The 55,348-nt window shown below is 67.6% G+C and carries 55 protein-coding genes and 4 tRNA genes (1 of these 59 cut by a window edge); 33 read left to right on the top strand and 26 right to left on the bottom strand.

The window, feature by feature from the left end; genetic code table 11:
* Together AC07TY_RS08905 and AC07TY_RS08900 are read left to right on the top strand one after the other, a co-directional pair.
* Positions 1-572, top strand: the 3' portion of a protein-coding gene (locus AC07TY_RS08905) for an energy-coupling factor transporter transmembrane component T family protein (protein WP_494785089.1). It extends 223 nt beyond the left edge of the window; the window shows 572 of its 795 coding nt (coding positions 224-795); its start codon lies beyond the left edge, outside the window; the stop codon is at positions 570-572.
* Complete coding sequence (locus tag AC07TY_RS08900) at positions 565-1,107, top strand: nucleoside/nucleotide kinase family protein (RefSeq protein WP_494785088.1); 543 nt, start codon at positions 565-567, stop codon at positions 1,105-1,107. The genes AC07TY_RS08905 and AC07TY_RS08900 overlap by 8 nt, the downstream gene beginning before the upstream one ends.
* On the opposite strand, the gene AC07TY_RS08895 is transcribed toward AC07TY_RS08900, so the two are convergent.
* Positions 1,104-3,290, bottom strand: coding sequence for an acyltransferase family protein (locus AC07TY_RS08895; RefSeq protein ID WP_494785087.1), 2,187 nt, complete (start codon positions 3,288-3,290; stop codon positions 1,104-1,106). The genes AC07TY_RS08900 and AC07TY_RS08895 overlap by 4 nt on opposite strands.
* Before the next feature lie 128 nt (positions 3,291-3,418).
* Here AC07TY_RS08895 and AC07TY_RS08890 point away from each other — a divergent pair, with 128 nt between their 5' ends.
* Complete coding sequence (locus AC07TY_RS08890) at positions 3,419-5,002, top strand: glycosyl hydrolase family 28-related protein (protein WP_494785086.1); 1,584 nt, start codon at positions 3,419-3,421, stop codon at positions 5,000-5,002.
* Between the two features lie 14 nt (positions 5,003-5,016).
* On the opposite strand, the gene AC07TY_RS08885 is transcribed toward AC07TY_RS08890, so the two are convergent.
* The 5 genes from AC07TY_RS08885 to orn form a co-directional block, all read right to left on the bottom strand.
* Complete coding sequence (locus AC07TY_RS08885; protein WP_123506111.1) at positions 5,017-5,367, bottom strand: metallopeptidase family protein; 351 nt, start codon at positions 5,365-5,367, stop codon at positions 5,017-5,019.
* Positions 5,368-5,379: 12 nt separating this feature from the next.
* Positions 5,380-6,708: an acyltransferase family protein gene (locus AC07TY_RS08880; RefSeq protein WP_494785085.1), complete on the bottom strand. Its 1,329-nt coding sequence runs from the start codon at positions 6,706-6,708 to the stop codon at positions 5,380-5,382.
* Between the two features lie 105 nt (positions 6,709-6,813).
* Positions 6,814-7,548 carry an acyltransferase family protein gene (locus tag AC07TY_RS08875; protein WP_494785084.1) on the bottom strand — a complete coding sequence of 245 codons (735 nt, stop codon included), beginning with the start codon at positions 7,546-7,548 and terminating at the stop codon, positions 6,814-6,816.
* A 157-nt stretch (positions 7,549-7,705) separates the two neighbouring features.
* Positions 7,706-7,778 (bottom strand) — tRNA-His (locus AC07TY_RS08870).
* A gap of 61 nt (positions 7,779-7,839) precedes the next feature.
* On the bottom strand, positions 7,840-8,457 hold the full coding sequence (gene orn / locus AC07TY_RS08865) for an oligoribonuclease (RefSeq protein ID WP_494785083.1): 618 nt from the start codon (positions 8,455-8,457) through the stop codon (positions 7,840-7,842).
* Positions 8,458-8,559: 102 nt separating this feature from the next.
* On the opposite strand from orn, the gene AC07TY_RS08860 reads away from it, so the two are divergent.
* From AC07TY_RS08860 to AC07TY_RS08840, 5 genes are all read left to right on the top strand, one after another.
* Positions 8,560-8,841, top strand: coding sequence for an oligoribonuclease (locus AC07TY_RS08860; RefSeq protein WP_123506108.1), 282 nt, complete (start codon positions 8,560-8,562; stop codon positions 8,839-8,841).
* Positions 8,842-8,897: 56 nt separating this feature from the next.
* Positions 8,898-9,167 carry a thioredoxin domain-containing protein gene (locus AC07TY_RS08855; RefSeq protein WP_488625832.1) on the top strand — a complete coding sequence of 90 codons (270 nt, stop codon included), beginning with the start codon at positions 8,898-8,900 and terminating at the stop codon, positions 9,165-9,167.
* A gap of 55 nt (positions 9,168-9,222) precedes the next feature.
* The gene (locus tag AC07TY_RS08850; RefSeq protein ID WP_123506106.1) at positions 9,223-10,500 is read left to right on the top strand and encodes a bifunctional glycosyltransferase family 2/GtrA family protein; all 1,278 of its coding nucleotides are present in this window, start codon (positions 9,223-9,225) and stop codon (positions 10,498-10,500) included.
* Positions 10,497-12,770, top strand: a complete 2,274-nt coding sequence (locus AC07TY_RS08845) for an ArnT family glycosyltransferase (RefSeq protein ID WP_494785082.1) — start codon at positions 10,497-10,499, stop codon at positions 12,768-12,770. The genes AC07TY_RS08850 and AC07TY_RS08845 overlap by 4 nt, the downstream gene beginning before the upstream one ends.
* A gap of 55 nt (positions 12,771-12,825) precedes the next feature.
* Positions 12,826-12,898: transfer RNA gene (locus AC07TY_RS08840), tRNA-Arg, on the top strand.
* A 98-nt stretch (positions 12,899-12,996) separates the two neighbouring features.
* Here AC07TY_RS08840 and AC07TY_RS08835 read toward each other — a convergent pair.
* Both AC07TY_RS08835 and AC07TY_RS08830 read right to left on the bottom strand, forming a co-directional pair.
* Positions 12,997-13,902, bottom strand: a complete 906-nt coding sequence (locus AC07TY_RS08835) for a hypothetical protein (protein WP_494785081.1) — start codon at positions 13,900-13,902, stop codon at positions 12,997-12,999.
* Positions 13,903-14,024: 122 nt separating this feature from the next.
* On the bottom strand, positions 14,025-14,339 hold the full coding sequence (locus AC07TY_RS08830) for a hypothetical protein (RefSeq protein ID WP_494785080.1): 315 nt from the start codon (positions 14,337-14,339) through the stop codon (positions 14,025-14,027).
* A gap of 104 nt (positions 14,340-14,443) precedes the next feature.
* Here AC07TY_RS08830 and msrA point away from each other — a divergent pair, with 104 nt between their 5' ends.
* From msrA to AC07TY_RS08800, 6 genes are all read left to right on the top strand, one after another.
* On the top strand, positions 14,444-14,971 hold the full coding sequence (gene msrA, locus AC07TY_RS08825; RefSeq protein ID WP_123506103.1) for a peptide-methionine (S)-S-oxide reductase MsrA: 528 nt from the start codon (positions 14,444-14,446) through the stop codon (positions 14,969-14,971).
* A 43-nt stretch (positions 14,972-15,014) separates the two neighbouring features.
* On the top strand, positions 15,015-15,236 hold the full coding sequence (locus tag AC07TY_RS08820) for a methyltransferase (RefSeq protein ID WP_494785079.1): 222 nt from the start codon (positions 15,015-15,017) through the stop codon (positions 15,234-15,236).
* 106 nt (positions 15,237-15,342) lie between these two features.
* Entirely contained in the window at positions 15,343-15,891 is a 549-nt protein-coding gene (locus AC07TY_RS08815) for a single-stranded DNA-binding protein (RefSeq protein ID WP_123506101.1), read from the top strand.
* 33 nt (positions 15,892-15,924) lie between these two features.
* Positions 15,925-16,425: a DUF6993 domain-containing protein gene (locus AC07TY_RS08810; protein WP_123506100.1), complete on the top strand. Its 501-nt coding sequence runs from the start codon at positions 15,925-15,927 to the stop codon at positions 16,423-16,425.
* A gap of 79 nt (positions 16,426-16,504) precedes the next feature.
* A complete protein-coding gene (gene ettA / locus AC07TY_RS08805) occupies positions 16,505-18,187 on the top strand; it encodes an energy-dependent translational throttle protein EttA (protein WP_494785078.1) in 1,683 nt (560 codons plus the stop codon).
* 2 nt (positions 18,188-18,189) lie between these two features.
* On the top strand, positions 18,190-18,663 hold the full coding sequence (locus AC07TY_RS08800; RefSeq protein WP_123506099.1) for an acyl-CoA thioesterase: 474 nt from the start codon (positions 18,190-18,192) through the stop codon (positions 18,661-18,663).
* A 176-nt stretch (positions 18,664-18,839) separates the two neighbouring features.
* Here AC07TY_RS08800 and AC07TY_RS08795 read toward each other — a convergent pair whose 3' ends face one another.
* Entirely contained in the window at positions 18,840-19,739 is a 900-nt protein-coding gene (locus AC07TY_RS08795) for an acyl-CoA thioesterase (protein ID WP_494785077.1), read from the bottom strand.
* 21 nt (positions 19,740-19,760) lie between these two features.
* Here AC07TY_RS08795 and AC07TY_RS08790 point away from each other — a divergent pair, with 21 nt between their 5' ends.
* Together AC07TY_RS08790 and AC07TY_RS08785 are read left to right on the top strand one after the other, a co-directional pair.
* A complete protein-coding gene (locus AC07TY_RS08790) occupies positions 19,761-20,429 on the top strand; it encodes a DUF8185 domain-containing protein (protein ID WP_494785076.1) in 669 nt (222 codons plus the stop codon).
* Positions 20,430-20,461: 32 nt separating this feature from the next.
* The gene (locus AC07TY_RS08785; RefSeq protein WP_494785075.1) at positions 20,462-21,310 is read left to right on the top strand and encodes an NAD-dependent epimerase/dehydratase family protein; all 849 of its coding nucleotides are present in this window, start codon (positions 20,462-20,464) and stop codon (positions 21,308-21,310) included.
* Positions 21,311-21,346: 36 nt separating this feature from the next.
* Here AC07TY_RS08785 and AC07TY_RS08780 read toward each other — a convergent pair whose 3' ends face one another.
* The 5 genes from AC07TY_RS08780 to AC07TY_RS08760 all read right to left on the bottom strand — a co-directional run bounded on the left by AC07TY_RS08780 (position 21,347) and on the right by AC07TY_RS08760 (position 27,590).
* Positions 21,347-21,796, bottom strand: a complete 450-nt coding sequence (locus AC07TY_RS08780) for a globin (protein ID WP_494785074.1) — start codon at positions 21,794-21,796, stop codon at positions 21,347-21,349.
* Positions 21,793-22,842: a mechanosensitive ion channel family protein gene (locus AC07TY_RS08775; protein WP_494785073.1), complete on the bottom strand. Its 1,050-nt coding sequence runs from the start codon at positions 22,840-22,842 to the stop codon at positions 21,793-21,795. Before AC07TY_RS08775 ends, AC07TY_RS08780 begins: the two co-directional genes overlap by 4 nt.
* Before the next feature lie 125 nt (positions 22,843-22,967).
* Positions 22,968-25,505 (bottom strand): aminopeptidase N, encoded by a 2,538-nt coding sequence (gene pepN / locus AC07TY_RS08770; RefSeq protein WP_494785072.1) that lies wholly within the window; start codon positions 25,503-25,505, stop codon positions 22,968-22,970.
* A gap of 58 nt (positions 25,506-25,563) precedes the next feature.
* Entirely contained in the window at positions 25,564-26,136 is a 573-nt protein-coding gene (locus AC07TY_RS08765) for a cysteine hydrolase family protein (protein WP_494785071.1), read from the bottom strand.
* Complete coding sequence (locus tag AC07TY_RS08760; RefSeq protein ID WP_370454085.1) at positions 26,133-27,590, bottom strand: purine-cytosine permease family protein; 1,458 nt, start codon at positions 27,588-27,590, stop codon at positions 26,133-26,135. The genes AC07TY_RS08765 and AC07TY_RS08760 overlap by 4 nt, the downstream gene beginning before the upstream one ends.
* Positions 27,591-27,633: 43 nt before the next feature.
* On the opposite strand from AC07TY_RS08760, the gene AC07TY_RS08755 reads away from it, so the two are divergent.
* The 6 genes from AC07TY_RS08755 (at position 27,634) to AC07TY_RS08730 (ending at position 33,491) form a co-directional block, all read left to right on the top strand.
* A complete protein-coding gene (locus AC07TY_RS08755; RefSeq protein WP_488625847.1) occupies positions 27,634-28,257 on the top strand; it encodes a mycothiol-dependent nitroreductase Rv2466c family protein in 624 nt (207 codons plus the stop codon).
* A 43-nt stretch (positions 28,258-28,300) separates the two neighbouring features.
* Positions 28,301-28,819, top strand: coding sequence for a ribose-5-phosphate isomerase (locus AC07TY_RS08750; protein ID WP_123506092.1), 519 nt, complete (start codon positions 28,301-28,303; stop codon positions 28,817-28,819).
* Positions 28,820-28,870: 51 nt separating this feature from the next.
* Positions 28,871-29,890 (top strand): Fpg/Nei family DNA glycosylase, encoded by a 1,020-nt coding sequence (locus AC07TY_RS08745; protein WP_494785070.1) that lies wholly within the window; start codon positions 28,871-28,873, stop codon positions 29,888-29,890.
* Between the two features lie 4 nt (positions 29,891-29,894).
* The gene (locus AC07TY_RS08740) at positions 29,895-30,524 is read left to right on the top strand and encodes an FMN-binding negative transcriptional regulator (RefSeq protein WP_494785069.1); all 630 of its coding nucleotides are present in this window, start codon (positions 29,895-29,897) and stop codon (positions 30,522-30,524) included.
* On the top strand, positions 30,521-31,981 hold the full coding sequence (locus AC07TY_RS08735; protein WP_494785068.1) for an amidohydrolase: 1,461 nt from the start codon (positions 30,521-30,523) through the stop codon (positions 31,979-31,981). Before AC07TY_RS08740 ends, AC07TY_RS08735 begins: the two co-directional genes overlap by 4 nt.
* Positions 31,982-32,072: 91 nt before the next feature.
* A complete protein-coding gene (locus tag AC07TY_RS08730) occupies positions 32,073-33,491 on the top strand; it encodes an acyltransferase family protein (RefSeq protein WP_494785067.1) in 1,419 nt (472 codons plus the stop codon).
* Here the strand turns inward: AC07TY_RS08730 and AC07TY_RS08725 are convergent.
* Positions 33,481-33,966 (bottom strand): Dps family protein, encoded by a 486-nt coding sequence (locus AC07TY_RS08725; RefSeq protein ID WP_123506087.1) that lies wholly within the window; start codon positions 33,964-33,966, stop codon positions 33,481-33,483. The genes AC07TY_RS08730 and AC07TY_RS08725 overlap by 11 nt on opposite strands.
* 211 nt (positions 33,967-34,177) lie before the next feature.
* On the opposite strand from AC07TY_RS08725, the gene AC07TY_RS08720 reads away from it, so the two are divergent.
* Positions 34,178-35,725 carry a sensor histidine kinase gene (locus tag AC07TY_RS08720; RefSeq protein ID WP_494785066.1) on the top strand — a complete coding sequence of 516 codons (1,548 nt, stop codon included), beginning with the start codon at positions 34,178-34,180 and terminating at the stop codon, positions 35,723-35,725.
* A gap of 9 nt (positions 35,726-35,734) precedes the next feature.
* A complete protein-coding gene (locus tag AC07TY_RS08715) occupies positions 35,735-36,427 on the top strand; it encodes a response regulator transcription factor (RefSeq protein ID WP_488625853.1) in 693 nt (230 codons plus the stop codon).
* Positions 36,428-36,462: 35 nt separating this feature from the next.
* Here the strand turns inward: AC07TY_RS08715 and AC07TY_RS08710 are convergent, their stop codons facing one another.
* Positions 36,463-37,161 (bottom strand): SGNH/GDSL hydrolase family protein, encoded by a 699-nt coding sequence (locus AC07TY_RS08710; protein ID WP_494785065.1) that lies wholly within the window; start codon positions 37,159-37,161, stop codon positions 36,463-36,465.
* Between the two features lie 161 nt (positions 37,162-37,322).
* On the opposite strand from AC07TY_RS08710, the gene AC07TY_RS08705 reads away from it, so the two are divergent.
* The 3 genes from AC07TY_RS08705 to AC07TY_RS08695 all read left to right on the top strand — a co-directional run bounded on the left by AC07TY_RS08705 (position 37,323) and on the right by AC07TY_RS08695 (position 39,428).
* The gene (locus tag AC07TY_RS08705; RefSeq protein WP_494785064.1) at positions 37,323-37,859 is read left to right on the top strand and encodes a low temperature requirement protein A; all 537 of its coding nucleotides are present in this window, start codon (positions 37,323-37,325) and stop codon (positions 37,857-37,859) included.
* A gap of 187 nt (positions 37,860-38,046) precedes the next feature.
* Complete coding sequence (locus AC07TY_RS08700; RefSeq protein WP_494785063.1) at positions 38,047-38,328, top strand: hypothetical protein; 282 nt, start codon at positions 38,047-38,049, stop codon at positions 38,326-38,328.
* Between the two features lie 248 nt (positions 38,329-38,576).
* Positions 38,577-39,428, top strand: a complete 852-nt coding sequence (locus tag AC07TY_RS08695) for a TIGR02391 family protein (protein WP_494785062.1) — start codon at positions 38,577-38,579, stop codon at positions 39,426-39,428.
* Positions 39,429-39,615: 187 nt separating this feature from the next.
* Here AC07TY_RS08695 and AC07TY_RS08690 read toward each other — a convergent pair whose 3' ends face one another.
* The 3 genes from AC07TY_RS08690 to AC07TY_RS08680 form a co-directional block, all read right to left on the bottom strand.
* A complete protein-coding gene (locus AC07TY_RS08690; protein WP_494785061.1) occupies positions 39,616-40,608 on the bottom strand; it encodes a YaaC family protein in 993 nt (330 codons plus the stop codon).
* A 237-nt stretch (positions 40,609-40,845) separates the two neighbouring features.
* Entirely contained in the window at positions 40,846-42,300 is a 1,455-nt protein-coding gene (locus tag AC07TY_RS08685; RefSeq protein ID WP_494785060.1) for a DUF8370 family protein, read from the bottom strand.
* Positions 42,301-42,543: 243 nt separating this feature from the next.
* Positions 42,544-43,101, bottom strand: coding sequence for a hypothetical protein (locus AC07TY_RS08680; RefSeq protein ID WP_494785059.1), 558 nt, complete (start codon positions 43,099-43,101; stop codon positions 42,544-42,546).
* Positions 43,102-43,274: 173 nt separating this feature from the next.
* Here AC07TY_RS08680 and AC07TY_RS08675 point away from each other — a divergent pair, with 173 nt between their 5' ends.
* On the top strand, positions 43,275-44,045 hold the full coding sequence (locus tag AC07TY_RS08675) for a hypothetical protein (protein ID WP_494785058.1): 771 nt from the start codon (positions 43,275-43,277) through the stop codon (positions 44,043-44,045).
* On the opposite strand, the gene AC07TY_RS08670 is transcribed toward AC07TY_RS08675, so the two are convergent.
* From AC07TY_RS08670 to AC07TY_RS08640, 7 genes are all read right to left on the bottom strand, one after another.
* Positions 44,042-44,602 (bottom strand): recombinase family protein, encoded by a 561-nt coding sequence (locus AC07TY_RS08670; protein ID WP_494785057.1) that lies wholly within the window; start codon positions 44,600-44,602, stop codon positions 44,042-44,044. The two genes, AC07TY_RS08675 and AC07TY_RS08670, sit on opposite strands and share 4 nt — an antisense overlap.
* A 217-nt stretch (positions 44,603-44,819) precedes the next feature.
* A complete protein-coding gene (locus AC07TY_RS08665; RefSeq protein ID WP_494785056.1) occupies positions 44,820-45,635 on the bottom strand; it encodes a hypothetical protein in 816 nt (271 codons plus the stop codon).
* 473 nt (positions 45,636-46,108) lie between these two features.
* Positions 46,109-46,498 (bottom strand): hypothetical protein, encoded by a 390-nt coding sequence (locus AC07TY_RS08660; RefSeq protein ID WP_494785055.1) that lies wholly within the window; start codon positions 46,496-46,498, stop codon positions 46,109-46,111.
* 488 nt (positions 46,499-46,986) lie between these two features.
* A complete protein-coding gene (locus tag AC07TY_RS08655; RefSeq protein WP_494785054.1) occupies positions 46,987-47,559 on the bottom strand; it encodes a hypothetical protein in 573 nt (190 codons plus the stop codon).
* A gap of 177 nt (positions 47,560-47,736) precedes the next feature.
* Positions 47,737-48,567, bottom strand: a complete 831-nt coding sequence (locus tag AC07TY_RS08650) for a hypothetical protein (protein WP_494785053.1) — start codon at positions 48,565-48,567, stop codon at positions 47,737-47,739.
* A 401-nt stretch (positions 48,568-48,968) separates the two neighbouring features.
* Positions 48,969-50,084 (bottom strand): tyrosine-type recombinase/integrase, encoded by a 1,116-nt coding sequence (locus AC07TY_RS08645; protein ID WP_494785052.1) that lies wholly within the window; start codon positions 50,082-50,084, stop codon positions 48,969-48,971.
* Between the two features lie 142 nt (positions 50,085-50,226).
* Positions 50,227-50,300, bottom strand: a tRNA-Gly gene (locus AC07TY_RS08640).
* Between the two features lie 157 nt (positions 50,301-50,457).
* On the opposite strand from AC07TY_RS08640, the gene AC07TY_RS08635 reads away from it, so the two are divergent.
* The 5 genes from AC07TY_RS08635 to clpX all read left to right on the top strand — a co-directional run bounded on the left by AC07TY_RS08635 (position 50,458) and on the right by clpX (position 55,029).
* Positions 50,458-50,530: transfer RNA gene (locus AC07TY_RS08635), tRNA-Pro, on the top strand.
* A gap of 115 nt (positions 50,531-50,645) precedes the next feature.
* Positions 50,646-51,974: a trigger factor gene (tig, locus tag AC07TY_RS08630; RefSeq protein ID WP_123506078.1), complete on the top strand. Its 1,329-nt coding sequence runs from the start codon at positions 50,646-50,648 to the stop codon at positions 51,972-51,974.
* Positions 51,975-52,165: 191 nt separating this feature from the next.
* Entirely contained in the window at positions 52,166-52,753 is a 588-nt protein-coding gene (locus tag AC07TY_RS08625; protein ID WP_123506077.1) for an ATP-dependent Clp protease proteolytic subunit, read from the top strand.
* Positions 52,754-52,783: 30 nt separating this feature from the next.
* Positions 52,784-53,443 (top strand): ATP-dependent Clp protease proteolytic subunit, encoded by a 660-nt coding sequence (locus AC07TY_RS08620; RefSeq protein WP_304999887.1) that lies wholly within the window; start codon positions 52,784-52,786, stop codon positions 53,441-53,443.
* Positions 53,444-53,751: 308 nt separating this feature from the next.
* Positions 53,752-55,029 carry an ATP-dependent Clp protease ATP-binding subunit ClpX gene (gene clpX / locus AC07TY_RS08615; protein ID WP_123506075.1) on the top strand — a complete coding sequence of 426 codons (1,278 nt, stop codon included), beginning with the start codon at positions 53,752-53,754 and terminating at the stop codon, positions 55,027-55,029.
* Positions 55,030-55,348: the final 319 nt, after the last annotated feature.

Here is a 55,348-nt window from a genome sequence, read left to right as displayed (position 1 = left end):
TCGCCTTCATCACGACCTGCCTCTACGGCCGGGATTCCGGCGCGGCGCTCCTGACGCCGGGATTCATCACCGTCACCCAGGGCTCCGTCGCCCTCGGCCTGGCCATCGGACTGCGCATCCTCGCCATCGGAATCCCCGGCATCGTGCTCTTCGCCACGACCGACCCGACCGATCTCGCCGACGGCCTCGCGCAGGTTCTGCGGCTGCCCAGCCGGTTCGTGCTCGGGGCGCTCGCCGGCATCCGCCTGGTGGGGCTGTTCCAGGACGACTGGCGCCAGCTCGGGCTGGCTCGCCGCGCGCGCGGCGTCGCCGACGTCGGCGGTCTCATCGGCCGCATCCGCCGCGGGGCGGGCATGGCCTTCGCCCTGCTCGTCCTGTCGGTGCGACGCGGCAGCAAGCTCGCCACAGCGATGGAGGCCCGGGGGTTCGGCTCGGACATCGAGCGGACCTGGGCCCGGCCCTCGACCTTCGGCCGGCCGGAGTGGACGCTCGTCGCGATAGCAGCCCTGATCGCGGCTGTGGCCGTCGTCTGCGCTGTCGGCGCGGGCACCTGGGAGATCGTCGTTGGCTGACCTGACGGCGCCGGGTGTCGTCGATGAGCTCGCCCGCCGCGCCCTCGAGTCGGCCTCGAGGCCGGTGGTGCTCATCGACGGCCGCTCGGGCTCGGGCAAGACGACACTCGCCCGGGCTCTCGCTCCGCTCGTCGACGGCTGCCAGCTGGTGGAGCTCGACGACGTGTACCCGGGATGGCGCGGACTGGACGCCGCCTCGCGCGGCGTATCGGAGACGATCCTCGCCCCGGAAGGGCCGGGCCACCGTCGCTGGGACTGGGACGCCGGCACGGCGACCGACTGGCGCGCGCTCGATCCGCTGCTGCCGATCGTCGTCGAGGGTGCCGGGGCGATCACCCCGGCGTCCGCGGCCCTGGCGACCCTTCGGGTCTGGGTCGAGCTGCCTGACGACGAGCGCTTCGCCCGCGTGCTGGCGCGATCGGACGGCGACGCGTACGCCCGGACCGAGTGGTGGACCATCTGGGCGGCGCAGGAGGACGACCACCTGCGCCGCAACCACCCCCGGAGCCTGGCCGACGTCGAGGTCATCGGCTAGCTCCCCTTTTTCGCCGGCAGCGCTCCCGCCTCACGGAGCAACTCGTCGACCGCCGGCACGATCTTCTTCGCGAACGCCGTGGTCAGGTGCACGCGATCCTCCTTCACCGGCGCCGTGCCGATGAACGCGGGGCAGAGGTCGGACGCGCACAGCATCGGCCGGGGGTCGACGACGACACCCGTGCGCTTCTCGATCACGGTGGAGTCGGAGTCGAACCGAGTGAACCACGTCTTCTGGGTGCGAGTCAGGCAGTTGGCGGGGGTGCTCCGCGGCGTGTAGCACGCCACGATGTCGGCTTCGTCGGGCGGCGGAGCCAGAAGGGCGATCTTCGACTCGTCCGGGATCGCGCCGAGGTGCTCGGCCAGCCCGCCCGACCAGCGCTCCGCCGTGACGGGTGCGCCGGTGTCGTCGTCGGTCAGCTCCTGGTACGAGTTGGTCACGATGACGAGATCTGGCTTCGACTGACGCAGGAACTCGACCGTCTCGGAATTGTGCTGCGCGCACCTCGCCAGGATCCCGGCCGTGTCGTTCTGGATGGGTACGGCGACGAAGGGGCACGCGAACATGGCCCGGTTCTGCAGCCGCAGCCCGCTGTTCTCGGAGGTCGCGACGCCGACGAGGGAGTCGAGGTAGTGCATCGCCGTGGAGTCGCCCACGAGCACCGCAGTCGTCTCGGCATCGGCCGCGCCCCACGTGCACTCCTCCTGGGGGATCCCGCGCTCGTCGGCCTCGCCGCAGCGCAGCACATCGCTGCCTTCCCGGCTGCCGTCGAGAACCGAGTCGAGGCTGGGGTCGAGCGCGGGCCAGGCATTCGCGGCGAGAGCCGCGCGGATCTCCGTCTGGAGGGCGGCGACCGCGGGGCCGGCTGTCGCCTCGGCTGCCGCTTCGCCCGTCGCCGACGGGTCCGGCGTCACCGCCCCGGCCGCCGCCGCGGGCGGGAGGACGGGCGTCACCGGGGACTCGCCAGGCAGCAGCGCAGCCGCGAGGCCGAGCGTCGTCGCGCCGACGAGCACGCCCAGCCCGGCACGGCGGACGCCCGGCCCGACCTCGGCCCGCCACGCCGACCATCGCCGGCGCCGCCGCTCGGGAGACAGCCCCGTCGTCGGCCACGGCGATCGGAGCGCGGGCATTTCGATCAGGGCGTGCGAGGCCGCGGAGAGAACCACGCTGAACGCGATCAGCACTGCAGGGGCCCACGGAGCGTCGGGTAGGAGCGTGGCTCCGAGGATCACGACCGGGAAGTGCCACAGGTAGAGCGCGTAGGACAGCGTGCCCAGTCGCTGAGCGAGCGGATTGGACAGGAGCGGGCACCACGGCTGGCTGCTGCCGGTCGAGCCCGTTCCTGACGAGACCGTTCCGGACGCAATCACCGCCGCCGTAGCGAGAACCGGCGCCAGCGCCCACGGTCCCGGCAGGGGGAAGGAGTCGTCGAGGAGGAACAGGCTCGCCCCGATTCCGGCCAGGCCGCTCCAGCACAGTACCGTGCGAGCCGCCCCGGGCAGGCCCGCGAGAGCCGGCGCCATCACGGCGAGGAGCGCGCCCGCCCCGAGCTCCCAGGAGCGAGTCGCCGTCGAGAAGTACGCGCTCGTCGGGTTGGCGGCCGTCACGACCACCGCCACGATGAACGAAGCGGCAACGCTCGCCCCGAGGACCCCGCCCAGCGCGAGGCGACGAGCGCGGTCGGACGCCCTCCTGGTAGCCACGAGCACCACCGCGATGACGGCCGGCCAGACGAAGTAGAACTGCTCCTCGACCGAGAGCGACCAGAAGTGCTGGAGAGGGGAGACTGGTCCCTGCGACTGGAAGTAGTCGGTCCCGGCTCGCTCGAAGCGCACGTTGGCGCCGAAGGCGGCGGCCCAGAGCGCGTCGACACCGATCTGGCCGGCGCGCGCCGCATTCACTGTGAGGCGGGCGGCGACGACAGTCGCCGCGAGGACGACGACGGCCAGCGGCAGGATCCGCTTCACTCGACGGACGTAGAACGCGCGGAAGTCGATCCGCCCCGATCGCTCAGCCTCGCGGATCAGCAGGCCTGTGATCAGGAAGCCCGAGATGACGAAGAACACGTCGACGCCGAGGAACCCGCCGGACGGCCAGGCCACGGTGTGATCGAGGACGACCGCGCCGACGGCGACGGCCCGCAGGCCCTGGATGTCGGCGCGAAGGACGGTCGGGGCTGTCATCGGGCTCCTCCCGTCGGGGTCGTCGTGGACTCTCTCGACGAGAGGATGCCGCAGGTCGGCGGCATGCCGCAGAATTTGTCCACAGGTGATGGAAGCATGAGGCATATAGTACTGATATGGTTCAACTCATGCCCTCAACCACCCCGTCCGACAGCCGACGCGGCTTCCTCGCAGCGGGCGGCCTGGCCGCGGCCGGCGCCGTCGTCGGCAGCCTCTCGTCCGCAGGGCCGGCCGTCGCAGCCGCCGATCCGGAGACCTCGCCCCGGGTCTCCGTCGACGTGACCGAGCACGGAGCCAAGCCCGACGGCAAGACCGACTGCACGAAAGCCTTTGCCGCCGCTATCGCCGCGGCCGCGGTGGTGCGAGGGCGCGTCGTCGTCCCAGCCGGCGACTACCTCATCGAATCCGTGACCGTTCCGAGCCTCGTGAAGATCCAGGGGCTGGGCGCCGATGTCAGCCGCTACGGCGCGAGCACGTCGGGCGGCGTCAACCTGAAGCACCGGGCCGCCTCGACCCAGCCCATGATGATCGTGAACGGCAACGGCATCACTCTCGAGAACCTCGGCCTCCAGGGGAACGGCTCGGCGGCCCCGCTGATCCGCGTCGACAACGGGTTCGAATCGCGCTTCGAGCGGCTCCAGCTCTCGGGAGTCGCGGGCACCGCACTCCAGGTCGAGCGGGTCAACAACAACCTCTGGACTGACGTCTTCGTCAACAACAGCGGCTCCGCCTCGGCGGCCGCGGTCGTCTTCAAGTCGCCCAAGACGGGTACCAACTCGAACACGATCACGTGCGTGAACCTGACGATCGAGGGCAGCCCCGGGCCCGCGCTCGACCTGGGCTACGGCACGTCGTCCGACTACTTCGTCGAATTCGTGCGGCTCATCGCCCTCCACGTCGAGGCGCTCCAGAAAGGAGCGGATCCGGCAGGCCTCGTCCGCATCGGCAACGTCCGCCAGGTCGAGCTGATCGCCCCGATCATCTACGGCGGTCCCGGGCCACTGGTGGTCCACGACCAGCGTGCTGCGCGCAGCATCGAGCTCTGGGGCGGCATCCGAGTGATCGGCGGCGCTCTCCTGGGGGTCGATCCCGCGCAGGCGAGCGGACCGAGCCCCGTCCTCGTCAAGCTCACCCGCGGCGACGACTTCTCACTCGCGGGCACCCGCCTGGGCCGTTTCACGAAGGCTGGCGTCGAGCTCGTCGCGACCTACGGGTCTCGGTTTCTCGTCGACCCGACCTGCCGCATTCAGAACTGGGGCGGCTCCGTGCCGCTTCTTGACCACCGCGCGACCGGATCCGGCTTCGCATGGGCGTGGCCGGCTGGCCTCTCGGTGGGCGGCGATGCCTCGTTCGCGGGACGAACGACGATCAGCGGGCATCTCTCGACGCCAGCCACACCCGAGGTATTGCCGACCGCGGCGGCCCTCGCCGGTCTGGGCAAGCCGACAACCGCGCCCACGGTGGCCGGAACCGACACGGCGGGCCGAATCTCGGTGACTGCAGGGGCGTCACCGGCGAAGGCCGGTCAGGTGCGGGTGACCTTCGCCGAGCCGTTCGAGCGGCGCCCGACAGTGATGGTGACACCGGCGACGTCATCGGGTGGTCCGCGCGGTGTCTACGTTCAAGCGTCGAAGTCGTTCTTCGACGTCTGCCTGAGCTCCGCCCTCCCAGCGCGCGGCTCGGCCGACTTCAACTACGTCGTCATCGGATGATCGACTTGCCGGGGTCAGGCCCAGCCCAGCTCGTGGAGCTTGGCGTCGTCGAATCCGTAGAAGTGGCCGATCTCGTGAACGAGGGTCACGTGGATCTCGTCTTTCAGCCCCTCGATGTCGTCGACCGCGGCCAGGTGCGGCTCGCGGTACAGGATGATGCGGTCGGGCAGCTCTCCGAAGCCGTACTGGCCCCGCTCGGTCAGGCTGACCCCGTCGTAGAGGCCGAGCAGGTCGAGCGAGCCGTCTTCGGGGCGGTCCTCCGTCACGAACGCGACGTTCTCGAGCCCATCGACCATGTCATCGGGCAGCTGGTCGAGCTCGTCGACGACGAGCCGCTCGAACTCGTCCGCGCTGATGTCGTGCATGACGTCACTCTGTCACGGAGAAGCCGTACGCCCGGTCGGAACATCGGCTTCGAGCAGGAGTTCGAGCAGGGCGCCGGCGATGACGTGCGCGTAGGCGGGCGTCATGTGAACGGCGTCGTCTTTCACCGGCGTCGTTCCGATAAAGGCCGGGCACACGTTCTGGAGACAGAACAGCGGTCGAGAGTCGACGACAGCTCCGCTGATTCCATCGAATGCGGAGCGCGTGGCGCCGGCGGCCGTCAGCCAGGCCTCGGAAGTTCGCGTGATGCACGACTGCGGAGCGCTGCGTGGCGTGTAGCACTCCTGGAGGTTGGCACCCGCCGGCGGCGGCGTCAGCGCGACGACCCTCGAGCCCGCTTCAGCGATAGCGCTGGCGAAGGATGCGGTGCCAGCTGCCCATTCGGCGGACGTCACCTCGGCGTCCGTGTCGGAGTGAACCCGCTCGACCCACGTGTTCGCGACGATCACGATGTCAGGCCTCGTCTCGGCGAGGGACGCCGCCACGGTCCGGTTGTGCCGGTCGCACTCGGCAGTCCGGCCGGCTTCGTCGGCGAGGGAGATGTCGACGAACGAGCAGCCAAAGCGTGCCAAGGCGGTGAGCTGCCAGTCGGTCGACGGCTTCTCGGCAATGTCGACGAGCGTGTCGAGGTAGCGCATGGCGACCGAGTCGCCGACGAGCGCGACAGTGGTCCCGGCACCCTCGGAGCCCCAGGTGCATTCCGACATCGGCAGGCGGGTGTCGTCGTCGGCACCGCACCGCGCGAGGCTCGTGCCCGCGCGGGTGCCGTCGAGAATGCTGTCGATCGTGGGGTCGAGCACGGGCCACGAGGTGGCGGCGAGGGCGGTGCGGATCTGCGCCTGGATCGCGTCGACGGCCGGTGTGGTCGACGGTGCCGACGTTCCTGCCGTCGTCGGTTCTGACTGGGCGAGCGGGACGACCGGCGCTTCGTCGGTCGAGCGGGGTGCAACGGCGGCAACACCTATGAGCGCGCACGTCGCCAGGGCAAGAAGGCTCAGGCCGACTGGCTTGGCTGTCTTCCCGGTGCTAGCCCGCCATGCCGCCCACCGTGCCTTCTGCGCCGACCGAGACCGCGAGGGCTGCAGCCACGGCGACGTCATCACCGGCTTCTCGACCAGGTGGTGCGACCCGACACCGAGCACGAGGGCCACAGCGATCGAGGTGATGACGGTCGCTGCCGTGCCTGCGCCGAGCAGCGTCGCCGCGAAGATGAACACGGGGAAGTGCCAGAGGTAGAGCGAGTACGAGATGTCGCCGAGATAGCGGGCGACGGGGTTGGCGAGGACGACCGGCACGGGGGCATCGCTTCGGCTGCCAGCCACGATGACCAGCGCCGTCGCTCCCACCGCCGTCGCGGACCAGGGGCCGGGCACACCGGCGTCTTCCGTGACCAGCAGGAACGAGGCGATGATCCCTGCGAGGCCCAGTCATGAGGCCGCACCGACCAGCTGCCGAGGTATTCGCCGTGCGAATCCCCGGGGTACCACCTCGTGGAGCACCGCGATCAGTGCGCCGACGCCGAGCTCCCACGAGCGGGTGAGAGTCGAGAAGTAGGCCGATGCAGGGGTGGCCTGGGTCGCCTGGACCGCGTACCAGAAGGAGGCGACCACGATCACGGTCATGACGATGGCCAGTCCGGTGACGAGTGCCCGACGACTCACGCGGCCGAGCACGGCGGCGGCGACGATCATGACCACGGGCCAGACGACGTAGAACTGCTCCTCGACGGACAGCGACCAGTAGTGCTGCAGGGGCGAGACGGGCCCCGCCGCCGCGAAGTAGTCGCTGCCGACGGCGGCGAAGTGCCAGTTGGCTGCGAAGAACGCGGCCCAGACGGCATCGACGCCGACGGAGTCGGCCCGCGCCGCATTGAACAGCCCAGGCGCGATGGCGACCGTCGCGATGAGGACGAGAGCGGCCAGGGGCAGGATCCGCTTGACCCGGCGCCGGTAGAAGTCGACGAGCGAGATGCGGCCGGCCTTCTCGTGTTCGCGAAGCAGCAGCGAGGTGATCAGGAAGCCCGAGAGGACGAAGAACACGTCCACACCGAGGAATCCGCCGACGGGCTTCTCGGTGAGGTGGTTGGCGACGACTCCGACCACGGCAAGGGCTCGGAGACCCTGGATGTCAAGTCGGACGCGTCGGGGCGCAGTTGTAGTCACAACTCAAAAGAATATCACTCACAAATCCGATATTCTACTTCGTCGCAGCCAGACTTGTGCCCCCTGTTGCGTTTTTCAGGCGCTCGCGCCTGAAGAACAAAACAAGCACGGAACCCGAAGAAGGTCCCGTCCCTACGGGACAGGACCTTCTCATTCGGGTGAGTAACGGGGCTTGAACCCGCGACCTCCTAGACCACAACCAGGCGCTCTACCAGCTGAGCTATACCCACCATGCGGCTCCGCCCGTCGAGCTGGCGAGAGCTCTTCGAACGAAGCAACTCCGAAAGTCTATTACAGTCTCGGAGCCCATTTCGCCACAACCGCGTTCGAGATGCCCTGGACGTCCTCCGTGGAGGGTCCCGGCTCGGCCACGAAGCCCGCGAGTCGGTAGTACTCGAGCTCGCGGATCGACTCGAGGATGTCGGCGAGGGCGCGGTGTCCGCCGTTCTTGGCGGGGGCGTTGAAGTACACGCGGGGGAACCAGCGGCGGGCCAGCTCCTTGATGGACGAGACGTCGACGCTGCGGTAGTGCAGGTGACCGTCCACTCGCGGCATGTACTTCGCGAGGAAGGTCCGGTCGGTGCCGATGGTGTTCCCCGCGATGGGCGCGGTACCGGCGTCGGGCACGTACTCGAGGATGTAGTTGAGCACCTCGTACTCGGCTTCGGCGAGGCTCTTGCCGTTCGGGATCTCGGTGATGAGGCCCGACGAGGTGTGCATGTTCGTCACGAACTCGCCCATGTTGTCGAGGGCGGCCTGGTCGGGTCTGATGACGATGTCGAATCCGGGGTGCACCGGTACGAGGTCGAAGTCGGTGATGACGACGGCCACCTCGACCAGTTCGTCGATGCCGAGGTCGAGCCCGGTCATCTCGCAGTCGATCCAGACCAGTCTGTCGCTTGGAGCCATGTCGCGAGTCTAGCGACGTGGAGACGACCTTCCCAGGCGGGGCCGGTGGCCTTCCTGCTGCATCCTGAACCTGGGCTGGACTCCGGCTGGTAGACATGACGAATGACTGACAACAAGCTCACCGTGGCCGAAGGCGCAGAATACGTCGTGTTCTTCGAGGGCGGCCCGAGCGACGGGCGCACCGACAAGCGCGTCTCGACCACCGGCACCTACGACGACGAGATCACCGACTTCGTGCTGATCGACGGCACCGAGACGGGGATCGTGTACACCGCGACCTCGGCGAAGATGGTCGGCGAGCAGCTCCAGGTGCACTACGCGCTCGATGCGAAGGACAGCGACCCGGTCGAAGACCCCGAAGACCGCCGCGAGAGCACCAACTGACCACCTGACCACGCACTGAACGGAATGCCTGACGGGCCCACGGAGTTGGGCCCGTCATGCGTTTAGAGCTGTACACGTCGGCGTTCTGCGGGGCGTGCCATGCCGCGCGGGGTGCTGTTGCGGAGGCGGTGGGGCTCGTTCCTGCGCTCGAGGCCTCGGAGAAGGACGTCGCGTTCTTCCCCGACGAGGCTGAGGCTCGGGGCATCGAGGCGACGCCGACGATCCTGCTGACCGATGACGACGGCGCGGAGCTCTTCCGGTCCGCCGGAGTGCCCACCGTTCCGCAGCTGCTCACGGCCGTCGCCAGGCATCTTCCCGGTTCATAGCCGTCTCTTGGGGTTCGTGCGACGACCTCATTGAGTCGTTCCGCATTCTCGGTGCATGCCCGAATTCTCCGAGCCTCTCGACCTCGACATCGTCGTGCCCGTCTTCAACGAGCAGGCGACTCTCGTGCAGAGCGTCACCGCGTTGCACGCCTTCCTCTCGCGCTCGATGGCGGAGACCTGGCGCATCACGATCGCCGACAACGCCTCGACCGACGCGACGCCCGCGCTCGCCGATCGACTGGCGCAGGAACTCGAGGGGGTCACCTCGGTCCACCTGCTCGAGAAGGGCCGTGGCCGGGCCCTCAAGCAGGTCTGGTCGCAGTCTGACGCGACCGTGCTCGTGTACGTCGACGAGGATCTGTCGACCGACCTCTCGGCGTTGAGGCCGCTGGTCGCCCCGTTGCTCTCGGGGCACTCCGACCTCGCGATCGGCACCCGGCTCGACCGCTCGTCGCGCGTCAACCGCGGCGGCAAGCGCGAGTTCATCTCGCGCACCTACAACCTGCTGCTGCGGCGCACGATGGGCGTGTCGTTCAGCGACGCTCAGTGCGGCTTCAAGGCGATCCGCCGCGACGTGGCGCAGAGGCTGCTGCCGCTCGTCGAGGACACGGGGTGGTTCTTCGACACCGAGCTGCTGATCCTCGCCGAGCGGTCGGGTCTGCGCATCCACGAGGTGCCCGTCGACTGGGTCGACGACCCGCAGTCGTCCGTCGACATCGTGGCGACGGCCAGCGCCGACCTGCGCGGCATGGTGCGGGTCGCGAGCGGCATCGCCCGCGGGACGATCCCTGTGGCGGCGATCTACGAGGAGATCGGCCGGCACCCGTACGAGCGGACGCAGCAGCCCACGTTCTTCGGGCAGGTGGTGCGCTTCGGCGTGGTGGGCGCGCTCTCGACGGCGGCGTACGCGCTGCTCTACCTCCTCTTCCAGCACGTCGTCCCGGCGCAGGCCGCCAACTTCCTGGCCCTGCTCGTGACGACCATCGCGAACACGGCGGCGAACCGGCGCTTCACCTTCGGCGTTCGCGGCGGCGGTGCGGTGAAGCACCAGGCGCAGGGCCTCATCGTGTTCGGCATCGCCTGGCTGATCACGTCGGGGTCGCTGTTCGGCCTGCACCAGGTCTCGCACGACGCCTCGGCGCACGTGGAGCTCGTCGTGCTGACGGTCGCGAACCTCGTCGCCACCGTCGTGCGGTTCGTGCTGCTGCGGGTGTGGGTGTTCCGGCGGCAGGCGAGGCCCGCGCCGGTGATCAGCCCCCGCAGAGTCATCGATGATCCTGCGCCGATCACCACCCCGACCACCGAGATCCTGACGAAAGCGAACCAGTCATGAGCACGGCGACTCTCCATCGTCCGTCCGCCACCGCAGAATCCGCCCCCGCCGGCTCGCGCGCACGTCGCGCGGGCCGCTGGCTCGCCTTCGGTCCGACGACCGCGCCGCGCTGGGAGCGGCCGGCCCTCTGGGGACTGCTCGTGGCGTCGGGCTTCCTCTACATCTGGAACCTGGCGATCTCGGGCTACGCCAACACGTTCTACTCGGCGGCGGTGCAGGCCGGCGCCTCGAACTGGAAGGCGTTCTTCTTCGGCTCCTCGGACGCCGCGAACTCGATCACCGTCGACAAGCCGCCCGCCTCGCTCTGGATCATGGAGCTGTCGGTGCGGCTCTTCGGGCTGTCGTCGTGGAGCATCCTCCTGCCCGAGGCGCTCATGGGCGTCGCCACCGTCCTGCTGGTCTACGTCATCGTGCGGCGCCACTTCTCAGCGGCGACCGCCCTGATCGCGGGCGGCGTGCTCATGCTCACGCCGGTAGCGGTGATGATGTTCCGCTTCAACAACCCGGACGCGATGCTCCTGCTGCTCATGGCGCTCGCCGTGTACCTGACGCTGCGCGGTATCGAGTCGGGCCGGCTGCGCTGGGTCGTCTGGGCTGGCGTCGTCGTCGGCTTCGGGTTTCTGACCAAGCAGCTGCAGGCGTTCGTGATCCTGCCCGAGCTCGCAGCGGTCTACTACCTCTGCGCGCCGAAGCGCTGGCTGGCTCGTCTCGGCCACCTGGCCGCGGCCCTGGGCGGTGTCGTGGCCGGCGCCGGCTGGTGGGTCGCCATCGTGTCGCTCTGGCCGGCCGACTCGCGGCCCTACATCGGCGGCTCGCAGACCAACTCGTTCCTGGAGCTGACCTTCGGCTACAACGGCTTCGGCCGCCTCACCGGCGACGAGACCGGCAGCGTCACCGGCGGCACGGGCACCGCGGGCGCCGGATCGTGGGGTGCCACGGGCATCACGCGCCTCTTCGGGTCGGAGATCGGCGGCCAGATCACCTGGCTGCTGCCCGCCGCGCTCATCGTCATGGTGGCCGCCTTCGTGGCCCTCGGGCGTCGTCAGCGCATCGACGCCCGGCGCGCGACGCTCCTGCTGTTCTCGTCGTGGCTCGTCGTCACCGGCCTGGTGTTCAGCTTCGCCGGTGGGATCTTCCACCCGTACTACACGGTCGCTCTAGCCGCACCGCTCGCCGGGACCCTCGCCATCGGCGGCTCGATCCTCTGGAAGGCCGGGACCGCGCACTGGTGGCCCCGTGTCGTGCTGGCCGTCGCCATGCTCGTCACGGCGGCCTGGTCGTACGTGCTGCTCGCCCGCGCCACGGACTGGCTGCCGTGGCTGAAGTTTGTCGTGGTCGCGGCGTGCGTCGCGGCCGCGGTGCTGCTGCTGGTGCCGGGCGTGCGGCGTCGTGACGAAGTCGCTGTATCGGCGGGTTCCGGGTCGGGAGGGGCCTCGTCTGCCGCGACGCCTGCGCCCGCACCGGGGGAGTACCCGGCTCCGGTGGGCCAGGCTCCGGCCGGCGGCATCGCGCCTCCGACGCCACCGCGGGTGCGTGGCCGCGCGCTTGCCGCCAGCACTCTCGTGCTCATGCTGGTCGGCGGACTCCTCGGCCCTCTCGCCTACTCCCTCGAGACGGCGTCGACGGCGCACACCGGCTCGATTCCGTCGGCCGGCCCGGCGGTGGCCTCGTCGCGCGGCGGGTTCGGCGGCGGCGGTCCTGGCGGTGGCGGCAACGGCGGCGGCTTCGGCGGTCAGCGCGGCACGGTCGGCGGCGGCACCGGCACTGCCCCGGGCGGGTTCGGCGGCGCGGGCGGAACCGGCGGCACCGCGCCCGGCGCGACCGGAGGCACGGGCGCAGGAACCGGCCCCACCACCGGCGGCTTCACCGGTCGGGGCGCCGGGGGCTTCGGCGGCGCCGGCGGCATCTTCGGCGGCACCTCGACGGTCTCCTCGGCGTTGACGAAACTCCTCCTGGCCGACGCAGACAAGTACACGTGGGTCGCAGCCACTGTCGGATCCGACAACGCCGCGAAGCTCCAGCTCGCGACCCTGCACTCGGTGATGCCGATCGGAGGCTTCAACGGGAGCGACCCGTCGCCCACCCTGGCGGACTTCAAAGCCGACGTCGCCGCCGGCAGGATCCACTACTTCATCGGCGGATCGGTCGGCACGTCGAACGGCGGAAGCGACGCCTCGTCGACGATCGCGGCGTGGGTGCGGTCGAACTTCGCCTCGCAGACCGTCGGCTCTGACACCGTCTACGACCTGACGAACCCGCTCACGGAGTGATGCGCTCGCTCGATCCCGAGGGGTACCTGGCTCGCACGGTATCGTGGATGCCGACGCCCTCGTAGCTCAGCGGATAGAGCAGGAGCCTTCTAATCTCTTGGTCGCAGGTTCGATTCCTGCCGAGGGCACCGGACCCCAGGCGCGGCGACGCCGCTTTCGCCTCGCGACACCGGCTTTCGCCGGTGTCCTGGGGCGAAAGCGGTGTCGCCGGTCGTCCGAGCCTGCGTCAGGACGCCGGCTGCTCCGCCGCCTCCGGGCTGGTGCGGCGGCGCACATCATGCGCGCTCACGGGCGAGCTGTAGGCGGGCTCGCGCAGACGCTCGACCTCGGCCGTGTCGGTGTGGTCGGCGGGCTCGTCTGCGGCGACCGGGCTCGCGGGTGCGGCACTGGAGGTGGAAGCCGTCGCAGCCGACACGGTGGCCGTCTCCGCGGAGACCGGGGCGGCGCTCGTCGCGTCGGCGGACCCGGGCGTGGGCGCCGGGGTCGGCGCGGCCGCCGGGTTCGGCGTGGCAGCCGGGTTCGGCGCGGCCGCCGGGGGAGCGAACGACGGCAGGTCCGTGCGGCGCGCCGACGCCTCCGCCGACAGCCCCGACGCCTCGGCCGACGGCCCCGCGGGCGCGATCGGCGCGGCTTCGGGCTCCTCCGCCTTCCATCGCTCGATATCGCCCTGGAACAGCCGCTTCGCCCGGCTCGGCTTGGCCTGCCACTCGACGAGCCGGTCTCGCACGTCGGCGAAGGTCTGCTGCGACTGGAAGCTGAACGTGGCCGAGTTCGAACGGATCGACGCGATCTCGTGCTCCGACCAGGCGGCGGCGAGGCCCGCACCCGAGACCGGGAGCAGCCGGAGACGGATGCCGGCCTCGTCGGCGAGCAGCGTCGCGTGGGAGCGCTCATCGGTTCCGAGCGTCGACCAGTCGACCGAGCGGCGCGCGGCGGCTACCAGTGACGTCACGGTCGCCGCCTTGGCCTCGCGCTCCCGGACGTCGAGGATGCGCTTCGACATTCCGCGGCCGATCAAGGCTGCCACGATGCCGGCGACGACGATCGCGACGAAGGGAAGGACCGTGGTGGTGATGACCCGCGTTCCCTCGGCGGACGAGATCCAGTCGATGGCGCTGTTGAACCAGTTCATGCCGCGCAGGCTAGCCCATTCGTACCCCGGTGGCGGGGAACGGAGGCCGCGGTGTCGCGATTAGGCGACCGCCCCGAGTTCCTGCGCTGGATCGGGCCTGTACCCCGAAAGCGACGAGAGGATCAGGCGAAGCGGAAGCAGTCGGTCGCGTCGGAGCGGCTCCAGAACTCGCCGATCTCGATGAAGCGGCGCTGGCGCGGCAGGAAGCGCTTGGCGCGGAACCGCTCGCCGTCGGGGTGCTGGAAGCTCTCGACGTAGCCGAGCACCTCGCCGGTCGGCCGGGTGACCCGCACGAGGCCATCGTGAAGCTGCACGAGCTTGAGCCCGCTGCGAACCTCGGAGAGGCTGCGCACGTCGGCCCCGGCTGGAGCTGAGACGGCCGGCGCCGTCGCGTATGCGCCCTGGGGAGTCGTCGTGGTGAATTCGATGGTGGTCATGGGTGCCTCTTCTCGCTGTCTGCCGGCCGTCTGGTGGGAACGGTTCGAACATACGTGCGACCACCGACATTCGGAGAGCAGGCGAGGGAGAGTAGGTTCGACGCATGACGACTTTCACGCTTGCTGGTGGCTGCTTCTGGTGTCTCGACGCGGTGTACCGCTCGCTGCAGGGCGTCTCCGACGTCGTCTCGGGCTACACCGGCGGCGTCGCGGCGAACCCGAGCTACGAGGCCGTCTGCACCGGTTCGACCGGCCACGCCGAGGCGGTCCAGGTCACCTTCGACGAGTCGGCGATCCCGGCCGACGTCATTCTCGACGTGTTCTTCACGCTGCACGACCCCCGCCAGCTCAACCGCCAGGGCGCCGACGTCGGCACCCAGTACCGCTCGGCCATGTTCTACACCGACGACGCCCAGAAGGCCGTCTTCGAGGCCGCGCTCGAGCGCGCGTCCGAGGCGTGGGACGGCGGTATCGTCACGACCCTCGAGCCGCTCGGCGACTGGTACGACGCCGAGGAGTACCACCAGGACTTCTTCGCCAAGAACCCCGGCCAGGGCTACTGCCTGGCCGTCGCGCTGCCGAAGGTCAACAAGATCCGCAAGTCGTACGGCAAGTACGTACTCGCCTCCTGAGGCGCGGCATCGGGCCGCGCCCGACACAGTAAGGAGCTCAATGATGAGCAGCAGCACCAGCACCAGCACCACCAGCCCCACGTGGGTCGCATTCGGTCCCGCCGGCGTCGTCGGGTCCATCCACCGCACCGACGACGGCTTCGCCATCCGGATGTCGTCCGAAGGCGCGTATCACGGGGCGTTCCCGACGCTGGACATCGCCAAGAGCGCCGTCCACGCGGCGCTCGGGCCGGGTGTCGACCGTCCGGAGTTCAGCGAGCACTGATCGACTCCACGGCGAATCCTTCTCCACAGGCGGCCGACGGGCCCGATTCATCCACAGATCGGATCGGATCCCGTCGGCCGTCGTCGCGTCCGGCGACGCTTAATCCATGACAGATACGATCTCGCTCACCGGCACCATCGCCACCCAGCTCAAGAGCCTCCGCACCCCCTCGGGCATCAGCATCGCGCGCTTCCGGCTCGCGTCGAGCCAGCGCCGGTTCGACCGGTCGCGCAACGAATGGGTCGACGGCGAGACCAACTGGTACACGGTCACGGCATTCCGGCAGCTCGCCGACAACGCCGGAGCCTCGCTCGGCGTCGGCGACCGCGTCGTCGTCGCCGGCCGTCTCCGCATCCGCCAGTGGGAGAAAGACGGCAAGAGCGGCACGGCCGTCGAAGTGGATGCCGAGTCGCTCGGCCCCGACCTGCTGTTCGGCACCACGACCTTCAGCCGCATGCAGCGCCCCGAGGCGTCTCCCTCTGAGCACCCGCAGGCGCAGGAACCCGACTCCGCCGCCGATCCCGCCGCCGCCACGACCCCCACCCCGCCGGGCCCGGGCGCGGAGCCGCCGTCGGCCTTCCCGTCCGCGCCGCCCGCCGACCCCGCCTCCGCCTCCGACTGGGGTGCGCCCCGTGACGACGAGCAGCCGTTCTGAGGCGCGCGGGGCCCGCCCCCGTACACTCGGAACGTGGCTCTTCGACTCTCGCGCGCTCGCACGGCTGGCCTTGCGGCTGTCGCCGCGGCCGTCGCCCTCGGAGTGGCCGGCTGCACCGCGGGCCAGCAGACAGTCGACCCGACGACCACGTCGCCGCCCACCGGCTCGTCGAGTGCGATCTCGGCCCCGACACCGAGCGCTGTGCCGACATATTCGGCCGATCTCACGTCGGCGGAGGCCCACACGCTGCTCGATCGCACGATCAAGCAGCTGCTCGCGAAGAACGACAACCCGGACGGCCGCACGGTCGTCGACACGCTGACGACGGCCGGCTTCTCGAAGGCGTCGATGGAGCTGACGCCCGATACGACCTCGATCGGCCGGACGGTCGATTCGATCGAGTTCTCGGTGCTCTGGAAGAAGAAGGTCTGCCTCCTCGGGCAGGTCGGCACCGCGGGCTTCTCGGGCGGCACGGCTCCCGTGCTGTCCACCGGCAAGTGCCTCGTCGGCACGACCCGCGCGATCGACTGGTAGCGCTCCGGAGCCTGCTCGTCGACCGGGCCCGCATCCGCCCCGGCGAACCCTCACTGCAACCCCGAATAGACTGGTGCTCATGGCCGAATACATTTACTCGATGGTCCGCGCTCGCAAGACGGTCGGCGACAAGCTGATCCTCGACGATGTGACGATGTCCTTCATCCCCGGCGCGAAGATCGGCGTGGTCGGCCCGAACGGCGCCGGCAAGTCGACGATCCTCAAGATCATGGCGGGCCTCGACACGCCCAGCAACGGCGAGGCGAAGCTGACCCCCGGGTTCACCGTCGGCATCCTCATGCAGGAGCCCGAGCTCGACGAGTCGAAGACGGTGCTCGAGAACGTCCAGGAGGGCGTCGGCCCGATCAAGGGCAAGATCGACCGCTTCAACGAGATCTCGCTGGCCATGGCCGAGCCCGACGCCGACTTCGACGCGCTGCTCGAAGAGATGGGCGGCCTGCAGGAGGAGATCGACGCCGCCGACGCCTGGGACCTCGACTCGCAGCTGGAGCAGGCGATGGACGCCCTCCGCACCCCGCCGGGCGACGCTCAGATCGCGAACCTCTCCGGTGGTGAGAAGCGCCGCGTGGCGCTCTGCAAGCTCCTGCTCCAGAAGCCCGACCTGCTGCTGCTCGACGAGCCCACCAACCACCTCGACGCCGAGAGCGTGCTGTGGCTCGAGCAGCACCTGAGCCAGTACCACGGCGCTGTCCTCGCCGTGACCCACGACCGGTACTTCCTCGACCACGTCGCCGAGTGGATCGCCGAGGTCGACCGCGGACGCCTCTACCCGTACGAGGGCAACTACTCGACCTACCTCGAGAAGAAGGGCGAGCGTCTCAACATCCAGGGCAAGAAAGACGCCAAGCTCGCCAAGCGCCTGTCGTCCGAGCTCGAGTGGGTGCGGAGCAACTCGAAGGGCCGCCAGGCCAAGTCGAAGGCTCGCCTCGCCCGCTACGAAGAGATGGCGACCGAGGCCGAGCGCACCAAGAAGCTCGACTTCGAAGAGATCGTGATCCCCGTGGGTCCGCGCCTCGGCAACCAGGTCATCGACGCCAAGGGCCTCGAGAAGGGCTTCGACGGCCGCGTGCTGATCGATAACCTCTCGTTCACCCTGCCGCGCAACGGCATCGTCGGAGTCATCGGCCCGAACGGTGTCGGCAAGACGACGCTCTTCAAGACCATCACCGGTCTCGAGCCCCTCGACGGCGGCGACCTGAGGGTCGGCGAGACGGTCGACATCTCATACGTCGACCAGAACCGCGGCGGCATCGACCCGAACAAGAACCTCTGGGAGGTCGTCTCGGAGGGCCTCGACTACATCCAGGTCGGCAAGACCGAGATCCCGTCGCGCGCCTACGTCTCGCAGTTCGGCTTCAAGGGCCCCGACCAGCAGAAGAAGGCCGGCGTGCTCTCGGGTGGTGAGCGCAACCGCCTCAACCTGGCGCTCACGCTCAAGCAGGGCGGCAACCTGCTGCTGCTCGACGAGCCCACCAACGACCTCGACGTCGAGACCCTGGGCAGCCTCGAGAACGCGCTGCTCGAGTTCCCCGGCTGCGCCGTGGTCATCACCCACGACCGGTGGTTCCTCGACCGGATCGCCACGCACATCCTCGCCTACGAGGGCACCCCCGAGAAGCCGGCCAACTGGTACTGGTTCGAGGGCAACTTCGAGGCGTACGAGGAGAACAAGGTCGAGCGCCTCGGCGCCGACGCAGCCAAGCCGAGCCGCGTCACCTACCGCAAGCTCACGCGAGACTAGGCGTGGCCCGCCTTCAGGTGCCCACCGTCCTGCGGTGGGGCGACCTCGACGCCTACGGCCACGTCAACAACGCCGAGATGCTGCACCTCCTCGAGGAGGCGCGCATCCAGGCGTTCTGGTCGGCGGGCGAAGAGTCCGGCGACCACGGGGCGACCGCGATCCTCGACTCGAGCCCCGGCACGCAGACGTGGTCGCTGATCGCCCGCCAGGAGGTCGAGTACCTGGCACCGATCGCGTACACGCGCCAGCCGCTCGACATCCAGCTCTGGATCGGCCACATGGGCGGTGCGAGCCTCGAGATCTTCTACGAGGTGTTCTCGCCGGTCGGCGTCGAGCCTCGAGTCCTGCACACCCGTGCGGCCTCGACGCTCGTGCTGGTCGATGCCACGACCCAGCGCCCGCGCCGGATCAACGACGCCGAGCGCGCGGCGTGGTCGCCGTTCGTCGACGAGCCGCTCCAGTTCCGGCGCCGGTAGCTTTCGCTCGCGGTCGTTCTCAAGGACTCCCGCCCTAGACGTCCTCGTGGCGGGCGCAGGAACTCCGCGCCCTCCTTGCCGGGCTGTCACCGACAGGGCGCGATCCTCGCTGGCGCCCTCCCCGTCCTTACCTGAGTGCCGACGGCGGGCGCACGTCGGGCGGCGCACGCGAGCGGCTAGTCGCCCACGCCCTCCGGCACCCGCACCATGCCCTCCTGGGCGACGCTCGCCAGCAGTGTCCCCGACCGGTCGTAGAAGCGGCCGGTCGACAGGCCGCGGCCGCCCTGCGCCGTCGGCGACTCCATCGCGTACAGCAGCCACTCGTCGGCGCGCCCCGACCGGTGCCACCACATGGCGTGGTCGAGGCTGGCTATCTTCATCTCGCGCGTGGCGAGCGGCACTCCGTGGCGGCGCAGGATCGGCTCGAGGATCCCGAGGTCGCTCGCGTAGGCCAGCGCCGCGCGGTGCACGAGCTCGTCGTCGCCGAGCGGACCGACCGTCTTCATCCACAGCGCCTGGTGGGCGACGTGGGCTCCGTCGACACGGAGGAAGATCGGCGACGGCACGTGCCGGATGTCGAACGGGCGGCCGTGGGCCCAGAACTGCGCCGCGGGGTGGGCGATGCCGGCGAGCGAGTCGGCCATCGTCGGCAGCGACTCGGGCTCGGGCAGGCCGGCCGGCGGGTCGATCTGGTGGTCGATGCCGTCGTCGAGGCTCTGGAACGACGCCATCGTCGTCATGATCACGGCGCCGTTCTGCAGGGCCTCGGTGCGCCGTGAGGCGAACGAGCGACCGTCGTGGCTGCGGTCGACCCGGATCGTCACGGGGTGCTCGACCTTGCCTGCGCGCAGGAAGTACGCGTGCAGCGAGTGGGGCAGCCGCGCGCCGTCGACGGTCCGCGCGGCGGCGATCAGAGACTGGGCGAGAACCTGCCCGCCGAAGACGCGGCCGTTCGGCATCCACTGGCTGGGCCCGTCGAAGGTGTCGGGAGCGTCGCCCGGCGTGAGGTCGAAGGCTCGCAGGAGGTCGTCGAGGGGGTCGGTCGGCGTGCCGCCGACAGGCGCGGTGTCGGTCATCAGCGGTAGTTTAGATCGCTCATGAGTACCGACTTCGCACTTCCCGACTCCCTCTCGCTCGACGATCTCCACACCTTCCTCGCGCGGGCCTCCGCTGTCGACGACGGGGCCGTGCGCCTCATCGGCACCGGGGGAGTCCTCGCCGCCTACGTCGGCGTCCTCAGCCCTGCCGGCCTGCTCGACACCAGCCCGACGGTGCTCGGCCTCCGCACCTACGCCCTGGCGGCCGAGTCGACGTTCGATGCCGTCGTGTCGCTGCGGAGCGTCGTCGAGCGCCTGGTGCGTCTGCAGAACGAGATCGTCGACCCGACGGCGCCGGTCGTCGTGCCGCTGCCGCCGTCGGTCATCGCCGCGTCGTGGGCTGCGATCTCTCCGCCCCGGGGCGGATGGACCGCGCAGACCGCGCTCGAGTCGGCCGCCCTCGAGGCCGTCGCCAAGGCGGGCATCGAGGAGGTCGCAGGCGTCCTTCCGGCGGGAACGGGCGAGCAGATCGTGCAGAGGGTGCGGTCGGGCGTGTGGTCGAGGCCCGTCGAGGGTTCCGACGTTCCTGCGGGTGCCGCTTTCGCCGCTTTGACACTCGGGTTCCTCGTCGACGACGAACCCGCGCGGGTCTTCGTCGTCGGAGCGTGGACGCGCCTGAGCACCAGCCGAGGCCACGTGCTCGTCAAGCGGAGGTCGGGCCTGCTCTGACGGGTGTCGGCGGCCCCCGCTACCGTGGGGCCATGGCAGTTCTCCTCACCGGTGCGACCGGGTACATCGGCTCGGCCGTCCTCCGCGCCCTCCGGGCTCGCGATCACGACGTCACCGCCCTCGTGCGGTCCGAGGCGAAGGCCGAGGCCGTCCGAGCGGCGGGTGCGACCACCGTCGTCGGCGACGCTACCGACCTCGACCTCCTCACCCGGCTGGTGCGCGAGAGCACCGGCGTCGTCCACACGGCCGCGACGGGCGACTCGTCGAGTGCCGCCCTCGACGAGTCGCTGGTCGAGATCGTGTCGCGCGAGTTCGCGGAGGACGACCGGCCGTACCTTCACACCGGGGGCGTCTGGGTCTTCGGCGCGGGCGATGACCTCACCGAGTCGAGCCCGATGCGTCCCGAGACCATCTCGGGGTGGCGCATCCCCATCGAGGCGGCCGTTCGCCGGGCCCCGGTCCGCACGACGATCGTGGCCCCGGGTATCGTCTACGGGCACGGCGGCGGCATCCCCGCCGAGTTCGTGAGCGGCGAGGAGGTGCGCCTGCCGGGCGACGGGTCTCAGCGCTGGACTCTCGTGCACGTCGACGACCTCGCCGAGCTCTATGTGCTCGCACTCGAGGCCGCGGCCGACGACGACTACGTCTTCGCCGTGTCAGACGAGCAGTCGACGGTCCGCGAGCTCGCCGAGGCCGCGGCACACGGTCGGCCCGTCATCGACGAGTCCGCAGACGAGTCGAGGGCTCGGCTCGGATCGGCCTACGCGGACGCCCTGCTGGCCGACCAGGTGGCCTCTGCGGCGCACGCCCGAGACGTGCTGGGCTGGCGCCCAGGCAGCCCCCGCCTCGTCGACGAGTTGCGGGCGGGCTACGTCGGCTGACCGACGCCGCTCTCGTGGCCGTGGCCGGGACGAGCTCTATTCGCCGGCCGTGTTGGTCATCGCGTGCGCGGCTCGGTCGAGGTACCCCCAGAGCGTCGCGTCGTCGAGCGGGGACAGCTCGAGCGAGTCGACCGCTGCCCGCATGTGCACGAGCCACCGCTCGCGGGCCAGAGGTGTGATCGGGAACGGCGCATGGCGCATGCGCAGCCGCGGGTGGCCGCGCTCGTCGCTGTAGGTCGTCGGGCCGCCCCAGTACTGCTCCAGGAAGCCGGTGAGACGCTGAATCGCACCCTCGAGATCGTCGGCCGGGTACATCGGCCAGATGACCTCGTCGGTCTGCACGCCCTCGTAGAAGCGACGGACCAGCTTCTCGAACGTGGGCCGACCGCCGACCTTCTGCCAGAAGTTGCCCTGCACGTCGTCGTCGCCGAGTCCGCGGCGGACGGTGATCGGCTGGATGAGGGGGCGGGGGGTCTCGTCGGTCATGCTCGATTGTCTCCCGGACCATCGAACGGCGGAGCCGTCGGGGTGCTCGGTCGACGCGGTGCTCGGCGTGCTCGCGGAACAGTGGGGGCCGGCTGCGTCTCGACCGGGCGGGCGCCCTTGATGCTGTTGGCCTCGTCGAAGCCGCTCAGGATCACGCTCGAGAGCGACGGAAGGCTGATCCCCTCGGCCTCCAGGGCCTTCTTGAGCCGGATCCGGAGCTCGCGAGCCACGTTGTCCCGCTCCGCCGAGCGCGTCCGGACGGCGAGGCGCACGATGACGTGCGAGTCCGAGATCGACTGCATGCCCCAGAGCTCGGGCTTCTCGAGCATGCGGGTCTTCCAGCGCGGCTGGGCCTTCAGGTCGACGGCGGTCTTGAGGATGATCGACTCGACGAGATCGATGTCGGAGTCGTTCGGCACAGCCGTGTCGATGATGGCGCGTGCCCAGCCCTGCGACATGTTGCCGACGCGCAGGATCTCGCCGTTCCGCACGAACCAGAGGGTCCCGTTCACGTCCCGGATCTGCGTGACCCGGATACCGACGGCCTCGACGACTCCGCTGGCAAGCTGCACGTCGACGATGTCGCCGACGCCGAGCTGGTCTTCGAAGACCATGAACAGGCCGCTCAGGAGGTCTTTGACGACGTTCTGGGCGCCGAAGGCCAGGCCGGCCGCTATGACCCCGGCTGCGCTTACCACGCCGACGACGGAGACTCCGATCTCGCTCAGGATGCTCGTGAAGGCGATGAGGATGATGACGACCGACGCGATGTTGTTGAGGACGCTGCCGAGCGTGCGGGTGCGCTGCACCACGCGGACTGCCTTCAGGGGCGAGTCGAGGGCCTGCGTGTCGTCGATGTTCTGCTTTCTCTTGACACCGTTGACGACCTGGTCGACGACCCGCCGGATCACGAAGTGGATGATGATCCGCAGGATGATCGCGCCCACGATGATCCCGGCGACGGTGATGGCGACGCCCCACATGCCCCAAAACGTCGAGGCGTCTTTGGAGAGGTCGGTCGCGGCTGCGAGAGGAAGGGTAACCATTCACCCCATGCTACGAGGCGGCGTTTCGGTGCGGGCTGAACGACGCCGCGGCTGAACGATGCAACGGGTGAACGACGACGGCGGCGCTCCGAAGAGCACCGCCGTCGTCCGTTCGACCGGACCGCCTAGCTGTCGGCGGCCTGGACCTTGAGCGCACGCTCCGTGCCGGCGCGATTCTCGCTGATGATGCGACGGAGAGCCGGCGTCTCGGGGTTCGCGTCGAGCCAGGTCGTTGCCGCCGACTCGAGGGCCTCGTTCGCGAGACCCGCCGGGTAGAGGCCCGACACCAGCGTGTCCGCGATGTGGTAGCTGCGGCTCTCCCAGATGCCGGTGAGCGAGTCGAAGTAGCGGGCTACGAGCGGCTCGAGGATCTCCGGGTCGTTCGTGTGCTGGAAGCCCATCGCGGTGGCGCGCACGATGGCGTTCGGCTGGTCGTCGGAGTCGACGATCGAGGCGAACGCCGCCAGCTTGCCCTCGGTGGTGGGGATGGTCGCGCGGGCGCGTGCAGCGGCCTGAGCGCCGTTGGCGGTGTTGTCGGCAGCCAGCGCGGCGTCGATCTCGGCGGCGCCGGCGCGGCCGACGAGCACGAGGCCCTCGAGGAGCTCCCAGCGCAGGTCGGTGTCGATCGTCAGCTCCGGCAGCGTGACTGTGCCGTCGACGAGGCCCTGGAGGGCGTCGCCGTGAGCGTCGGTCGACGCGATGTTCGCGAAGAACTTCACGAACTGGAACTGGGCGTCGGACCCCGCCTGCGCCGACTGGGCCAGCGCCCACAGTGCGTCGCCCACCGCCGTGATCGTCTCAGCGCGCTTCGACGGTGCGACGTAGCTGCGGGCGGCCTGGGTCAGCTGGGTCAGCGTCGTGCGGATCGTCGTCGACTCGGTCTCGCTGGCGATGTTGGCGAGCACGAGCTTCACGTAGTCGGATGCCGGGCTCTCGGCATCGCGGGTGGCGTCCCACACCGAACCCCAGACGATCGCGCGGGCGAGGGGGTTGTGGATCTTCGCGAGGTGCTCGATGGCGGTCGCGAGCGAGCCCTCGTCGAGGCGGACCTTGGCGTAGGCGAGGTCGTCGTCGTTCGTCAGGACGAGCGCGCCCTTGGGGAGGCCGACCAGCTCGGGCACCTCGGTGCGCTCGCCGTCGACGTCGATCTCGACACGGTGGCTGCGGACGAGGTCGTCGCCCTGCAGGTCGTAGAGGCCGATCGCGAGGCGGTGCGGGCGGATGGTCGGGTAGTCGGCGGCGGCGGTCTGAATCACCGCGAACGAGGTGATGACGCCGTGGGCGTCGGTCTCGATCTCGGGCCGGAGGGTGTTGACGCCGGCGGTCTCGAGCCAGAGCTTCGACCAGGAGGTCAGCTCGCGGCCGCTCGTGACCTCGAGCTCGGCCAGGAGGTCGGAGAGCTCGGTGTTCGAGTGGTGGTGCTTCTTGAAGTATGCGGCGACGCCGGCGTAGAAGGCGTCGATGCCGACCCAGGCGACGAGCTGCTTGAGCACCGAGCCGCCCTTGGCGTAGGTGATGCCGTCGAAGTTGACCTGGACGTCCTCGAGGTCGTTGATCGTGGCGACGACGGGGTGGGTCGACGGCAGCTGATCCTGGCGGTAGGCCCAGCTCTTCTCCATGGCCTGGAACGTGGTCCACGCCTCGGTCCACTCGGTCGCCTCGGCCGTCGAGATCGTCGACGCCCACTCGGCGAACGACTCGTTGAGCCAGAGGTCGTTCCACCACTTCATCGTGACGAGGTCGCCGAACCACATGTGCGCGAGCTCATGCAGGATCGTGACGACGCGACGCTCCTTGATGGCGTCGGTGACCTTGCTGCGGAAGACGTAGGTCTCGGTGAAGGTGACCGCGCCAGCGTTCTCCATGGCGCCCGCGTTGAACTCGGGGACGAAGAGCTGGTCGTACTTGTCGAAGGGGTACGGGTAGTCGAACTTCTCCTCGTAGTAGGCGAAGCCCTGGCGGGTCTTCTCGAAGATGTAGTCGGCGTCCATGTACTCGGAGAGCGACTTGCGCGTGAAGATGCCGAGGGGGATCTCGCGGCCGTCCGACGAGGTCAGCGACGAGCGGACGACGTCGTACGGGCCGGCGACGATCGCGGTGATGTAGCTCGACATGACGGCGGTGGGCTCGAAGGCCCACGTGGCGACCTCTCCGTCGACGGTCGGCTCGGGCGTGATCGAGTTGGACACCATCTGCCACCGCGCCGGCGCGGTGATCGTGAACTGGAACGTCGCCTTGAGGTCGGGCTGCTCGAAGACCGCGAAGACGCGCCGGCTGTCCGGCACCTCGAACTGCGAGTAGAGGTACACCTCGCCGTCGACCGGGTCGACGAAGCGGTGCAGGCCCTCGCCGGTGTTGGTGTACTCGGCGTCGGCGACGACGGTGAGCACGTTCGACGAGGCGAGGCCGTCGAGCTGGATGCGGATGCCGTCGCTGACCGCGGCGGGGTCGAGCTCGGTGCCGTTGAGCGTCACCGAGTGGACGGTGCGTGTGAACGCGTCGATGAAGGTCGAGGCGCCCTCGGTCGCGGTGAACGCGACCGTGGTCGTGCTGCCGAAGACCTCGTCGCCGCGGGTGAGGTCGAGGTCGACCAGGTAGGACGACACGTCCAGAATGCTCTTGCGCTCCTGCGCCTCGATACGGGTGAGATTCTCTCCAGGCACGGCAGTGCTCCATCCATCGTCGGTTGTGTGCGTTGCGGGCTCGTGGCCCTCGACAACCCTACTGGTGAGCGGGAATCGGCGTCCCCGAGAGCACCTCGGCGACGGTCGTGATCTCGATGAGCGGAGCGTAGAGGGCCATCACCTCGAGAGCACGCCGGTGGTCGGTCTCGGTGGCGCCGGCGCACGCGTCGGCGGCGATGCGCACGCGCACGCCGGAGTCGGCGGCGGCCAGGGCCGTCGAGAGGACGCAGCAGTCGGTGGAGACGCCGCACAGGACGATCTCCGTCGTGTCACCGAGGGCCGCGGCCGTCTCGGCGTCCCACTTGCCGAACGTCGAGCGGGTGATCACGGTCGCGTCGCGCACCGGGAAGTCGGGCATCAGCTCGTAGAGCGGATCGGAGTCGGGGACCAGCGCGAACGGCCAGTCCTCGTAGTACGGCACCCACGCGCCGGCCGGCGTCTCCGGCGCGACGAAGCGGGTCAAGGCCACCCTCGACCCGAACGCCTCGCGGAGCCGCGCGGCGCCGGCGCTCGCCGAGGCGAAGTCGGGCGTGAACCAGTCGCTGCCCGGCTGGCCGAAGATCCGCTGCATGTCGACGACGACGAGCCAGGGCGCGACCTCGCCGCTCACGCGAGGTTCTCCTGGCGGCGCACGGTGCGACGGGTGAAGAGGAGCGTGCCGACGTATCCGATGGCGAGGGCGGCGAGCACCCCGAGGTTGGCGCCGCTCCAGTCGGTGCGGAACGCGCCCTTCTCAGGCCCGAGCAGATAGCCCTGCCAGCCGAGCCAGCCGGCGTAGAAGCTGTTGTCGACGAGGCCCCAGCCGATCATCGTGCCGACGACGATGAGCGCGATGGTCGGCCACTGCACGCTGCCGTAGCGGCCCTTGGCGTCGAACAGGTCGGCCGTCGAGTAGTCGGTGCGGCGCAGCTGGATGTCGGCGAGGAAGATGCCCGCCCACGCGGCGATCGGGACGCCGAGCGTGATCAGGAAGCCCTGGAACGGGCCGATGAAGGAGGTCGCGAAGAAGGCCACGTAGATCGTGCCCGCGATCATCACGACGCCGTCTACAGTCGCGGCCGCGTAGCGCGGGATCGTCACTCCCATGTTCAGGAACGAGAAGCCCGACGAGTAGATGTTCATGACAGACCCGCCGACGAGCCCGAGGACTGCGACGACGGCGAAGGGGACCAGGAACCACTTCGGCACGACTGTCACGAGGGCCCCGATGGGGTTGTCGTTGATGGCGCCGAGGAGGTCGGTCGAGCTGCCGGCCAGGAAGAGACCGAAGACGAAGAGGATGATCGGCGCGAGGGCGGCGCCGAACGTGGTCCACCAGACGACGCCGGCGCTGGAGGACGACCGCGGGAGGTAGCGCGAGTAGTCGGCCGCCGCATTGACCCAGCCCAGGCCGAAGCCCGTCATCATGAAGACGAATCCGCCGATGACCGAGGGCAGCGGGCCGCTCGGGAGAGCGGCCACCGCCGCGAAGTCGACCCGCTGCAGCGTCAGGATCACGAAGACGACGGTGAGCACAGCCGTAGCCAGGGTGATCCATTTCTGCAGCCGCATGATGAAGTCGAAGCCGAGGATGCCGGCGACCACGACCAGGGCCGCGATCACGACGAGGGCGACGATCTTCGTCGGGACACCCGCCGCGAAGCCGAGCTCGGTGAAGATGGTCTCCGTCGCCAGCACGGCCAGCGAGGTGAGCGCCGTCTCCCAGCCGACCGTGAGCACCCAGGAGATGACGGACGGGACCCGGTTGCCGCGGACGCCGAAGGGCGCCCGACCCAGGGTCATCGTCGGTGCGTTGCCGCGCTTGCCGGCCAGCGCGATCAGGCCGCAGAACAGGAACGAGATGGCGATGCCGAGGACTCCCACGACGATCGCCTGCCAGAAGGACACGGCGAAGTTGAGCAGGTAGGCGCCGTAGCCGATCCCCAGGACCGAGATGTTGGCCGCGAACCACGGCCAGAACAGCTGCCGCGGCGTGCCCTTGCGCTCGGACTCGTCGATGGCGTTGACGCCGTTCGCCTCCACGCCGCGCGGTGAGGCGTCGGGGGTCGCTTCTTTGATGGACACAGGCACTCTTCTCGACGCGGGGCGGGGGTCTTAGGCTCAACCTATGACCGACACCGTAGCTTCCACCACCGTCACCCCCGTCGACTTCTGGTTCGATCCGTCGTGCCCCTGGGCGTGGATGACCAGCCGCTGGATGGACGAGGTCGCCGCCCACCGCGACCTGGCCGTCACCTTCCACGTGATGAGCCTCGGCATCCTGAATGAGGACAACGAGGGAATGGACCCCGCCAACCTCGCGAAGCTGATCCGCTACACGCGCGTCGTCACCGCGGCCACCGAGCTGCACGGCCAGGCCGTCGTCAAGCCGCTCTACGACGCGCTCGGCACGCGCATCCACGTCGAGGGCCGCAAGGACGACCAGGACGCCGTCATCGCGGAGGCGCTCGCCGAGGCGGGACTGCCGGCCGAGCTGGCAGCGTTCGCGGACACGGACGAGTACGACGCAGCCATGCGCGCCAGTCACGTGGACGGCATCGACCGCGTCGGGCAGGACGTCGGCACGCCGGTCATCGCCGTCAACGGAACCGCGTTCTTCGGCCCGGTCATCTCTCCCGCCCCCAAGGGCGAGATCGCGCTGACCCTCTGGGACGGCGTCGTCGCCGCGGCCTCGTACCCCGGCTTCTTCGAGCTCAAGCGCTCCCGGACCGTCGGCCCCATCTTCGATTAGGCGAGGCGCTCGGCGGGGGCTCGACGGCCATACACTGACGGTCATGCGCATCCACGTTGCGACCGATCACGCCGGCCTCGAATTCGCCCAGACACTCATCGCCCACCTCGCCGAGCAGGGCCACGAGGTCACCGACCACGGCCCCGAGACGTACGAGCCCCTCGACGATTACCCGTCGTTCTGCATCGCCGCGGCCCGTGCCGTCGTCAGCGACCAGAGCGAGGGGCTCGAGAGCCTGGGCGTCGTCTTCGGCGGCTCCGGCAACGGAGAGCAGATCGCCGCGAACAAGGTCGAGGGCGTCCGGGCGGCACTCGCGTGGAACATGTCCACCGCCCAGCTGGCCCGCCAGCACAACGACGCGAACGTCGTCGCGATCGGCGCGCGCCAGCACAGCGAAGACGAGGCGATCGCCCTGATCGACGAGTTCATCAAGACGCCGTTCTCGTTCGAGGAGCGCCACGAGCGCCGCATCGCCCAGCTCGCCGAGTACGAGACCACGGGCGCCATCAAGGGCCACCCCGTCGACTGGGTCACGCCGACCCAGACCCCAGCCGCCGACTGAACGGCGCCCTCCCTGAACGGTCGTGTCGGCGGCCCCGGGTAGCCTCGGAGAGTGCCTGAAGGTCATTCCGTCCACCGCATCGCCAACCAGTTCCGAGCGAGTTTCGTCGGCGAGCCCGTCGCCGTGTCGAGCCCCCAGGGGCGCTTCGCGGCGGGTGCCGCCGTGCTCGACGGCCGGGTGATGGTCGACGCCGTCGCAGTCGGCAAGCAGATGTTCCTCGAGTTCGAGGGCCGAAAGTTCCTGCAGGTGCATCTGGGGCTGTACGGCTCGTGGGACTTCGCGGGCGACTTCTCGACCGACCCGACCATCCAGAGCGCGTCGGGGCGGATGGGTCAGACCAATCAGCGCGGTACCGACCTGACCGACGAGGCGGGGGAGGACAGCTGGAAGAGCATCGGCGCCCCGCGCAAGGCCCGCATGGTGCGCGTCGGCAAGCCGCTGAGTGCGGCGCGGCTGCGGATCTCCGAGCAGGAGACACCCGAAGGCGACATCGACCTCGAGGCGTTCCCTCCCGAGCCCGTCGGCGCGGTGCGGGTGAGGATCCTCGCCGAGACCGTCGTGGCCGACCTCCGGGGGCCGACGAAGTGCGAGGTGCGGACGGCCGAGGAGGTCGACGAGATCATCGCGAAGCTCGGCCCCGACCCGCTGGTCGACTCGCCGAAGAAGGGGTCCGACCGCTTCTTCGAGCGGGTGCACAAGACCAAGACGATGATCGGGCTCCTGCTGATGGACCAGTCGGTGGTCAGCGGCATCGGCAACGTCTACCGGGCCGAGATGCTGTTCCGTGCACGGCTCAACCCGCACACGCCCGGTGTCGACGTGCCCGAAGAGACGGTGCGCGCCCTCTGGAAAGACTGGACGAAGCTGCTCAAGAGCGGCGTCAAGCTCGGCCAGATGATGACCATGGACGGCTTGAGCAAGAAGCAGTACGCCCAGGCGATGGCCAAGCGCGACGACCGGCACTGGGTCTACCACCGCGAGGGGCTGCCCTGCCGGGTGTGCGGCACGAACATCCTGATGGAGGAGCCCGCCGGGCGGAAGCTCTACTGGTGCCCCGTCTGCCAGGCTTAGCTGCATGCGCCACACCCCTCACTTCATCATCGACGACGCCGACGAGGTCAAGCGCCTCATCCGCGAGAACCCGTGGGCGACGATCGTCTCGAACACGGCCACCGGCCTCGTCGCCTCGCACTACCCGGTGGTGCTCGAAGAGACCGATGACGACACGATCAGCCTGGTCAGCCACGTGGGCCGTCCCGACGAGCAGCTGCACGAGCTGGGGCAGCACGAGATCCTCGTCATCGTCCAGGGTCCGCACGGCTACATCTCGCCCAGCTGGGCTCTGTCGGCCGGGATAACGTCGGGCGGGATCGTTCCGACCTGGAACCACGTCACGGCCCACCTCTACGGCACCCCCGAGATCCTCGACGACGCCGAGAACTTCCGCGTGCTCGGCGAGCTGGTCGACCACTTCGAGCAGCGCCTCGAGACGCCGGTGTCGCTGGAGCTCGACGAAGAGGGCTCCCGCCGCGTCGCCAAGGGCACCGTCGGCATCCGCCTGCGCGTGACCCGGTTCGACGCGCGCGCCAAGCTCAGCCAGAACAAGGCGCCCGAGGTCGTCGACCGCATCGTGTCCGAACTCGAGGGCGACGGCCCCTACGCGCATCCGGGGCTCGCCGCTGAGATGCGTCGGGCCCGCGAATGAGCGACCTCCTCCTTGCGAACGCGCGGATGGTGGGCCGCGACGGAACGCCGACAGACGTCTTGATCGAAGACGGCCTCGTCTCGGCCATCGCACCCGCGATCGCACCCGGCGACCGGGAGGTCGTCGATCTCGACGGCCGCTTCGTCGCCCCCGGCCTCTGGGACAACCATGTGCACATGGAGCAGTGGGCGCTCGTCCGCCAGCGCCTCGACGTGTCGGCCGCCTCGTCCGCCGCCGAGACCGTGGCGCTCGTGAAGGCGCGCATCCGCGAAGACCGCCCGGCCGACCGCGACCTGCTGGTCGGCTACGGCTTCCGCGACGCCCTCTGGAGCGACGCTCCCACCGCCGAGATGCTCGACGCGGCCGGAGCGTTCCCGGTCGCGCTGGTGAGCGCCGACCTGCACGCCGTCTGGCTGAACCGGGCGGGGCTGGCGCTGGTCGGCCAGCCCGACCACGCGACGGGGCTGCTGCGCGAGCAGGCCGCCTTCGACGCGTCGGGCGTCATCACGGCGATCGACAGCTCGCGCATGGACGAGTGGGTCGGCGAAGCGGCGGCGGCGGCGGCCGCCCGCGGGGTCGTCGGCGTGGTCGACCTCGAGATGACCCTCTCGATCGACGCCTGGGCCGAGAGAGTGGGCGCAGGAACCCGCGCCCTCCGCGTCCGGCCCGGCGTCTACCCCGCAGACCTCGACGCCGTGATCGCCCGGCGCCTGCGCACGGGCGACGTCATCCCGGGCACCGAGGGCCTGGTGACCATGGGCCCGGCCAAGATCATCACCGACGGCTCGCTCAACACCCGCACGGCCTACTGCCACGACCCGTACCCGGTCGGCGGCGGCGTGGGGATCCCGTCGTTCTCCGTCGACGAGCTGACCGGCCTGATGGGCCGGGCCCACGAGCACGGCCTCGACCTGGCGGTGCACGCCATCGGCGACCGCGCGAACACCGTCGCCCTCGACGCCTTCGCCGCCGTCGGCTGCCGCGGGTCGATCGAGCACGCCCAGCTGCTGCGTCCCGCCGACGTGGCGCGGTTCGCCGCCCTCGGCATCGTGGCGAGCGTGCAGCCCGAGCACGCGATGGACGACCGCGATATCGCCGAGGTGTACTGGGCCGGCCGCACCGGCCGGGCGTTCGTGCTCGACTCGCTCGTGGCGGCGGGGGTGCCGCTGCGGCTGGGATCGGACGCCCCGGTCGCGCCCCTCGACCCCTGGGTCGCGATGGCGGCCGCGGTGACGCGGGCCCGCGACGGCCGCGAGCCGTGGCACCCCGAGCAGCGCCTGACCCCGGCGGTGGCACTCGCGTCGTCGACCGACGGGCGCGAGTCCGTCGTGGCCGGCAGCCTCGCCGACCTGGTCGTGCTCGACGCCGACCCGCTGGCGGGCGATCCCGAGGCCCTCCGCACGATGCCCGTGGCGGCGACGCTGCTCGGCGGGCGGTTCACGCACCGCGCCCTGTAGCCGGCGCGCCATCCGGACGGCCGACCGATCTCGGCGGTCCGGGGCGGGGTCGATCTCGGCCCTCCGTTGCGGGGCCGATCTCGGCCGTCCGATGCAGGGCCGATCTCGTCCGCGCGGACGACGGAGTTCGGCCGGACGGACGTGGTCCCGTTCCTGCGCCCCCGACAGCCTTGATGTCATGGGGGAATCACAGGAACGCGCACATCTGGCGGGGCTCGACGGGCTGAGGGGACTGGCGGCCGTGAGCGTCGTGGCGTACCACGTGTCGAACGTGCTGTCGCCGGGAGTCCGGCACCGCGAGCCGGCTCTCGTCTTCGCGCTGCATCAGGGGCTCGGGCTCTTCTTCGTGCTGTCCGGCTTCCTGCTGTACCTGGGCTTCGCCGGCCGGCTCGTCGACGGGAGGCCGCTCCCGTCGCTGCGGCGGTACGCGGCCAATCGCGCATTCCGGGTGTGGCCGGCCTACCTCGTCGTGCTCCTCGTCACGAACTGCGTGCTCGGCCTCTCGTTCGTCTGGCCGCGTGGCATCGGCCGGCTCGACGCCCCCGGCCTCGCCGCCGACCTGACCATGATGCAGGCCTACTCGCCGCACCACATCCGCACCGGCCTCGAGGTCGCCTGGACCCTGACCGTCGAGCTGACGTTCTACGCCGTGCTGCCGCTGGTCGCGCTGCTCGCGAGCCGGGTCGGCCGCAGGCTCCACGGGTGGCAGCGCGCCTCTCTGCCGCCGCTCGCGCTGCTCGTCGTCGGGGCCGCCGGCGCGCTCGTCCGAGCCGTCTTCCACGCGACGCACGGTCGCGAGCTCCACGGCTGGAGTCGCGACTGGGAGTCCGTCGTCAGCCGCAGCCTGCTGATGCACGGCCAGCTGTTCGCGTTCGGCATGGCGGCCGCGCTCGTGTACCTGGCCGTGCGGCGGGGTGCCGTCAGCGCGACCGTCGCCCGCTTCGGCGCCGTGACCGGCGGGGTCGCCGCGGGTGCCCTGGCGCTGAGCCACCGCCGCTGGGAGTCGGCCGACACGCTCGCCGCCCTCGCGTTCGCGGCCGTGCTCGTCGTCGCCGTCACGCCGACGCGCACCGGAGCGACGAGCCTGCTCGGCCGGCTGCTCGACGCGTCCGTGCTGCAGCGGCTCGGCTTCGTGTCGTACAGCGTCTACCTCTGGCACATGCCGGTCGTGCGGGGGCTCGCGGCGTGGGTGCCCGGGTTCGGTGCCGGCGGCGGGTGGGCGTACGTGTCGGCGACGGCCGCGGTCGTCGGGCTCACGCTCGTGCTGGCGAAGCTGACGTACGTGCTGGTGGAGCAGCCGGCCCTCTGCCTCCGCTCCATAATTTCAAGGAGAATGTCGGCGCAGCGCCCCCGGATCGGCGTCGAGCCGCCGTCGAGCGACTGGAACCCCTTGAATTTCGAGGCGAGCGGCGCAGGAACTCCGCAACGCGACGAGGCCGCCACCCCGAAGGGCGACGGCCTCGTGACGCTGCACCCCGCCGTGGCGGAGCGGGCTCGGTCTACTGGCTGACGTGAGCCGAGAGGAACCAGCGGTCCTTGTCGAGGCCGCGAGCGATCTCGATCGCGACGTCCTGCGACGAGGCGTCGATCTCGCCGAGCTCGTCAATGGCGATCTGGACGGAGGCGCGAGCCGAGTCGATCTGCGCGACGATGCCGGCGATGGTGGCGTCGATCTGCTGGAAACCGGCCTTGAGCGGCGGGTTGGTCGTGGTGGCGGCGACCGTCTCGAGGCGGCCGTCGACGGGGAGGCCGAGGGCGACGATTCGCTCCGCAGCGAGGTCGGCGTACTCCTGCGCGTTGCCCACGACGGTGTCGAGGAGCTCGTGCACGGCGATGAAGCTGATGCCGCGGACGTGCCAGTGGGCCTGCTTGCCGTTGACGGCGAGGGCGGTGAGGTTCGTGACGATCGGGGTCAGGAACTGGGCGGTGGCGGCGGCGACGTCGGGGTCGACAGACGACTGGGTGACGGTGATGGCGTCGGACATGGTGGAGTCCTTTCGTAAGCGGGCTGGGGCCTCGGAGGCCCCTCGATGCACCCAACGCTAGACGTCTGCGAAAATTCCGCAAGCAAGCTGAGGCTCGGCTAATTGAGGTGAGCCTGGGCTTCCCACGGGGCACAGGAAGGGGGATAACCCCCGCCGGAATGCGGCCGGTGGCACCATTGGGCCATCCCTCGCGCTCCGCCACGCTGGATCCATGACCACCACCGAGACGAGTTCCATGCACTTCTCCGCGCCTCCCGCAGCTCCCGCCAAGCAGCGGGCGCTCTACTGGCGGCTGTGGGCGGCGTTCCCGCGCGACATCGGCTACCTCGCCCTCACCGGCGTGCTGGTCGTCATCGCCGCGGCCCTCTACGGAATCGTCGGCAACATCCTGACGAGCTTCGGAGGCGGTCTGGCCGCGTTCATCGCCTTCGCCGTCCTCCTCGTCGCGGGCCTCTACTTCGGGCGGCTCTTCGGCACCATCGAGCTGACGCGTCTCGGCTGGGCGCGCGAGCCGGCGCCACGGCCGGTCGTCTGGCGCCGCAAGACCTCGGCGAACCGCTTCGTGCGCTTCGTCGAGGTCGCGGCCGATCCGCACTACTGGCTCTACTTCGCCTTCACGGTGGTCGTCTTCCCCTGGGTCGGCTTCCTCGTCGTCGCGGTGACCGTCGCCGTGGCGAGCACCGCCCTCGGGGGAGTGTTCGGCAGCATCGCTCTCGCCGTCCTGACCAGCAACGGCGCCACCTACGGGATCCCCGGCGGCATCTGGCAGTACCTCTTCAACGATCACGCCGCCATGACGTCGACCGCCGCCGTCATCGTCGCGTTGATTGCCGCTGCCCTCCTGCCGTTCATCACGCGCGGCGCCGTGCTCGTTCAGGGCGCGATCGCCGGCTGGATGCTCGGCGGCTTCCGCTCCGAGCAGCTGCAGGCCGAGGTCGCCGGGCTCGAGGTCTCCCGGAGTGCAGCCGTGTCGGCCGAGGGCACCGCTCTCCGCCGCCTCGAGCGCGACATCCACGACGGCCCGCAGCAGCGCCTGATCCGCATGCAGATGGACCTCTCCGCTGCCTCGCGCGCCGTCGAGACCGACCCGGAGAAGAGCAGGCGCCTCATCGTCGAGGCCCAGCAGCAGGCGAAGGAGGCTCTCGAGGAGCTCCGCGCCCTCTCCCGCGGCTTCGCTCCGCCCCTGCTGCTCGACCGCGGACTCGCCCCGGCTCTCGACGCCGCGGTCGACCGCGCGACCGTGCCGACGCGCTTCACGGACGAGCTTCCCGAAGGCCTCGAGATCCCGGTCGAGACCGAGCGCAACGCGTACTTCATCGCAGCCGAGCTGCTGACGAACGTGGGCAAGCACTCGGGCGCCGGCCGCGCCGAGCTCATCCTGTCGGCGCCGAAGACCATCGCCGGCGACGAGCTGCGAGTAGTGGTGACCGACGACGGCCGCGGGGGCGCGACGGCCCGGCCCGGGCACGGCCTGGCGGGGATCGAGCAGCGGCTGATGGGGCTCGGCGGGCGGCTGGAGCTGCGGAGCCCCGAGGGGGGCCCGACGCACGCCAGCGTTCACCTGCCCCTGGCCGCGCCCGACGGCTCGACGGCCCGGGGCCCGGAGGCGCGGGCTGAGACGGCGGCCGCGACGCCGAACCCGACGCTGCCGTACCCCACGGAGGATCTGTCGGCCGGGGGCGGGGGAGTTCCTGCGCCCGGGTCGGCGAAGCCGCGCACCACGGAGGACGAAGCCGCGCGCACCGACGGCGACTCGTAGGCTCGGCGGGTGACCACCACCACCCCGCCGACCAGCGAGCGCCCGTCGACAGAGCCTCCGCGTCGGAGGGTCGTCGTCGCCGACGACTCCGTGCTGCTGCGAGAGGGGCTCGTGCGACTGCTCGACGAGCTCGGCACCGACGTCGTCGGGGCGTACGGCGACGCGGACTCCCTGCTCCGCGATCTCGACCGGTCGCGCCCCGACCTCGCGGTGCTCGACGTGCGCATGCCGCCCACGCACCGCGACGAGGGGGTGCGGGCGGCGATCGAGCTGCGGCGGGTGCGGCCCCGGACGGGGATCCTGCTGCTGTCGCAGTACGTCGAGGTCGCCTACGCGAGGGAGCTCCTCACGGCGGGCTCGGACGGCGTCGGCTACCTGCTCAAAGACCGCGTGACCTCGATCGACGAGCTCGGCAGCGCCATCGAGCGGATCGCCGACGGGGCCACGGTGCTCGATCCGGAGGTCGTGGCCGCTCTCCTCGGGCGCCGCAGCGACCCCCTGGCGGCGCTGACCCCACGCGAGCGGGAGGTGCTCGCGCTGATGGCCGAGGGGCGCACCAACTCGGCGATCGCGGCGGCGCTGTTCATCGGGACGGGCGCGGTCGAGAAGAACGTGACGTCGATCTTCCAGAAGCTCGGGCTCGACGACTCGGGAAGCGACCACCGGCGGGTGCTGGCGGTGCTCGCCTTCTTGCAGAGCTGACGCACGGTGGGCAGTTGGCGCAGCGGGCTAGCCGCTCAGCCCTTCTGGGGCGTCGAGGAGACCCGCAGGATCGCCGCCCGGAACGCCAGCCCGACCTTCTTGTAGCCGGCCGTCGTCGGGTGGATGCCGTCGACCGTCGTGCCCGTGGCGTAGACCAGGCCGTGGCGGGCGAAGCCCCACGGGTCGACGAGGTCCCAGCCCTTCGCGCGCGCGTACTTCTCGAGCTGCTCCTGGTAGTGCTCGGCCGCGACCGGGTGCTTGTCGTTCGGCGGAATCGCTCCGATGATGACGTGCTTCGGACGCATCGTCGCGACGACCTTCTCGTAGCTGGACGCCGTCTGGCCGAACGAGATGCTCTTGCGGACGTCGTTGGTGCCGCCCATGAGCACGAGCACGTCCACCTTCGAGATCGGCGCCGCGTACTCGGCCATCTGCTGCACGGTGCGCCCGCCGACCGCCCAGCCGCCGACGTAGTCGATGCCGTCGCCCTGCGCGTACGTCATCCACGTGTTCGCGGTGAGGCCCGAGGCGAGCGAGCGCCCGCCGCCCGCGGTCAGCGAGTCGCCGACGATCGCGACGCGGATGCCGCCCTCCGCACCGCTGGTCGGCTGCGGTGTGGCGTTGGCCATCGAGACGGCCTCCGGAGTGCTCTCGGGCGTCGTCGCGCAGCCCGCGAGCAGGCCGATGGCGACGACGGCCACACCCAGGGCCAGCACTCGAGCACGAATTCGCATTGCACAATTCTCACCCGAAAACGGCGGCCCGTCTGACACCCCTTCTGGGCGCGGGGCTGGCCATCTTCTGGGCGCGGGGCTGGCCTTCTTCTGGGCGCGGGGCTGGCCTTCTTCTGGGCGCAGGAACGGGCCGCCCGCCGCCCGCCCCGCCACTACTGTCGATGATCGTGCTGGGCGAGTCGATCCTCGCGTCGAGCAACGCGGTCGTCGAGGTCGGCCGCGAGACCGAGCACGTCGGGCAGCTCGTGCTGCTGGCGGCCACGTCGCTGGTGATCATCGTCTGCTTCTGGTGGATCTCCTTCGCCTTCCCGCAGCACGGCCACCTCACCTCGCTGCGGACGGCCCTCGGCTGGGGCTACGGCCACTACGCGATCTTCGCCGCGGCCGGCGCCCTCTCGGCGGGAATCGAGATCGCCATCGACGTCGAGGGCGGCGACGTGGCGCTGACCCCGGCCGCGGCGGCAGCGACGCTTGCCGTGCCCTGTGCGGTGTATCTGCTCTTCGTCTGGCTGCTGGTGCTGCGGCGGCAGTCGTCGCCCCGGGTCAACGTCGCCGTGCCCGTCATGGCCGTGGTCGTGGCGCTCGCCTCGTTCGCGCCGCACTCGCTGCAGGTGGTCGCGGCGCTCATGGTCGTCGCGGTCGTGGTCGTTGTCGCCGGGTGCGATCGGTCGGTGCCCGTCGACAGGGGCCCGGCTTAGCGTCCGCGATCGGCACTCCGCTCCATGCCGGGCGGGAGGCCGGGCTCAGCGCCCACGATCGGGACTCCGCACCGCGTCCGGACTCGGTGCCGAGTCCCGATCGTGGTGCGGTGGCTGGGGCGCGTGGCGCGGAGTCCTGATCGTGGTGGGGTGGGGCGTCCCGGCCGGCTGAGCCTAGGATCGGGCCATGACGCACCTCGAGGTCCGCGGCTCGGCCGCGTCGCCGGCGCTCGCGGCGTGGGACTCGCTGTGGCTGACAGTCGTCGCGCCGCGGGGTCTCCGCGACTACGCGCGCCTGCTCGGCCTGGCGGGCATCCTCGAGGGCCTCTTCCTGCTGGCGATCTCGGGCACGGCGCCCGTGGCGGGCCTGGGTACCTTCAGCCTCCTGGCCGGCGAGACCCTCTTCGTCGCCAGCTTCGCCCCCGAGTGCGCCGCCGACACCGCTTTCGCCCCGCCGCACCGGCGATAGCCGGTGTCCTGGCCCCATCCCGGTGTTCCGGCGAAAGCGGCACCGCGGCGAGATCGGCACCGCGTGGCGAGACAAATCCAGAGGGGATGACGGGAATCGAACCCGCATCATCAGTTTGGAAGACTTCAAAGGTCTTCCCGTGCTTCCCCGGAAATCCAGGCTTCACCGGGTCAAATCATGATTTAAAGGTGTCGTTGCTTGAATTCATACTAGAGCGGTTTGAGTCACGTCTGAGTCACGCCTGAGTCATGCCGACCGTTAGCAAGGTGCGACGGCTTGCGGGTGAGGTCGTTGCCACCGGCGGGTCGGACGCGGGCACGGCCGTCAAATTACTTCGACGTTCTATCGTTACACCCGGAGGAGACATGGATGACGAATGGGCTGTTCGTGTGCTGGGGGACTGGATAACCAAAGCGGAACGCATTGGGTTCGGCGAGCTATTGAAGGTCAAGCGGGGTCCTGCCCTCGACGACCTTAGGGAACGTGAGCATCCAACGCGCATTGTTGTCGCGTCCGTCTTGGGGCACGAGAAGCTTCCTACCCTCGTGACGGACGTGGGGAGCGTCGATGGCAGCATTTACCTCGACAGTGGCGTAGAACTCGCGAAGTACGCGCTCAACATGATTCGCACGAAGGCTGAACTTCAGGAGCACGCGGCACCTTCAGCTCCAAATATGGCGGCCGATGCTCTTCACTCCACGGTCTGGCAAGCCGCGCAAAAATTGTGGACAGACGGGCACCACGCCCAGGCGGTTCAGCGTGCCGCCACCCTGCTGAACGCGAGCGTCCAAACCATGACCGGGCGTTACGATGTATCCGACGTGGTTCTCATGCAACAAGTTTTTTCTCTAAGCGCTCCAGAGTCCGGCAAACCCCGTCTTCGATGGCCGGGGGATGACAGCGACTTGACCGTGAAGGCCATGCGAACGGGCATCCTCAATTTTTCGCAAGGGTGTTTCTCAGCCATTCGCAACCCGGTTACACATGGTTCGGGCGTTCTCGACATGCAGTTCGCCTTGGAGCAGCTCGCCACCCTCAGCACCCTCGCGCGTTGGATCGATGTGTGCACGTTGATCACGGCGGAAAGTGCAGTTCGGTAGACATCTTCCGATCCTTGCCTGCTCTACCCCTCCCTCCACCACGTTGCCCAAACCTACGGACAAACATTGGTCATGCACCAAGTTAGGTCCTGAAGGGCCACGACCGACGAGACGAGACTCTGGATGTACAGCAACAACTACGGAACAAGTCCGTCACACGCTTGGGCGTAAATTTTCCAGAGACGGATCACGAACTGATCACATGCTCTTCGAGCGAAATTCGAGATGACATTGAAAGTAGGAAGTTTTCGCACGCGCGATCAACCCAGCTTGTGAACAGCCACCAGTAGTCTCCTCCGCGAAGCTCTTCCACGTGGTAGGGCCGGTATCGAACCATGTTGCTCAAGTGAAGCATGACGGCGAACGTCACCGCCTCACTTGACACCAGGTCAACGTGGGGGGAGATCGTTATGGAGTCTCGTCTTGATGCCAAGGTTCGATTGCGAACGATAAGGGACTGGTCGAAGGCGCGCTGGAGTCCCAACAGGGGTTTAGGCATGGCGGGGTAGTTGACGGGAGTGCGCAACTGATAGAGAGCTGTCGGCCCAGCTCCCGAGTCGACAAGGTTGAACGAATCCGCAAAGGCAGCGGCATGTCTAAGCATCAGACGAGGGCTCAGCTCGTTCTCGCTCAGGGCAAGGCGCGACACCTGGACCTCTAGCCACGCCAATTTATTTGGGCGTTGGCCAGAAGCTCGAATCTGAATGCTCTCCACCGGAATCAACGCCGGTCTCAGGGAGAACGAGCTTGAATACAAGTCGATGCTTTCTGGAAGATAAGGCATCAACTTCGAGAGCACCATCTCGCCCCTGTGCCACACGAACCCGCGGCCCGTCTTCTCAGCCAGAAGATGAAAGACCCCATCAGTTTGCACTTCAAGGCGTTCCTGGGAAAAACTGTAGGGGACTGACAAGCTCCCGTTGGCTTGGCCAATACCGTGTCTCAATCCGGTCCGAGATGTCACGTCAGGCTCAGCTGCGGTCAAAAATGCCTTGGCGGCGTTCAGCACAAAGTAGTAGCCCAGAAGGGGTTTGGCGACAGGATCGGCCTGAGCCACAGCCTCGTAGTACTGGCGGGCTTGATGGACGTAGGCCTTCAGCCGAAGCCTAGCCGCGGGGTCCAATTTCGGTGATCTGTCGCGTTGTAGCGGCGTATCCCCTGACGCGGCAGCTATTTCCATCGTCGACCACAGGTCGGCTACCGAAGCCCGCGGGGACACTGGATGAGCGAACGATCCCACTCCGGCGACGACAGGTCGCCCCTTGTAAGAAGTAGATTCTCCGACGAGAGCTGCAGGTGGCCTTCCTCCGGCGTTTCTACCCCCTACGGCTAGGCCAGGAGTGGTCACGTGTTCTTACCTTGCCGCTGTCTGGGCCAGCAGGGCGATGCAATCGCGGCGACTGTGAAGGTCATCAGTTCAGCCCTCGCCAATCAAGTAGCCGAACCTAGATCGAAGGAGAGGAAAGTCGCCTCGCATCGACCTGCTGCTCGCGGAGTGCTCAGCAGCCCACGTCGCAAGCTCCCGCAAGTCGTCGTCATCCAGGGCGATTATGAATCCATTTCCGTCAGATGCCGTGTCCCTGCACCGCTGGGCAAACAGCGCCTTATTTTCTATTTTCCGACAAACCAGAATGCCAATCCGGCCTCTGTCATTGGAGAAACGACCGATCAGTTGGTCCAGTTCAGGATTGGCTGGATCGCTCGAATAGTTTTTGCACTCCACGACAACCGTGGCCGCGTTGTAGTGCTGGGAGAGCCAGAAGAAAAAGCCTTGGCCAGCGACGTTGTCGAACTTGATGTCCAGCCTTTTTCGCTGACCGTGAATGGGCGCTTCGATCGTCATATTGCTGAGTGACGCGTCAAGTACCGCAGTCAGTATCGCCGCAGCAGCTCGATGGTAAGCGGTCGCTCCAGGTCTACCGGGAAGTATGGCTCCAAGCGGTTCAACCAGGGCTTCGTAGTCGACGACAGGCGCGCCCGTGCGTTCTTCGAAGTCTGGGTTTGAGTATGGAGGGTAGGCAGTACCACTCGCTCCAGCACGGAATCGTTCCAGCGCCTCCGGCCTCTTCTTCGTCTCCCGCTCCGAAGCCAACTTGTCCGAGCCGTACTTGTTCTCGATGTCTTTGGCGAAGACCTTCTTCCTCTTATTTTTCAATATGTGAACGAGACTGGAACCTGCTCGCAGCTCCTCGTCCATGAGAATTGGGCGGAGGTAGTCTCGGTAATAGCGACCCGCGTTGGTGATCAATTGCGACCGCACGATCGACTTCGGAACAAGCAATAGCTTGCCCTCAGGGCCACGGGGTAGTAGGACCATGTCTTCGGCCCAGCCGAGGGTGTTGGGGTCCCACATGGGGCCGGACCACTGCGAACTCATCTCGACATCATGAAGCTGGCACATATCTTGCGTGTAGCGCACTAAGGGATGCCTTATAATGCTGGTCGTCATGTCGCTAATGAAGTCCCGATCGATGCCGGGTATGAAGAGAGCTGTCTCTTCCAGGTCTCTCAGGAGACCCGTCTTTGCCGCCTCGCTGTTGGCGAGTGCCTCGACGATCGCCTGACGCTTGGTTGGACCAAGTCCTCGACCCCGCGACGGGCCTTCGCTTTGACCAAGATGGGTTTCATTGGGTTCGGAGCCCAAAGACTCGACGAGGGCCGCGATGCGTTCAGTATCGCCCGCCGTTATGGCAGTCAAGACTTCGTGGAAGTACGACTGAAGCAGCCCTTGGCATTCTTCGGAAAAGTCACCGCGCTGATTGCGAATGGCACGGGGGTCTAAGTAAACACGCACGTCCTCCGTCGTGTCTATGTCAACGAAATCAAGAAGCCCCTGGCCCACTTCAAGTCCGAACTGATCTGAGAAACGCATGCCCACCCACCCTGCCGATTCGTAGGCGAATACTGACACCTGGTGGGGTGCTCCCCTCATTACTAACCCCGCGAGTCGATATTTCTCCTCGGAGTCTTCTGGTTGAGAGTTGAGGAGGAACGCAAGCCGGGGACGCAGAGAGGATGAACTACACCGCGATAACAAGTGTCACGGACGAACGCCCCATACAGGACCGAGAACGTGACTAACAGGCACCTTCAGAGGTGAAGTGTTGAGTCAGCCTTAGAAGCCCTGCGCCCAAGGAATGGGCCATGAATGTCTGGCGGCAAGACTTTCAAAGGGCATCGTGAATGCCTCCACCATGTCCGGCCTGGTGTAGAGGTCGTTGATACGCATCCCCATTGTTTCCAGGCCAGTTACCCGAGTGCTGTCGTCGCCTAAATCTTTTCTAGCCGCGACCTGGAAGTCCGCAACAATTCGCATCGTGATTTCCACCGGCGGATCGTAGTTCGATGCCGTGCGGAATCGTGTGAAGGCGATGACGGCCTCGTCCGAGCCCCACACGCTCAGGAAGGTCATGAAGTCAGGCAGAACCCTCTCCATTTCCTTGCCCGCTGACTCAAGCCGCCCAGGAGTCAGCAGGTCGCCCATGAGCCGAAGCATGGGCTCGTAGACCTCGTACTTTTTTCCGGCGGTTCGTTCTTCGAGCTGCCGAAGTCGGGCCGTCTCCCCCTCAGCCACTCGGGCCTTGGTAGCCGAGCGAACGGCGAGGACAGCAGACAGAACACTCACCCCCGCCGGTATGACCGCGATGAGGACGGCAGCCTGAGTTTCATCCATACCCCGGACAATACTTGGTAGGCGGTTCAGGGGCTTGTGCTTACCGGCTGGAACGAGGCTGATCGCGTTTCCTTGGGATCGGGTGCCTAGGCGGGTCGGGTGAGCTAAAGGACTGGACCTAGCGACTGCAATCTATGTGGAGTCAGGCGGGCCCGATCCGCTACCTTTCCCCCATGGGGATGAGCTATCGGCAGTCGCGCTGGTCACAACTTTTAAATTGGGTCTATGGACCACCAGACGCTAAGACCTCACCTGAGAACGACCACTCAGGAATCCGGCTTCGGTCGCTTGTCCTCGACCTAGACACCGTCAGCGAGGTCGCCCGCATCCTGGAACGAACCCTCGGCACCACGGCTGTCTACCGACTTCAGGACGTGGCCCCGTTCACCGAACAGACCTTCTCAGAAGAGGAGTTGGCGGGCCTATCTTCGGCAGACCGGCAACGGCTTTCGGTCCAGGTGCTGCGGCCCGACCTGCAAGCCAACGGTGTTGTCACCTTCACAAAGAACCCCGGAATTTCTGTCAACCCCGCTGAATATGCGGAGGTCCAGGACGAAATATTGGTGAAACTCATGGAGAACGGAAGGTCGCGCGTTCAGTGGCGGCTCATCGCACGTCTCCTCGCGTTTCTCCCCTTTTTATCGTTCCTAGCCACGTGGATATGGCTGGAGAAAATTCAATCCATGCCCGTGCCCGCCCATGTTCTTGGGTGGCTCGTCATCGGCGGCATCCTCTTCGCATCAGCGTTGTCCTACCAACGGCTGACACGAAACCGGCCCGCAGTTCCGGCGGCTCGCATCCGCATGGAATCTAGGAGGGAGACGGCATCGCGGCGGGCGGACGAACACACAAACTTCAAAGTGTTCATCATCACGGCCCCGGCCTCCATAGCTGTCACACTTCTGACCGCGTTTCTCACGGGCCTTCTACAGATACCGGGTTAGGCCGAGGCCGCTAGCGCACGGTAGATCGTCGGTCGGGATGTGTTGAAGCTGTCCGCGAGAACTTGAACGGCCTCTCCCTCCTCGTAACGACGACGGATCGCCTTTACTTGCTTGTCCGTGAGCTTAGGTTTGCGCCCGCCCATGCGCCCGCGAGCACGAGCCGCCGCCAGGCCGTCGATCGTGCGTGCCCTCATCATCGAGTGTTCGAATTCAGCGAAGGCAGAAACCATCGTGAAAAAGAGTTTTCCTTCAGGTGTGGTCGTGTCGATGGCCTGTTCGGTTGCTTCCAGCGCGACGTTGCTCGCCAGCAGCCACTCACATATCGCTAGAAGGTCCTTTGTCGATCGCCCCAAACGATCGAGCCTGGTCACCACAAGCGTGTCGCCATCGCGGAGTACTTCGCGCGCACGGTCCCACTCCGGGCGAGAGGCCTTCGTGCCCGTGATCTTGTCCAGGTAAATCTTTGTGCAACCTGCCTCAGACAGAGCATCGATCTGGCTCTCTGGATTCTGGTCCGTCGTGGAAACACGTGAGTACCCAATGCGCTGTGAAGTCATGAAGCAATTGTAATTAAAAGGGTGCCTGAGTTCCATACTTTTCGTACACCAGTTACGAGAAGGAAGCGGGTGGGGAACAAGGCCCAGTTTCTTGTGCTCGGCGGAGCGTCCGGAAACGATCGTTTTTGAGATGAGCGAAGGCTGTCCGGGGATTAGGCAACGCGCTGGCGAAACCCTGTCGGTCCAAGGGGAAAGGCCCGTCCGAAGAGCCTCGCGGTTAGCCCTGACTGTTGGATGAATCATCCAGACCTAGGTCTGCCGCCTCTTGCTGAAATGCCCTCTCCGCTCCGGAAAACAGTTTCTCCACCGTCGCCTGAATGTCGGCACGCGTCCAATCGGCCGGCAACTCGTCCTTCGCGTCTCCAGCGTCAGTGAGCAGTTCGCGAAGGTCCCACAGAACGAAGTTGCCTTCTTCAAGAACGGGGCGGTGCCCATATCTCAGAACTAGGTTCAACGTCCAGCGCAAGACGTGAGCGACTCTCTGCCACTCGGCAAGCTCGCCCTCAGTCACGGAATCTCTTGTCGTAATCATCCTCCGCGTGTCGAATCCTGACAAGAATGTGCCGTAGTCAATGGTTCCGTTCGAGGCAATCTTCGAAGTAGCCCACGTGCCATGAGCAAGGCGATTCCTGAACTCAGACAGCTTTTGGACAGCGTGCAGAAGTTCTTTGCCCGACTCCCACTTGGGTGGAAATAATCCCCTAAGCATTTTCAGCTTGGCGCTTGTCGCCAGGGGAATCACGATTTGCTTGACACGTTCGGGTTCAAGTGGGTTAAGGAGAAAGGAGATGAGGGGGTTGAGCTCCATCTCCACAGCGGCCGTGGCCGAGATGAGGCCACCCGTCGCCAAGTAGAGGCGGTCCCGCAGTTCCGTCGCCTCCGGTGACGCAAAATGTCGTCGGAGGGCTTGGATGTCCTCTTCCTCCATCTCGATGACTTCGGCTTGTTCCCCCATGGTGCTGACGTGCATGAGGAGCCTCAACCACGTGTCGTCATCGTCTTCATCGGGGAGGGGAAGATCATCGCCAGGCATAGCATCAGATTACAAGTCGCGTACCGGCATAGTTTCCAAAAGAGGGCCAGCCCACCCGCTAACAAACTTCGTGGATGGGATGCGAGCGGGCTGGGGAATGTGGAGTTCGGGCTTCCGGGGAGATGACTAAGAACCGGAGGCCCGAATCGTGTCGCACCGTTCTCCGAAGGCAACGATCCCTCCACGGCGGCGACATCTTCGAGGTCGGGAAGGAGGCCCTTCCTCGAAGTCGGGGGGGGACTACGTCGTCCCGAAAATCTTGTTGCGAACGAGTTCCTGGAGTGGCTGGGGAACTTCTATTTCGCCGCCCTGCACGAAGGCTCGGACGACTCCACCGGGGTCGATAGCCCAGGCGAGCTTGCCGCCCTCCACATGGACGACCCTAGAGCCGACAGGGAGGCCGTAAACGGCCTTACCCACGCCGAGACGCGCATGGCCACCAACGGAGGGTCGCGAAAGATTGAGAGGCAACGTCAGGCCTCCTTGGTCCAGTCCGTGGTGCGGCGCACGAGGGTGGCGAAGCTTCGGAGATCAATCACGACGTAGCCAGCGCTCGGCTCGTGGCCAGGGCGACTCCACACGCCCGCGTAGAACTCATCGCCTGACTGCTCAGCTGCCTCACGGGCTTTATCGACTCCAGAACTGAAGTAGGGACGACGCTCCGCCCTCGTGATGACCGACCAACCATCGAGTCCAAGGATGTCGCCGTGGCCGCCTACGCCATCTGCGGGGACAAGTCGGGTGCGGTTCTCTCGGCGCTGAACCGCTGGAAGGCCGTGGCTCTGGAGGAAGAGCGTGACCTCGCGTCGCCAGCGAACTCCGGCGCGCTTGGGGTGAAATTCTTCTTGCGTCGAGTCACGCATAGAGGCCGCCTCGACGTGGGGCGGGCGACGGCGACACCGCGCCGTCTGCCGGGCGGTCGGCAGAGAACCGGGCAGTCTCGGCAGACGTGGGCACGCCTGCGCCATAACGCGCCAGGACGGTCCTAAGGGCCTTGGCACGCTCACGCTCATCCTGGACAGCCCAAGCGGCGGTCTGCGCCTTGGCTCGGCTCATCTCCCACGTGGGGTCACCTCGAATCCAGGTCTCCTGGTCGTCGGGCCAGGGGCCGGGCGCGAATCTGACCTCGCCCCACTTCTCTTTCTGACCCTCGGGATGGTTCACAAGGTGCAGCCAAGACGCGCCGAACTTATTCTTGGTCGCCTCGATCAGGTCACTCGTGATTGTGACCGTGCGGCCTCGCTCGACTACCTCCCCCCCCCGGAGAACAGCCCACCGCCGACCGGGAGCGAGGTCGCCACCAAGACGTGGAATCTCTCGCCGGGCGTGGCGTGAAAATTCTTGTTCGTTGTCATGCTTGAACCGCCTTTGCAGTGGAAAGAGTTTGCGACGCGTCCGCGTGTTGCTCCAGAGCCGTCGCCATCTCGGCTGATCCGAGTTTGCGGAGTTCGGAGGCGACGGCGCGCCCTAGAGCCGGGTCACCACGGGTAGCCATCCCCACCGCCGTGGCCAGGCGCTCGCCCTCTCGGAGCTGGTCGAGAATTTCGAGGTCGTCTACGCCGAGACGGGACATCAAAAGGTCTAGGGCCTTGATCTCGGCGGCACCGGCCTTCAGGGCGGCTGATCCCTGACCTGCTTCCTCTGCGCCCTGACGCGCGTCTCGCGCCGAGTTGGCTACGTCCAGCACCCGCTCTGCGAGATCAGTCGGGGCGAGACCCTGAGGTCCAGCCAAGGCGGCTCTGGCTTCGGGGCCAAGGTGTGCACGGGCGTGACGACGGATCGAGTCGGGAGAAACTCCGAAGTCCAGCGAAAGTCTCGAAACAGGACTGCCTTTGATGAGACCGGAGTCGATGGCTACACGGTCCGTGGATGAGCACACAGAGCACGGTCTGCCGATCTTGGTCGGGGTCGTGGTTTGATCCATCGTGGCGCTGCTCCTCTTCAAATCCTCTTCATAGGACTATCGGCGCGGCGCGAGCAAACTTGCACCGTTCAGACGCTTTCTTTCAAGTCGTCACAGAGTCAGCCGATCCGCCCAGGCCGACAAATCGTCTTCGGGGGCGCAGTGGGCGTTATCTAGAGGGTGTTGTGGAGTCTCGATTCATGATCTGGTCGCAGTCGTCGCGTTCGTCGTGACGCGTCTTCGGGAAGGCGACGCTGTAGGTCGGCGACGTGGCTTATTTGAAAGGGGTGTCGTCGGAGCCTCAACATCCTCGGCAGGCTTATTTGATAGGGCCTTCTCCCGGCGAAGACGACCGACCGTCGCCGTCGAGCATCCAAGAGCGTCGGCCTGCTCCGGGATCGACAAGTGGGCGATGTCGTCCAGCAACTCGTAGGTGTACTTCTTGGGCCGCTTGCTGAGCTTGCCGCCCTTCCTGCCCCACTCGGTGCGGTCGGCGTAGTAGTCGTCGCGCCATACCTCGAAGGCGTATACAACGGCCTCTTCCGCCTTCCGGCTCAGGTCCAGCCGTGAGAGCGTCCCCGTAAACAGAGGCAGCTTGATGCCGCCCCCGACGTGGATAGAGCTAGCCATCGGCTTCACCTTGTCCCAGGTCAAGTAGGCGGCACCCTGCTGGTCAGCGACGGCGTAGACAGCCTTGGCGATCCTTTTCGCGAGAATGTCGTCGTTTCTTGATCCAGCCTTGGAGTCCAGCCTCTTCATCTCGCGGAGAGCCAGCCCTGCAAGGTAGCTCGACAGCTCCGACTCCCACTCCAGCCATGGCATCCAGCGATACGGGATAGGCCACTGGAGATCGGAAGGGGTACGAAAGGTCTTCTTCCTCAGGCCTTCACGACGGGAGATGCCAACCCGGCCCTGTCGGGCCTTATGGGCCTTCTCGTCTTCGTCCCACTCAGGAGTGAGGGCAGGGGTGACATCCATGGGGATGAAGTCCTCACTCAGAAGCTCCAGAAGCTCGGGATCGAACTTCAAGCTTTTCGCTTCTTCAATCCAGCTAGCTCGAGCTAGAGCTAGGTCTTCACACTCTCTCCGTGGATAAGACACGTTATTTGATAGGGGGTCAGACATCTGGACTCCTTGCTTGGCGGGTTGAACTGCTTCCCCTACAATCGGCGTGAAGTCGAGTCAGCTCATTTGTAGTACGTCGAAGAACGAGGAAACCCCCACGTCGAAGAGATGACGCTTCGACGTGGGGGAGCAAATTCCCGCCAAGGAATCGGGATAACTATACCGCTCGGTTGAATCTGGCGACGACCTCGACTGAGATGTTTGGGCCACCCCTCGTCAGCGGGATCGTCGGCACGTCATCTGGAGACTCGACGGTGAGATCAAGAAAATTTGGGCAGTAGCCGAAATCTCGTTTCCGTCCTCAGCTAGCTGGCATGTGCCATCCGCTGAGCCAGCGCCTCCGTGGCCGCGTCTGCGACGACGGCGGGGCGGCCTTGGGTAGAGCGCTGGTATCGCATCGCCGCTGCCATGGAGGAGTGTCCAAGGCGGTCCATCACGTCTCGCATGGCGACACCTGGAACTTGGGCGGTAAATGTCGCAGACAGGTGGCGGAGATCATGCGGCACGAGGGCCGGAAGTCGAGCGTCCAACCGGATCTTGTGCCACGACCGGTAGAAGTCGAACTTGGAAATGCGGCCGCCCTTGGGGGATAGGAATAGCGCCTCGTCAGCACCCCGGTTCTGCTCGCTGAGGTATCGCTCTAGAGCGACGCGGGCCGGTTCCAAGAGGATGACGCGGCGGGTAGTGCCTGTCTTGGTTGAAACGAGCGAGTTGCCGCCTACATCTGAAGCCTGACGTTCCACGAGGAGAGAGCCGGTCTTGGGGTCGAAGTCCCCGACGTTTAGCCCGCGCAGTTCGGAGATGCGGAGGCTTGCCCCGAACAAGACCCACAGGATTGTCGCGTAGTGGCCAGGAGCGTGATCAAGCAACCCTAGAAAGTCTTCAACCTCGTAGCTGACCTTTGCCTTGGACGCGTCTTTCCCGGCGTTTGCGATCTGACACGGCGACCTATCGATGATTCGTGCATCAACTGCGCTCTGCAAGATGGGCCGAAGCAGGTAGTAGCCGTTTCGGCGGTTGACCTTGTGTGCGGCGCTTGTGTTCCACCATCTCTGGACGTGCCAGGGGGTGATGTCCGCGAGTGCAAGACTGCCGAACTCCTTGTTCAAGGATCGGAGAAGGGTCGCATTATTGCGTCTCGTGCCTGGCTTCCATGTCGCCTCTTTGTTCTCGACGTAGGAGGTCGCCCACGTGGAGAACTTGACGCGACCTCGCCGATCGTCCGTCCATGAATTCGTGAGAAAGCTCGCCTCCACTACCTTCAGGCGCACACGGGCTTCCTTCTCGGTCGAGAAGGTGCCAGGGACCCTCATCTGCTCGCCCGTCTCGGGGCGGCGGTAGCGGGCGCGGTAGCGGCCTGAAGGCAGGCAGTCCACACTGCCGAACTTGGTCCGTGAAGTCGTCAAGAGGTTCGTTCCCATGTCGGTTGTACGTGGGTCCGAACGGAAACCTCAACCTGACGCGAAACGAGTTTGAGTCACGCCGTGAGTCACGACAGAGGCGAACGGCCCAGGCAACAATCCCTTGGGGTCAGAAAATGCCAGATGAGAAGCCGGAAATCTTTGGAGGGGATGACGGGAATCGAACCCGCATCATCAGTTTGGAAGACTGAGGCTTTACCACTAAGCTACATCCCCGCAAAGCTGGCCCGGAGGCCGCTGTGCGTTAGTAAGCATAGGGCATTGTCAGAGCCGCTCAGTTTCCCCGGCGCACGACGGGCTAGACTTCACAAGGCTCTTTTCGCCCCGACCTCAACGGGGGCACCGGCAAGAGCCGCGCACGACACTGAAATACCGGGGCGTAGCGTAGTGGCTAGCGCGTCCGTTTTGGGGGCGGAAGATCGCAGGTTCGAGTCCTGTCGCCCCGACGTGCAGTGCTAGCAACACGAGTGCCAGGCTGGTACCACGACGGCCGGGCTGAGAATTCGACGGCCAGCACGCCAGAAGATCCGCACGATCCACCAACACAGGAGAAGTACGACATTGGTCAAGACCACGGTTGAGCAGCTCAGCCCCACGCGCGTCAAGCTCAACATCGCGGTGAGCCCCGACGACCTCAAGCCCGGCATCACCCACGCCTACGGCCACATCGCCGAGCAGGTGTCGATCCCCGGCTTCCGCAAGGGCAAGGTCCCGCCGCCCATCATCGACCAGCGCGTCGGCCGTGAAGAGGTCCTGAACCACGCTGTCAACGAGAGCATGGACACCTTCTACCGCGCCGCAGTCGAGGAGAGCGAGATCCGTCCGCTCGGCCGTCCCGAGGCGGACGTCGTCGGATGGCCTGACGTCAAGGACTTCTCCGGCGACCTGCTCCTCGCCATCGAGGTCGACGTGCGCCCCGAGTTCGACCTTCCCGACTACGAGGGCCTCGCGCTCACCGTCAAGTCGGTCGACGTCACCGACGCCGAGGTCGACGAGGAGCTCGACAACCTCCGTACGCGCTTCGGCACGCTGATCACCGTCGACCGTCCCGCCACAAAGGGCGACTTCGGCCAGATCGACCTGACCGCCACCATCGAGGGCGAAGAGGTCGACAACGCCAAGGGCATCTCGTACGAGCTCGGCTCGGGCGATCTGATCGAGGGCATCGACGAGGCCCTCGAGTCGTTGACCGCAGGCGAGACCACCACGTTCGAGTCGAAGCTGCTCGGCGGCGACCGCGAGGGCGAGACCGCCCTCATCGAGGTCACGCTGACCGCCGTCAAGGAGCGCGAGCTCCCCGAGGCCGACGACGACTTCGCTCAGATCGCCAGCCAGTTCGACACCATCGACGAGCTCAAGGGCGACCTCAAGGAGCAGCTCGGCCGCTCGAAGACCTTCGGCCAGGGTGCCGAGGCTCGCGACCAGGTCGTCGAGAAGCTCCTCGAGCTCGTCGAGATCCCCGTCCCCGAGAAGCTGGTCGAAGACGAGGTGCACCGTCACCTCGAGCAGGAGAGCCGCCTCGAAGACGACGAGCACCGCGCCGAGGTCACCGAGTCGTCCGAGTCGGCGTTCCGCAACCAGATCCTCCTCGACGCGATCGCCGAGAAGGAGGCCGTCAAGGTCGAGCAAGACGAGCTGACGCAGTACCTCATCCAGGGTGCGGCCCAGTACGGCATGGAGCCCGGCGAGTTCATCAAGGTGCTCGACGAGAACGGCCAGATCCCCGCCATGGTCGGCGAGGTCGCCCGCTCGAAGGCCCTCGCGGTCGTGCTGTCGAAGGCCAAGGTCACCGACGACAAGGGCGCCGACGTCGACCTGTCCGCTTTCACGGCCACGGCCGGCATCGGCGGCGAGACCGAAGACGAGCACGCCGGTCACGACCACGCGTAGTCCGCACGAGCGCAGAACCACTGCGTGACGAGAAGGCCGGGTGCAGACGCGCCCGGCCTTTTCTGTCGGCTGCGCACCCGAGTTCCTGCGCCCTGATGCGCATGACTGGTCTGCCGTGGGCGAACAGCCCGGAATCCGTGCGTTGCACCCCCTAAGTTCGTATGCAAGCGACAACTGAATGGGAGCACCACATGGCCGACGTAACACTGCCCAACAGTGTTTTTGACCGACTTCTCAAAGACCGCATCATCTGGCTCGGTTCCGAGGTGCGCGACGACAACGCCAACGAGATTGCCGCGAAGCTTCTCCTGCTTGCCGCCGAGGACTCCGAGAAAGACATCTACCTCTACATCAACTCGCCCGGCGGGTCGATCACGGCGGGCATGGCGATCTACGACGCCATGGAGTTCGTGCCGAACGACATCGTCACGGTCGGCATCGGCATGGCCGCCTCGATGGGCCAGCTGCTGCTCACCGCGGGCACCAAGGGCAAGCGCTACATCACGCCCAACGCGCGCGTTCTGCTCCACCAGCCGCACGGCGGCTTCGGCGGCACCTCGTCCGACATCCAGACGCAGGCCCAGCTGATCCTCTCGATGAAGCAGCGCCTCGCCGAGATCACGGCGGCCCAGACCGGCAAGACGGTCGAGCAGGTCAACGAAGACGGCGACCGCGACCGCTGGTTCACCGCCGAAGAGGCCCTCGAGTACGGCTTCGTCGACCACATCCGCTCGTCGGCCTCCGACGTCATCGGCGGCGCCGGAACCGACCAGGAATAACCCCTCTCCCCATACGAGTAAGGAACGAAAATGGAACTGCCAATGATGGGTGGAGCGGGTCGGTTCGAGACCCCGAGCTCACGCTATGTCCTGCCCTCCTTCGAGGAGCGCACCGCCTACGGCTACAAGCGCCAGGACCCCTACGCCAAGCTGTTCGAAGACCGCATCGTCTTCCTCGGCGTGCAGGTCGACGACGCGTCGGCCGACGACGTCATGGCTCAGCTGCTCGTGCTCGAGTCGATGGACCCCGACCGCGACATCACCCTCTACATCAACTCGCCCGGCGGCTCGTTCACTGCGATGACGGCCATCTACGACACGATGCAGTACATCCGCCCCGACATCCAGACGGTCTGCCTCGGTCAGGCGGCTTCGGCTGCCGCGGTGCTCCTCGCCGCAGGAACCCCGGGCAAGCGCCTCGCGCTGCCGAACGCCCGCGTGCTCATCCACCAGCCGGCTACCGGCGGATCGAGCGGCGGCCAGGCGTCCGACATCGAGATCCAGGCGGCCGAGGTGCTCCGCATGCGCACCTGGCTCGAAGAGACGCTGTCGAAGCACTCGAACAAGACGCCCGAGCAGGTCAACCGCGACATCGAGCGCGACAACATCCTCGGTGCGTCCGAGGCGCTCGAGTACGGCCTGATCGACCAGGTCCTGACCTCGCGCAAGAACCTGGCTCTCGCCAAGTAGTCCGCTGATCGAAGCCCCGAGCACCGTCGTGCTCGGGGCTTCGTGCGTCCCGCGCCGTCGCACCTCCGCGGGGGCCGGGGCGCAGGAACTCCGGAGCCAATCGCTCCCGACCTCCGCCCCGAACCACTGTCACGCCGCCACCCGGCGATTCGCGCGTCTCGATGCCGACACTGTCGGCGGTTCGGGTTAGGCTCGTTGAGCAGTCGAACCGGAGATCACAGGGGATCATCGGGTGACTGCACCACACGGCCGCGACAGGCGGCACGGCAACAACTCTGATCACGACTATTGGCTGAGGGAGGCCGCTCATGGCCCGCATTGGTGAGAGCGCCGATCTGCTCAAATGCTCGTTCTGCGGCAAGAGCCAGAAGCAGGTCCAGCAGCTGATCGCCGGCCCCGGCGTGTACATCTGCGACGAGTGCGTCGAGCTCTGCAACGAGATCATCGAAGAGCGTCTGGCCGAGGCCGGCGAAGAGCCGTCGAGCGAATTCGACCTGCCGAAGCCCCGCGAGATCTACGACTTCCTCGAGGAGTACGTCATCGGGCAGGCACCGGCCAAGCGCTCGCTGTCTGTGGCGGTCTACAACCACTACAAGCGCATCCGCTCGATGAACACCCTGACCTCGGCCGACTCGCTCGGCGACGACATCGAGATCGCCAAGTCGAACATCCTGCTCATCGGGCCGACCGGCTGCGGCAAGACCTATCTCGCCCAGACGCTGGCCAAGCGCCTCAACGTCCCGTTCGCCGTGGCCGACGCGACGGCGCTGACCGAGGCGGGCTACGTCGGCGAAGACGTCGAGAACATCCTGCTCAAGCTGATCCAGGCCGCGGACTACGACGTCAAGCGGGCCGAGACCGGCATCATCTACATCGACGAGATCGACAAGATCGCCCGCAAGGCCGAGAACCCGTCGATCACCCGCGACGTGTCGGGCGAGGGCGTGCAGCAGGCGCTGCTCAAGATCCTCGAGGGCACTGTCGCATCGGTTCCGCCGCAGGGTGGTCGCAAGCACCCGCACCAGGAGTTCATTCAGGTCGACACGACGAACGTCCTGTTCATCGTCGCCGGTGCCTTCGCGGGGCTCGAAGAGATCATCTCGTCTCGTGCGGGCAAGCGCGGCATCGGCTTCGGCGCCCCTCTCTACGAGAAGGGCAACGACGTCAACCTCTTCAGCGAGGTCCTGCCCGAAGACCTGCACAAGTTCGGGCTCATCCCCGAGTTCATCGGCCGCCTTCCTGTCGTGACCACGGTGTCGCAGCTCGACCAGGTCGCCCTGATGGAGATCCTGACCAAGCCGAAGAACGCCCTCGTCCGCCAGTACCAGCGAATGTTCGAGATCGACGGCGTCGAGCTGGAGTTCGAGCAGGCCGCCCTCGAGGCCATCGCCGACCTCGCCGTTCTGCGCCAGACGGGTGCCCGCGGCCTGCGCGCCATCATGGAAGAAGTGCTCGGGCCGATCATGTTCGACGTGCCCTCCGACGAGACGGTCGGCCGGGTCGTCGTGACCAAGGCGTCGGTGCTCGAGAACGCGGCGCCGACCATCGTGCCGCGCCAGACGGAACGCGCCGAGAAGAGCGCGTAGCCGCGACGCCCGGCGGCCCGATCTGCGGCGTTGTCGGTCGCCGCGCATGGCTCCGCTGTGGCGGTCGGTCCGTCGGCACGGCGAGGTGGCCTTCGTCGTGGGGCGGGCGCGCCTTGCGCTCGTGTGCCGAGGTGGCCGCGGGCGTCGCGCCGCGCGGGCGGAGCCGACGTGCGGGGCCATCTCGCGGGACGCGGGGGACGGCGTTCCCTGCCCCGGTGCGCCGAGGTGGCCGTCGTCGTCGGGCCGGTGCGGCGCGGGCGACGCGGAGGGCCATCTCGCGGGGCCGCGGGGCCGCGGGGCGGGCGCGCCTTGCGCCCGC

This window comes from Frondihabitans sp. GW821-FHT04F02 (assembly GCF_059420045.1).
The sequence above is the reverse complement of the archived record's forward strand: the minus strand, read 5'-3'. Positions and strand labels throughout refer to the sequence as shown.

Excerpts from the sequence above, each read along its gene's own strand:
- AC07TY_RS08730 (WP_494785067.1), top strand. The coding sequence starts at position 32,073 with ATGCAGGGCCGATCTCGTCCGCGCGGACGACGGAGTTCGGCCGGACGG.
- AC07TY_RS08675 (WP_494785058.1), top strand. The coding sequence starts at position 43,275 with ATGGGGATGAGCTATCGGCAGTCGCGCTGGTCACAACTTTTAAATTGG.
- AC07TY_RS08895 (WP_494785087.1), bottom strand. The coding sequence starts at position 3,290 with ATGACAGCCCCGACCGTCCTTCGCGCCGACATCCAGGGCCTGCGGGCC.
- AC07TY_RS08780 (WP_494785074.1), bottom strand. The coding sequence starts at position 21,796 with ATGACCGACGAGACCCCCCGCCCCCTCATCCAGCCGATCACCGTCCGC.
- AC07TY_RS08855 (WP_488625832.1), top strand. The coding sequence starts at position 8,898 with ATGCGTTTAGAGCTGTACACGTCGGCGTTCTGCGGGGCGTGCCATGCC.
- AC07TY_RS08835 (WP_494785081.1), bottom strand. The coding sequence starts at position 13,902 with ATGAACTGGTTCAACAGCGCCATCGACTGGATCTCGTCCGCCGAGGGA.
- AC07TY_RS08775 (WP_494785073.1), bottom strand. The coding sequence starts at position 22,842 with ATGGTTACCCTTCCTCTCGCAGCCGCGACCGACCTCTCCAAAGACGCC.
- AC07TY_RS08665 (WP_494785056.1), bottom strand. The coding sequence starts at position 45,635 with ATGCCTGGCGATGATCTTCCCCTCCCCGATGAAGACGATGACGACACG.
- AC07TY_RS08725 (WP_123506087.1), bottom strand. The coding sequence starts at position 33,966 with ATGTCCGACGCCATCACCGTCACCCAGTCGTCTGTCGACCCCGACGTC.
- AC07TY_RS08830 (WP_494785080.1), bottom strand. The coding sequence starts at position 14,339 with ATGACCACCATCGAATTCACCACGACGACTCCCCAGGGCGCATACGCG.
- AC07TY_RS08680 (WP_494785059.1), bottom strand. The coding sequence starts at position 43,101 with ATGGATGAAACTCAGGCTGCCGTCCTCATCGCGGTCATACCGGCGGGG.
- AC07TY_RS08655 (WP_494785054.1), bottom strand. The coding sequence starts at position 47,559 with ATGGATCAAACCACGACCCCGACCAAGATCGGCAGACCGTGCTCTGTG.
- ettA (WP_494785078.1), top strand. The coding sequence starts at position 16,505 with ATGGCCGAATACATTTACTCGATGGTCCGCGCTCGCAAGACGGTCGGC.
- AC07TY_RS08625 (WP_123506077.1), top strand. The coding sequence starts at position 52,166 with ATGGCCGACGTAACACTGCCCAACAGTGTTTTTGACCGACTTCTCAAA.
- msrA (WP_123506103.1), top strand. The coding sequence starts at position 14,444 with ATGACGACTTTCACGCTTGCTGGTGGCTGCTTCTGGTGTCTCGACGCG.
- clpX (WP_123506075.1), top strand. The coding sequence starts at position 53,752 with ATGGCCCGCATTGGTGAGAGCGCCGATCTGCTCAAATGCTCGTTCTGC.
- AC07TY_RS08790 (WP_494785076.1), top strand. The coding sequence starts at position 19,761 with ATGAGTACCGACTTCGCACTTCCCGACTCCCTCTCGCTCGACGATCTC.
- AC07TY_RS08645 (WP_494785052.1), bottom strand. The coding sequence starts at position 50,084 with ATGGGAACGAACCTCTTGACGACTTCACGGACCAAGTTCGGCAGTGTG.
- AC07TY_RS08815 (WP_123506101.1), top strand. The coding sequence starts at position 15,343 with ATGACAGATACGATCTCGCTCACCGGCACCATCGCCACCCAGCTCAAG.
- AC07TY_RS08785 (WP_494785075.1), top strand. The coding sequence starts at position 20,462 with ATGGCAGTTCTCCTCACCGGTGCGACCGGGTACATCGGCTCGGCCGTC.
- AC07TY_RS08700 (WP_494785063.1), top strand. The coding sequence starts at position 38,047 with ATGACGCACCTCGAGGTCCGCGGCTCGGCCGCGTCGCCGGCGCTCGCG.
- AC07TY_RS08710 (WP_494785065.1), bottom strand. The coding sequence starts at position 37,161 with ATGCGAATTCGTGCTCGAGTGCTGGCCCTGGGTGTGGCCGTCGTCGCC.
- AC07TY_RS08620 (WP_304999887.1), top strand. The coding sequence starts at position 52,784 with ATGGAACTGCCAATGATGGGTGGAGCGGGTCGGTTCGAGACCCCGAGC.
- AC07TY_RS08845 (WP_494785082.1), top strand. The coding sequence starts at position 10,497 with ATGAGCACGGCGACTCTCCATCGTCCGTCCGCCACCGCAGAATCCGCC.
- AC07TY_RS08735 (WP_494785068.1), top strand. The coding sequence starts at position 30,521 with ATGAGCGACCTCCTCCTTGCGAACGCGCGGATGGTGGGCCGCGACGGA.
- AC07TY_RS08890 (WP_494785086.1), top strand. The coding sequence starts at position 3,419 with ATGCCCTCAACCACCCCGTCCGACAGCCGACGCGGCTTCCTCGCAGCG.
- AC07TY_RS08660 (WP_494785055.1), bottom strand. The coding sequence starts at position 46,498 with ATGCGTGACTCGACGCAAGAAGAATTTCACCCCAAGCGCGCCGGAGTT.
- AC07TY_RS08750 (WP_123506092.1), top strand. The coding sequence starts at position 28,301 with ATGCGCATCCACGTTGCGACCGATCACGCCGGCCTCGAATTCGCCCAG.
- AC07TY_RS08820 (WP_494785079.1), top strand. The coding sequence starts at position 15,015 with ATGAGCAGCAGCACCAGCACCAGCACCACCAGCCCCACGTGGGTCGCA.
- AC07TY_RS08720 (WP_494785066.1), top strand. The coding sequence starts at position 34,178 with ATGACCACCACCGAGACGAGTTCCATGCACTTCTCCGCGCCTCCCGCA.
- AC07TY_RS08885 (WP_123506111.1), bottom strand. The coding sequence starts at position 5,367 with ATGCACGACATCAGCGCGGACGAGTTCGAGCGGCTCGTCGTCGACGAG.
- AC07TY_RS08740 (WP_494785069.1), top strand. The coding sequence starts at position 29,895 with ATGCGCCACACCCCTCACTTCATCATCGACGACGCCGACGAGGTCAAG.
- AC07TY_RS08850 (WP_123506106.1), top strand. The coding sequence starts at position 9,223 with ATGCCCGAATTCTCCGAGCCTCTCGACCTCGACATCGTCGTGCCCGTC.
- AC07TY_RS08690 (WP_494785061.1), bottom strand. The coding sequence starts at position 40,608 with ATGGAAATAGCTGCCGCGTCAGGGGATACGCCGCTACAACGCGACAGA.
- AC07TY_RS08695 (WP_494785062.1), top strand. The coding sequence starts at position 38,577 with ATGCCGACCGTTAGCAAGGTGCGACGGCTTGCGGGTGAGGTCGTTGCC.
- AC07TY_RS08860 (WP_123506108.1), top strand. The coding sequence starts at position 8,560 with ATGACTGACAACAAGCTCACCGTGGCCGAAGGCGCAGAATACGTCGTG.
- AC07TY_RS08755 (WP_488625847.1), top strand. The coding sequence starts at position 27,634 with ATGACCGACACCGTAGCTTCCACCACCGTCACCCCCGTCGACTTCTGG.
- AC07TY_RS08705 (WP_494785064.1), top strand. The coding sequence starts at position 37,323 with ATGATCGTGCTGGGCGAGTCGATCCTCGCGTCGAGCAACGCGGTCGTC.
- AC07TY_RS08795 (WP_494785077.1), bottom strand. The coding sequence starts at position 19,739 with ATGACCGACACCGCGCCTGTCGGCGGCACGCCGACCGACCCCCTCGAC.
- AC07TY_RS08670 (WP_494785057.1), bottom strand. The coding sequence starts at position 44,602 with ATGACTTCACAGCGCATTGGGTACTCACGTGTTTCCACGACGGACCAG.
- orn (WP_494785083.1), bottom strand. The coding sequence starts at position 8,457 with ATGGCTCCAAGCGACAGACTGGTCTGGATCGACTGCGAGATGACCGGG.
- AC07TY_RS08685 (WP_494785060.1), bottom strand. The coding sequence starts at position 42,300 with ATGCGTTTCTCAGATCAGTTCGGACTTGAAGTGGGCCAGGGGCTTCTT.